Here is a 57,671-nt window from a genome sequence, read left to right on the forward strand (position 1 = left end):
ACCCCAAGTAAAGCGCTCTTTTAATATCGGTTTGGACGTCGGGGAAGACTCCATAATCACCATAAGTTGTGAAACAAACTCTGGCTTTGTATAGTGATATTCCGTCACTAGCCCCAACCCATTAATATCCATCACTTTTTTGTTTTCAATATCACTGATATTGACACTATTACCACTATCTACACTTTTAGTTGCAGACAATAATCCGCCTAAACTCACCACTTGCTGAATATTCGCTTGAATAGTTGAGTCTGATTGTTGTGTTTTATACAATCTTGCATCAATACTGCGTTCTAAATAGCCGCGCGCATGATAATGGTGACGCGTAATACGCTCATCGGTTTTATTAATTGTGTCAAGATGACGGCAATAATTAATTTCACGGATTGTTGATCCGCGATTATCAAGCACCACCACGGTTGGGGTTCTTATGTGTAATTGTTGATTTAACATCTTTTTAATTCCTTAATTTGCTTTCTTTTATAAATTAGCTCGTAAGCACTGAGCTGACTTTTGGCTGCTAATATTTCTGCGACCGCTTTTTTATCGGTATTACATTTCTCTAATATCAACAATAACCGCGCCACATAATCGGGATAATCCCCCCACACTTGCACATTAAAAAATGGTGCAGAACACGGTTGTAGCAAGTGTGTGGGTACAAACTTATTGGGTGCTTCCACGACGGTTGAGGGTGCTTTGTTGCAGCTGGATAACAGCATTAGGCACAGGCTCATTAGCACAAGGCGCTTGAGCCAAAAGTTGCCGTAACTCTTGACGTATAGCATGATTTTCTTCCTCTAAATAACGTTGTTCCTCTTGTTGGTGCGTGAGTGTTTCAGAGACTTTTTCTGCTTGCTCGTGCCATTGAATTAATTGTGATTGTAATGTGCGTTGTTGATATTCAAGCTGACTGTTTTGCTCTGAAAGTCGATTAATTTGGTTGTATTGATAGCGAAGTACTAATAAAGCAACAACAATCATGATCGCTATCCCCCCTTTAATACCTAAACGTAAAAAAGCACTCATATTCATGGATATGCTCCGCGACATAATTCGTAATGAGGTCCATCACGAAACGACACCCAATCCCCGCCCCAATTAATTGAAATACCTAATTGATAAGCGGCTTTCTTCATCGCTTTTGATACTGATTCAAACGCTGACCAATCTTGCCAAGGAATAACACCATTCACTAACGGGACAATATCCACGGCATGACCCGTTAAATGTCGGCTATTGAGGGTTTTGCTTTTACCTTCTTTCATCAACTCTTTTTGTCGAATCAATGAACGCACACCTTCAATAACAACAAAATCATATTCACTGAATGTCAGTGCCAGATAAACAATACGTACTAAATCTTGATGTACGTCGTTTAGGTTGTTTTGGCTACGTTGACTTAATGTATAGGTATTCATTTAGGCTCCTTAAGATTGTTCATGCCAAAAATACGATTCCATAACCAAATCAATGTCGTGCTCCCCATTGATCCAAAAAGCCCTGCAATCATGTAAGACATATAGCGACTTGCACCACTTTCAAAACTTAATAATCCGCCTAATAATCCTGTAAACACTGAAATCACGATCTGGCTACCAATGCCACACCAAGACCACTTAATTTGTTTTTGTCTAATTTCCATTAAATACCTCACGATACCTCCCCAGGCTGAAAATCCACCGATAATCATCCAAGCCAGCGCATCGCTTTCAGATGGGATTGCTACCAGCATAATAAAATTCCTAAATAAAGCGGATAAAACAGTAACTCCCGTTTATCCGCGTAATAAATCACCTACACTAGGGTGTCATTTTCATCTTCCTGAGCCACAAACCACGGTGTCACTATCGTATTACGCTGATAGTTCTTTGCGGTATTCACTCGATATAAGCGACCTAATGCATCGTAATAATGGGTATCCGCAAAACGATTTGGTTGAGATGAACTCTCGGAAATATAACGCCAGTCATTAAGAAAATAAGGCTGATAAACCCGCTTTACATTTCCTTTGTTGTCATATTCTGTTTCACCTGAAATTGCCCAACGTATTGTGGTACTTTTTTGTTGTGCCTGTTGTGCACGATCAACCACTAATTCACCTTTTTCACTACGCAAAAAGGACTCACCCGCTTCAACTCTGACGGACGTTTGCAATAAGCGACCAAAACCATCGCTAAAGGTGATTTGTTGGCGAATTTGCTGTTGTGAGTCGCTGTCATAACGGTCGGTCATGATTTGCAGCGCATGAGGTGGCATTTTTGAGGATGCTGACATCCAACTATCGGTAACATAAACAAAACCCATGGCGATAGGCAGTGCTGAAGCCAACGCTAAAGCATCTTCTACGGCTGTTGGCATAGTGAAGCTTTTATCGCTATAACCACTTTGTTGACCATTTTCGGTCCCTGAAAAACGGGTTGTTGTTACACGACCAAAACCATCAAAAGTGACTTGGTGAACATTATGGTTTTCATCAATAATCGAATTCGGAGATAAAAAACGCCAATCATAAGTAAGATAAAAATCTTGTACGCTCAAAGGGGACTTTTTCCCCATTAATACACAAAATTGCTTATCCCATAACAACTTATAGTCACAAGAAAGTGTCGTTTTTTTGTACACTAGTGGCTTATAAAACTGAGCTAATGAACCATAGGCTTTAACGCCTAATAACGGTTTCACCCACAGTTTTTTGCCTTTTTCTGATGTGTCTGCAAATAAGTAATCTTTTTGCTGATAACCCGCGTTTTTCATCACTTCATCCAGTTTTAAATTAGGATAAGGCTGTGAAATGATTTTGGCAGTTTCTTCGTCTAATTCTGCGGTTTCGCTATACGCTAAACGGATTGGAAAATCAGGCTCAGTTAATGTCACTTTGCCTTCAGCATCCAAATAAGCCAGTTGTTGTTGTCCTACAAATACCGATGCTGCTTTTTGTGCCAACAAACTGTCAGTTGCTAGTAAGGCTTCTACATTCAAGCCATTCTTAGGCTGCTTTTCTGCTCCATATGTCCAAATATCCTGACGACTTGCGTTAGTAATGCCCAGTTGATAAACCTGTTTTTCAGGGTGATTAATATGATGACATGTTTGACACGATAAGCTTAAGCGTAAGTTTTGTTGCTGTTCGTCATAACTTGATGCCCATAACGTTTCAGGCAAGCTCTCATAATGCTGATAAGGATTTTTTGCACCTTTAGCGCGTCTTGGATAATCAATTGCAACCGCTTTGGTCACAACACCATAGGCGTCTTGCTCTAATGTGATTTGTTGATGACAAGACGGATCAGCTGCAATTCGTTCATAATGGTATGTACGACTTTCCACCACTGAAGGCATCACCACAGGTGAATGTCCTTGTATTTCAATTAAACGCACTTGTGGGCGTTGTTCTGTGACGGCATAAGGTACATCAGCGACAACAGCGTTATCTAAACCATAGACTTCTTTTCTGAGTAACTGACCTTGTAGCCCACGCTCAAGCCAATACGTATATTGTTGACGTAGTGAGTCGTCGCAGATCTTTTCTTGGATACCTGCGCCTTGGGTAAAACGTGGTGAGAAGTGAGGAAATGCCGCACTGTCACCTTGCCAAAACTCATTATAAAACTCGGCATCAACCACAGATTTACCCGTTAAAAACCACTGACGCGTTAACGCACTCGGTGTTTTATCCGTGGTATTTTCTTCGCTTTTAAAGGATTCGGCATTGGTGGCTTCTACACAACCAAAACCACGAAACTCTTTCTCTTTACCATCCCAAACGCCATGACGATAATTAAACGTTTGTGTTAACTGGCTTTGGGTTACCTCATCCACTGTGTCGATTTTCCACAGCGTATGTAATGCAAAAGGTAAATGACTAACCGCTTTGCCTTTGCTCTGTTGTTGACGAGCGAATTTCTCATCCAACCAATATTGCGCTGAACTGCGGTAATGCAGATTTTGAATTAACCCCATATTGTTATTAATCGATGTTAATAACCACGGTTTTTTATTTTGCAACGAAAGTACCCAATGTTGCGGCACAGGATATAATTTAGTCAGTAAAATACTGGCAACACCAAGACCTTGCACATCCGCCACTTGTAGCTGGCAATGGCTATCAAAATGCATATTTTTCGGTAATGCGATATCATCGCCACGCACAAATTGATTGCCACTGTGGTTAAAATAAACCTCTAAATGGGTCGATTGGGCGTAAATAATATCCGTTGTACCACTACCATCTAAATCCGCTAAATAGAGCTGATTAGGATTAAATTTAAGACGATCAGCAGAGAAACCTGGAATAGTAATAGGGGCGCTAAATTTGCCATCACCAAGATGAACCCAACAACTTACGCCTTGGTAATCAATTTTAATCAGGTGTTGCTGACCCGAACCTAATACATCACTAAATGCCACTAAAGTACGACGATTAATATTCTTAATCGGCAAAATCACACCATCTGTTTGCATTACCTCTTTACTTTTTTTCCACCCTTGGGCAGAACCAGCATAAAGGCGAATACTACGAGGGCCAATTAAGGCTAAGTCGGCAAAACCACTGCTTGTTAATGAAGTAATTTCAGCGTTAGAATGAAAATACTCCACAGGGATTGCATCAAGTGGCACAAAATTGAGCCAATTTTCTGCCTTTGTTTCATCTTGGGTGTAATAGCCATTTACTTCACCTTGTGTGACTAACCATTCCAGTTTTCCATCACCCGTGACATCGGTCAGCATTGCTGAATTTCGTAACGATGGGATAACAGGAAGTTTTTTAGCTTTATCCCATGACATCGCATTAGGATTTTGCTTATCAATTTTTCTAACTGGCGCGCGATACCACCAAGCGTCGCTATCTTGATAAAGTACCCCCGCAAGCCCTTCGCCGAATAGATCGACATATTGATAAGGTTGTTGTGGCGTAAATGACGCAAGTTCATCAAGTGATTGCCACTGTGCTTGTTGAGTCGCACCTACCCTTTGCCAATCAAATTTTACTGGCGGTAATGTCACTAACGATTGAGTGTCTTTATTATCATTAAACGCTGATTGTTGTGCTGAAACTAAAACAGTACCTGATGCTGACTCATCGTAAGTTAGCGTTAATCTGGCAACTAATTCTGGAGTTTCTGCTAGTGGTGTTTGTTTTTCTAAACTTTCAATACGGTGATACATCAGCACTTGACGACATAAACGACGAGTACGAACTTCAAAACCGTACTGGAAAAGTGAAAAGCAGTCTTTACGCAATGCCCATGTTGAATTGCTCTGCCACTGAGGATAAGTTGCTAATGCACTGCTACGCTCACCGTAATCAAATACCAGTGTAAATAACGCATTGTTAGGTAATGTATTATCGGTTTTGACACAAGAAAAAGCACGCTCTCCCACAGAATTACCGTAATACACTTTGTCTAAATAGCGTTGTGTATTGGCATTGGTATGTGATTGAATTTCATGTTTACCACAACCTTGTTCATCTTCATGGCGATAGTGATATTCGATCTGTTCACCGGTTGCTGAAACTGACGCATTCAAGTTCCATTGCGCAATATGCGCGCTATTTTGGCTATCTACAATCTGTGCTGTGGTTTCATAACCAAATAAATGCACATCGCCATTGGCACTTAACATCACCCAAAACTGTTTAGGTGTACTAGTTGGTGCATTAGCATCATTTAATGACCAACACTCAAAACGACTAAAGCTTTTTTCAATACGTGAACGATAAGTTGCCACTTGATATTGATGAGCAAGTTTTACGCCAAGTAACTCATTACGTTGTGCTGTTTCAATTTCGCCTTTCTTATTGATAATTGGCACAATCACTTCACCTTCAGGCCCAACAAATTCATCTTGTTGAGTATAAGTAGGCACGCCTTTTGAAGTACGACGACGAATCGACATCACACCAACAGACCAACCAAAACCAAACGCGCCGTTACCGGCTTGATTTTGATAACTTAGGCCTAAAGAAGGGGCATAACCCCGGCCTTGGCTGATTGGTAACGGTAAGCTAAAAGTAGCTGCGCCATCAGGACCAACAGCGCCCATATTGCCGGTTAATCCTGTGACTGCACCGCCCCCTTTGGGTAAATTTGGCGCATCAAAGGTCAATTTCTCTGAATTTTGCATGTAAAGCTCCTGACAGGCTCCCTAAGGAGCCTGTAATTAATTAAGATTTGGATAATTAACGAATGGTGTAATTAATGTGGAGAATGATATCGCTCAGTGTCAGTAACATCTCTTTTTGCTTATCTGTCGCATCAGGGAAGCTTAAAGTCAGTGTACTGGTGTCATTCACTGGTAAACCTTCAAATGGCAGATAACGATCATCATTGAAATTCAGTTGGAATTGACCACTGTCATTCATGCCATGAGAAATCGCAATTGCACTACAGCCTCGAGGTTTCACTGCACTACCGCCGTAACTCAGTACTGCTCGGATATTTTGATAAGCACCGGTTAATGCCGGTAATGTCACACTAATTTGTTTAACACGGCGTAATTGACCTAAATCAGCAGGGTAATCTTTGTCGATAGCTAAATCAGAGAGTTTAATCGAAGCCTGTAATTGACCATTTTTCAGCGTGATACCATTTTCTGCCGTACCTAGCTGAGTTTTCGATTTATTAATCACCTCTGCCACTTGCTCAAAGCCAAACTTATTACTGCCTAAACCTTGATACACATCGGCCAACGATACAATCTTGGTGATTTCCAGCGCACGTTTATCTTTCTCAAGGTAGCTGTTTTCCATTTGAGTCAGGTTATGCATTAAGCTTTCACCCGCCATCAAACCAGAATAATTACCTTGCCATGCACCAGGTCGAATAAAGGTTTGTGTTTCACCTAAATCATACTGATAAGCCCACTCTGCCATACGACAACGAGATACCGTTAAATCGTAGAAAGGCTTATAAATCGCCATTAATTTACCGCGTAACCAGTTATACAGCGCTTTATTGGTAAATTTATTTTGTAAGAATGTTAAATGCTCTTGCGTTTGTTGTTGCTGTAATTTCACACTATCTAATTGCAGGCTCATGGCTTGCTGACGAACGGCTAATGCAGCAAGTTGAGCATCAAACTGATTTAATTCAGATTGTGCAGAATCACGTAATGAGCCCCACTCTTGACGACGGCGACGATAAGCCTCTGATTGACTTAATCGGTCTGCCGAAATACGGGTTGCAGAGCCAGATAATTGCAAACCAATGGATGTAGCATTAAAGATAGCGCCTAGACGCGAGCCACCAACAGCCATACCATAAATATTGGGTATAAGATCTGCAGCAGCGGCTGCCATATTTAGCCCTTGGCTGGCGGTATTGAGTACAGAAGAACTTAAATAGAGATCCATCGCTTGTTGCTCTGCCGTACTAATATTCTGATTATACAATTTGCTATAATAATCAAAGCGTTTTTTAGAACCTAAACGCAGATCCTGTAATGCTTTCTTGCTATATTCAAATTCTTCCAGAGTTTTCTGCTGATATTTAATATTTTGCAGAATAATTTCGCTACCTTGTGTGGCAAATAATTCAGCTAATGCCTGAGCATCTTGACGTTCAGTTATGCTAAATAATGAGTTACCAAACTGCATTAATTGATTTACTGCCGATTTTGCACTGGTCAAAATAGCAGGGAAACGCTGAACGGGAACCATCACTTTTGGCAATACACCGTTCTCTTGTGATTGATTCACTGCTATATTTTGCAACATTTTAGGATCTACTGGCGTTGCATACATTGGCAACGACAGTGGTTGCCCATCAATCGATAAGTTGTGACGTAAATTAAATAAACGCGCTTTTAACGTGTTGTGATACTGCGCTAACTTCTCATTAATTTGTGGCAAAAAGAGCGATATTAATGAATTTGCTGTCCGCGGTGATGTCGCTTCTTCGCTTTCTTCATTGATAGCGCGTGTTGGCTGTTCTGTTTTTGATGCCGCCTCGGTTAATTTAGGTGCTGACCAAACATTATTGCCTAATAACTCAGTTTCATCGCCCAATAATTTCAGCGCCTGCATATACCACATTTTAGCTTCATTTAAAGTATCACGCTCCAATAGGCGATAAGCGCTGTCGCCCCGCGCCACAAAAATATCAAGGCACTTCATAAAGGTAGCCAATTTATAATGCATAGGATCAGTTTGCGCGACTGCATCAGGATCAGTTGAATCCAGTTGATCCTTCTCCCAAGCTGTATTGGCTAATAATGGCTGTGAATTCCAAACACGATAAGAATGAGTATCACTATCAATATAACCGTTTGGATTAAATACATAACGCAGCCAACGGCTAGCTTCATCGTAATTTTGTCCTTCTAACATCACGTTGGCTAACATCATCGGGGTGTAATAGAACAGTTCCCAAAAGTAGAGGGCATTAGCACCATTAAAATCCATCGGTACATCAGCGCCTTTTTCCAAAGCAGGTTCTGGCAGTCTCTGAGAACTTAACGTTAAAATAGCATCAATTACGTTATTCGCACGTTTGACTAGTTGACGTGCAAATAATGTATTTAAACGCACTAACACAGGTTCATTTTCTACTGTCATTGAAATATATTGAGCATGCTTTTTATTTATTTTTAGGCTAATAATACTCTCGTTTATATGTTCTAATTCACGGACTTTAAAGTAACATTGGCTTTCAGAAATAATTTTTTTGCTCTTATTAACCGCAGTTACATTTGCAGTTAATATAAACTCACCCTTGTCATTAAATTCACTCATAGGTACATCAAGCTTAAGCGCTTTATTTTTACTATTAAAGCTGTTACTACCTTCAATTAAAGAAGTATTCGCGTTAGACCATTGTTCAAGAGAGTAGGTCACTTTTTGATCTGGGCTAGAAGATAATGTTATCTTAATATCATTAACTACTTCGTCATTACTATAGGTAGCTTTATTTAACTTACTAATAGTTAATGGGATAGACACTTCTTTTCCATATATTCCCATAAACAATTGACTCGTTTCTTTTCTTGAAACATAAAAAAGAAACCTTGGTGTTTCTTTATTTAGGAAACTTTGTAACGAAAAATCACCTAATTCATTAGAAAGCGTAAAGGCAACATTATTTTTCGATGTATAACTTAATAAATCATTTGACTGTTTAGTGAAAAAAGACAGTTCTACATCATAATCTCCTCCATGATTAATATCTGAACCTTTAATTACCGTACTGTTAGTATTGTCATAAATAAAAAAGTAAATTGTATTTGTTTTAATATCAAAACCTAAATAATAGCTATAATCCGTTTTTCCATTGAAAAAAAGAGTTATCAACTTACCAACACTACCTGAAGTATAAACAATATCTTCTAATTCAGCGCCATCTTTTAATAAGCCTTTAAAGATGTCTTTAATAGGTTCAGGAGCAAAATATCCATAATCAATATTACAATTAATAAAAGCAGAAAGATAACAAGATAATGTTTTATTGTTCGACTCTATATTTACAGCATTAATTAAACTTCCTGAGAGAGAAACATTTTTAGAGTCAGTAGTTTTTATATCATCAATAGGATCATTAGATATTGAGTAAGCTAATTCACCTCTCAAAACAAAACTATTATTAATGTTCTTAGTGAGTTCTTCGCCAGCTATATCAAATTCAGACTTCACGTTAATATAAATATTTTTCGCATCTTTACTATTTAAATCAGATATATTAGAAAGCACCATTTCATTATTAATAGAATAAACTTGACACTCCTTATTTTCATCTTTATAGCTATCACTTATGATATAAGTTAAAAAATATAACTTATCAAGTTCTTGGTCGTAGCTTAAATGAAAATTACCTTTTTTATTATCCATAATATTATCAGGTAATTGGAAATTAACAGATGTGCTCCAAGTACCATCATAACGGATATGTGATAAATTTAAACTATAGCTTGTCTGCTTAGAAAGTGGTGTAGATGTACTTTTTTCTTTATTTTCAGACTCTTTATTTTTAATTTCTTTCTGTTCAATCCAAGCAACATATAATCGATTATTAAAAATAACAGGACGAATTAAATTATTGTAAGGGTTAGCACCATTCTCAATTTTAGTCCACTCTGTCCAAGCATTTGCTGCCATGACTCCTTTTTTGATTTTACTATGATCCGCACTACGCCAATAATAACTGGCTTTTTCTGACGCATTACAACCAATAAAATAAGTGTATCCTTCTTTTAATGTCACACCATCATGATAACCACTAATCACTTCTAAATTAGCAATTTGCTCAAAAGACGTTAAATATGTTTTAAATGCATCATCAATTGTATCACTATTAATACTATTTTGGCTGATCGTCTGTAACAGCGTATCCATCATTTTAGTTTGGCCAATACGTACAGTAGGATCAACATAGTTTTCAGGATAATATGCTAATAAAGAGATACCACTCCAAGTGCTATACCGCTTATTGTATTTATCCCAATCTCTAAAGAATTGACGAGAAGCAACAGGTGTATTAATGTTTTTTTCATTCAAAGCTAAAAATTCATTAATATATAATTGTATACTTGCAATAGCTTGCTCTATCTTTGTGGTTTTTATTTCAGATGAAACTTTATTGTCAATTAGTAAATAATTATAAATATCATCGCTATTTAATAAGTTTAATTCACTAAATTGATGAATATAAAACGCACTAAGTACAACACTATCCTTTTCATCCATTTTATCTTTTAGCAAAATAACTTGTTGGGTATTTAACCCACTTTGTAAAACTTTACTAATTCTACCCCAATTTAAGTAGTCTTTTTCTTTATTCTCACTTGTAGAAAATTTTAACTGAGTTAATAGACTAAAATTATTTGGTGTAATATTAAATGTTTTAACCATATCAATATAGCTAGAGATTTCTTTGATATTATCAAATTTAATTTCATCACCCAGTTTTAATAAAGAGATAATTTGCTCAATTACCTCATCAGAAACTCCATATGCCTTTGATAAAATTGAGACCTTTCCATAACCTCTAAAAAGGTTAATTAGCTCATCTTTATTATTTATTTTATCTAAATAGAAACGATGGAATTCAGATATATCTTTTATTGATTCGATATTAGGAAGGACAGATTCATAATTAAGTAAACGTTTTTCTCCCAATATATATATTTCATTTTCATTTAATCCTAACTTAGTAAATATAGAAATTATTTGACACAACATTTGTATATAAGTAACAAGTTTATTTTTATCTTCTAATGTTTTATCATCCTGTCTTACCAAGTCTCTAAAATCATCAATAGATAAATTTAATGTCCCGTTACTATCGAGATATTTCCATACAGCATTGGCAACACTTAAAGAAGGAAAGGATAAATGGTAACTTAGTATAGGCAAATAGCACGGAATAATTGCCCGTTCAGTGAATTCATCTACATTAAAATTCATTAACTCATTAAAGAGATTTTCCATTTTTTCTGTATAAGTCAAATCATATTGTTTAGCTGTCATTAAATATAGTTCTGAAATATTCAATTTATACTCTTTAATAAACTTGCAATAATTATCTATTGTATAAATTAAATTACCTGCATCATCTGATAAAGATTGTTTATTAATGGGTTTATTGAAAGGTTCAGGTAACATATCAAGTAATAAAGAAAGAGAATAAATATCTAGATCATGTACCGTTGCTAATAAATACACTCGATATAAAAGTGATATATTTTCTATAGAACAAGTAAATTCAGTTGGCTTGCCAAAAGCTAATTTCCACATAGCGACAATGCCAATATCATCGACATGAAATGCGCGTTTTAAGGTATTAATACGCATAATATCATCTGGAGATGATGAATTAAAATCAAGTGCTTTATTATCTGCAATAAATTTATTTTCGCCTAATGGAGGGGAATTAAATAAAACATCAAATAGCGATGAAGAGTTATTCAATGTGTATTGATTAATATTAGCACTATTAAGTACTATAGATTGCTCAACATTAATATTGTATTTCTCCATAATATATTGAACATGAAGAATAGAACGGATAACCTCAGAATCAATATTATTATCATTATTTTTTGTTTTAATTAAAATAATTAGATTATCAAAAGAGATCCCCGTTGCTTTATGCAAGCGAATAATCTTATTTAAGAACAACATATCTTTTGAAGATAATTCATTATTCTCTTTAAGTATATTAAATAATAGTGATATGTCTTCTTCTGGAACAGAATAATATTCTGATAGTAATTTTAAATTATTTCTTAAACTAATTTCCTTATTGCCAAAATTTTTCTCTATTAGTTCATCAATATTATCATCAGAGATTACCTCTGTTAAAATAGCATATAATTCAGGAGAAATAGATGAGCTAATCGTTGAGATCCATTCTGTATCTAAAATATCCAGATGATCTTTAGCTTTTACCAATTTATCAACCAAGCCATCACGTAATAATAATGTTTGTCGAATAGTTTCATAAGGTCGATGATAAGGATTTTCGCCCATTACGCGGTTTGTTGCTAGCTCTTGAAATAGATCTTTACCACTACCTAATTTACTTTGCAATGCTGTGGTTATAATTTGATTTGATAAAGAGAGGGTAGAAACTTCTTTATCCATATTATCTTGAGATAACACTAATTGCGCTAAATCAGGGCGACGTTTATCCAAGTGATAAATTGAATTTTCTGCATCTAAGGCTTTTGCTTCACGATAAAGTTCAGTTAAGTAACCTGCGGGTGAAAACATCGATGCCACAGATTTACTATCGACAAATAGATCCCCTTTTTCAGGGATCCAATCACCTAATGCTCGGCTTTGTACTGATTGTTGTTGAACACCTAACGCCACGGCATTTTGCACTTGTGGGTTATTACGTGCTAAATGATGAGCTTCATTAAGCTTATTAATTTTTGCGGCTTCTTGGGCTTCTTTATATAATGTTTTTGCTTCATGCCAACTAAGTTTCTCTTCACTCAGCGCGTGAATTTCATGAAGTGATAAGGGAGCTAGATCATTTAACGTGATATTTTCTACTGCATCAGAATTCATTTTCGTTAAAAGTGTATTAATGTTTTTCATTAAATATTTTCCTAATATAAGTTAATTTAAAATTCAGAGAATGAAATGTCGTTTCATCTCGAAAATTAAAATATCAAGAAAATAAAAATTGAAAATTGAATTTTTTATAATCTGTTATTGAGTTTTTTTATTCTTTGTCGGCTAAATGCGATTCTAAGTAAGAAAAAAAAAACAAGAAAAGAGATGTAAATAACAAACAAAATATGGCAGCATAATACAATCAATCATTTGATTTTATTTTTATCAAAAACATTCTGATTTATTATCAATTTTAGTCGGTAATATTATTCTTTAAATTATTCGTTGTGCTTTTTTTTATTTTTAGTCGCGCCAAAATGATTATTGATAAATATCAATATAAAAATTTCATTCAAGAGGATTATTCATTTTAAATATATATACAAATAAATATGGAGAACGTCTGCATGTTTTTCTCACGAAAAATAAATCAGTTCTTTGCCGTTGCGACTTGTCAAAGCCTAGTAAAAGCAGCGGAAAAAATCAATGTTACCCCATCCGCACTACGCCACGGTATTAATGAACTCGAAAACCAAATTGGTAAGTCTCTAATTAAACGCTCCAAAAGTGGAATGGATCTTACCCCTGCGGGAAAAACACTTTATGAACGTTTATATCCCTATTATGAAAAAATTAGAAAAATTGAAAATCAGATAATGAATCCCAATGAGGATAAAACCTCGCTCTCCATTAAATTAGATGGTCTTTATTACCCTGATCTAAAAACAAAACTGTTGGAGATCCGCCAAAAAAACAGTCAATATAGCCTATCTTTAGAAGATGGTTATATTGATGATATTAAAGAGGAACTTTTTGATAAAGAGTTTGATCTTGTGATTTCATCACTCGAGTTTGACTATCCACAAAAAAATATCAATGCAATTAATTTATGCACACAAAAAGTCGGATTATTGGTGAGCAAAAAACTCTTTGAACAATATCCCAATACCAAAACATTTTTTGCCAAAGAAACCTTAATACAAAGAAGCAGTACTTTGCAAAACCCCATATTTTCAACGATTTTAGATAAGCTAAAAAATCAAGGTTATCAATACCATACTTTAGGTTTAACAGAAATGGCGGATGTTTTGCATTGCGTTGATGAGGGAGCGGGTTACTGCTTTATGCCTGAAAATATTCATTATATTTCAACCATTACAAACGATGAAGTGCAGTTTATTCGTTCTCCTTTTCCTTTTGATATTTTCTTACATCAAAAAGTCTATTTTAAAAAAGAGAATAATAAGAAATTAGCCGATATCGCAATGACACTACGTTAATGACTTAAAACAGCGCATTAATCGTGTCAGAGGTAAACCCTCGGTATTGTAGATAACGAATATGTTTCGCTTTCTCTTTAAAATCTTTGGGTTTACCACCACCAAATTTTTTTTCATGAACCTCTTGGCAAAGGGTGTACCAGTCAGTTTCATCTTCTTCAAAGAGACGTTCAATAATTTCACCAGGGAAACCTTTTGCTCTCAATTCTTGACGAATACGCAAAGGACCATAAGATTTATTTAAATAACTGCGAAAGAAAGCATAAACAGTACGGTTATCATCAAGATAATGATTTTCTAATAAATGTTCCATCACTTGAGGTAAGCATGTTTCATCAGTGACAGTTTGTGCTTCTCGATCGCTTTCTCTTATTCTTCGTGCTAGGCGACGTTGTAGCTCTACTGTGCCGTAATCACGGCGAGAAAGCATAAAAATAGCGTACTGATAAAGCTCTTGATAGGTCATATTTATCCTTTATAAAAATAATCCATGCTAGATAATTATTATCATAACGGTTTATCACACAAATATCTTATTTCGATGTTTATTTATTCAATAAAAAGAAAAATAACAAAATAAGAATACTTAAAAGAAACGTTATCATTCTTCTTTATAAAAATATCTTCTACTTTTATTAAGATTAACTTAGAAAATATCACGTTTTTTCCTTAATAAACCCTTAATAATCCTATGATAACGCTAAATATAAGCATCTCTTACTGTATATCGCACTTATAGCTGGTGACCATTAATAAGAAAAAGATTAAAATTTCTGGCTATTCTTTTACTTACTACTTTCTTTTTAAACATTTTCTGTGGGTTATGTATGAACTTTTCCAATTTAAATAAGGTGGTGTTAACTGCCTCTCTTCTTGCTACTGGCTTTTCTTATGCTGATAGCGATCGCCCACTGCTCTCTTTAAGTGTGAGCCAATCCGGTGGTACTGCCTTAAATAGCGAAGGTTCGTTAGATACTCGTACTCCAGCCAGCCAATCTCGCGTTTTACCTATTTGGGGTGATGAAGCCCGCGCCCGTGGTTATGATATTCCTGAACCATTTGGGATTGGTTATAACTACATGAATCTACGCCAAGACGTTATTGTCGATAAAATTGCGTTTGGTTCTGATAAAGCTTTAGGACAAAATATTCTCTCTATTGTCGGCGTTGATGTTGGGCATACTCGTAGTAGTAATGAATCTCACATGCTGAAACTTGATACTTGGGTTTTCCCATTTATGAACGTTTACGGTATTTATGGGAAAACAAAAGGTTCTTCTCATGCTCAACTCAATGCGGTGACTTTAGGTGGGCAAGAAATTGCTAATGATTTACCTTTTGATTTAAATTATGAAGGTAAATCCTTTGGTGGTGGCTTTACTTTAGCGGGTGGCTATAACCAATTTTTTGGTACTTTTGATTTAAACTATACCAAGACTAACCTTGATATTTTAGATGGTGATATTAAAGCATTAGTGATTACACCTCGTGTGGGTTATGAGTTTATCTTTTCACCACTGATCTCTGGACAAGGTAATACCAAACTCCAAGTGTGGACAGGTGCCATGTACCAAGATATTACCCAACGTTTTAAAGGTGACGTTAGCAGACTAAATTTACCTGATGAACTTGATGGCATGATGAACATACTGCCTCCATCAATGATGGGTAATATCAAATTCGATGTTGAACAGCATCTTGCTCATAAATGGAACCAAACTTTAGGTGCACGTTTAGAATTAACGCGTAATTTTAATGTAATAACTGAATTTGGTTTTAATAACCGTAATAGCTTCCTTGTTTCTGGTGAGTTCCGTTTTTAATGGTTAAATACCCTTTTATTTTGGGGCTGGCATTTGCCAGCCTCTTTATTTCACACACAGCACAAGCACAACTCTTTCCAGATAGACAACAAATAGACCAATGGTTAGTTGGCTTAGGGGGAGAAAATAGTTTCGACCGCAGTAAAACCATTGATTGGGGAGTTTTGCCTGGACCTTTCTATACGCCAGAATTAGAGTTTGGTGTAGGTATTGCGCTTGTTGGTCTTTATCAAGCAGATAGTCGCCCTGATAGCAAAATCTCGTCACTCTCTTTGAGTGGCTTTGGTTCATCAACGGGTGCTTTTGGAATGACCTTTAGCAACTACACTTATCTCGCGGATGATACTTGGCGATTTTATCTCACTGGCTCGTTAAACAATGTGCCAACCAATTATTGGGGAGAGGGTTATCATGAAGGTCGTGTAAAAGATCATTTTGGTGAATACCGTTCTCAAGAATTGCACTTAACACCGACTTTATTGCGCCAAATCGCCCAAAACACCTATATCGGATTAGGGTGGGACTATTCAAATTTACAAGCCGCAGCCCCAGACGCCCCCTTTAAAGCGTATATGGATAAACGCGATTTACCTTTGCGCTCCACAAGCTCTGGGTTAAGTCTCCGCTTTACTTACGACAGCCGTGATTTTTTACCTAATGCGAGTCAAGGGCAGGCATTTGATATTAGTTATACTCACTATTCTCCTGATACAGGCAGTAATAACCGCTTTAATGCGACACAGATGCAATATAACTACTATTATCCTTTAAGTGACAGTGCGGTTTTAGCTTTTGATAATTATGCCCGCTTCACATCAGGCGATGTGCCTTGGAGCCAACTTTCTAAGTTAAGTAATGGGCACCAGATGCGCGGTTATTACGAAGGGCGATATCAAGATAATCACGTCTTTTCTACGCAATTAGAATACCGCCAAAAACTCGATTGGCGCCATGGCATCGCACTTTGGATTGGCGGTGGTACGTTAAGCGATCAAGCCCGTGATTTAGGTCAAGGTCACTGGCTACCTAGTGTTGGTGTGGGTTATCGATTTGAATTTAAGCCTCGCATGAATGTGCGTCTCGATTTTGGTATAGGTAAAGAAAGTACAGGATTCTATTTTCAAGTAGGTGAAGCATTTTGATGTTCAAGCGTTTTCTTTTTATTAACACCATTGCCTTCTTCTTATTTATTGCAGGTTGCACTCAAGTCACACCTGTTAATCCCATTCATGCTAATCTTGAAAGTGTCACTCATGAAGAAGCGTCACAAGCTTGGCAAACACCACCTCCTCTTACCGCGCCTAATGGATTAAGACCTTGCTGTGCTTTTGGCTATGACTTAAAAGTCAAAGCGCTCGAAATTCCTATCCCGTTTTATCGTATTGATAATGTTGTTGAAGCCTCTGCATTGGGCAATCATCGCTATAACGACAGTTTTTGGCTCGGCACCGCGGCAGTATTAGGAATTGGCAGCGAAAAATCGGGTTTAATTTACTCTCATAAAGGTGGGTTTCTTGATATTGCCCATATTCGTGACACCGCAGATTATACTTATTATCTCTTTAGTCATATCTATCCAAAATTAGGGCAAGAGTGGACGTTAACGCTAAGTAATGAGTTGGCACAACGTAAAATACACTTTAACGCCTTTACGCCGCCTAAAAATGAAGCAGAGCGTTATACCTTAAGTGCCTATCTTGCTACTCGATTAGGTTATCGCCTTGCAATATGGCATGAGATTGCACAGTGGTATGGTTTACGTTCGGTGCCCGGATTTCCAGAAGGAATATCCGCATTTTCACCCGAAGATCTCTATTCTAACTTGATTGGCGCTCGCCTTTCGCTCACCTTGATCCTTAATGGTCACGCCACCAGCCTTGAGCAATATAATCAATCGATGCAAGGTATTATTCCTTCTGCGCTTTATCAATTAGAGGCTCAACCTCGTCAATTAACTCAGCAATGGTTTGATGTGATTGATGGGCAATGGTGGGATAGTCAGCAACGTGTACCTGATAAGTTTTTAGTTTTAATGCGCGATTATCACATTTCTGATAAACGCTATCCGGTCTTACCTTTTGAGGAAATGGCGTCACCTCATTACCTCACATTACCTAGTGCTTATTCCGGTTACATTCTAGAACAATTAGCAGAATTTCAGCTTTGGCCAACAAATCAAATGGAAGATTTACCTCGACCAAAAACCTATTGGCGTGAAGCGGATTTTACTGATTTAACAGAAAAAGCGCGCGAAATTGATAATAAAACTAGACCAAAAACAACAAAAATTGACTAAATAACAAACAAAATTGACACATTAAAAACCCTTAATTTTGCTAAATTTGGGTTAAGTCGCACCTTTTTATATAAGATAAATTAAAGTTTTCGCAAAAAAAGCACTTTTTGTTAAAGGAAAAAATCGATTATAAAACGAGGCTTTCCAGTAAATCTTATACATTTATTTAACAAATCACTCGTAGTTATCCTAATGTGAGGCGATATTTTGTAGCTATGAAAAAAGTAATTTGTTAGTATTCGTTCGATTTTTATCCAGTTAAACGAGGAGAAGCAATGCCCTCTCAATTGATGAGGACAAGTGCCGTCTTCGCTTTCTTGATTTCACTACTCTTTACTGGTGTAAGCTTTGCTTCAACCAGTACCGGCAGTTCCCAAATGCTGCAGGCGTATTCTTTCAAAAGCACGTCAACACCGTTGCCAGATTTGAAAAAATACCCATCGGGAACGCAGCGTAAGAAAGCGTTTTTAAATGTCATAGTTCCTATTATTGACAATGTTAATAATAAGATTTTGAGAGATCGTGAGTGGTTACTCGCTCAACGTAAAGCCCAGCACTGGGGCAGCGCAGAGTTAAAAAAACTGCGTGAGATCTGTCAATACTATGGCGTTACATGTACCAGCCCCAAAAAAGTAAATTGGGATTCGTTATTGACTCGCGTTGACATTATTCCGACACACTTTGTCGCAACGCAAGCCGCTACAGAATCAGGTTGGGGCACATCGAAGTTGGCACAGCAAAACAATAACTTATTCGGTATGCGATGTGGGAGTCAGTCTTGCAATAATGTACCAGGGAAAACCAAAGGCTATGCAGCCTACCCTGATATTGAAGGCTCTGTGATTGCTTATATGCGTAATCTCAATACGCACCGCGCCTACAATTCATTGCGCTCCTCAAGAGCACAGCAAAGAATGACGCAACAGCAACTCGACTCTCGCCAGTTAATCACTGACTTGAAAGGTTACTCAGAAATGGGCTCAAGTTACAACGATTATCTGACCGAAATGTTCGACTCAAATAAAAAACTGATCACCCAAGTTCAGTTGCAGTCGAAACAAGAAAGTTAGGCCTTAGCAGGCTTTCATTGTGTAAAAAGCCACTTTTCTTTCTAGAGAAAAGTGGCTTTTATTTATCACAAGACAATCTTTTGATTGAAAGCCGGCTTAGAATTCATAATATATGTGGTAATACGTTTGGTATGACTTTTAAATCACACCCTTAGAGCCATTTATGAATTTTTTTTCATTCGAGTTTCTCGGAGCCTTTGTTAGCTTTTTTATTCTATACTGGCTCTTTCAAAAGCAGATTAAGATCCAAAATATTCTACTGATTACAGTCAGTTATGCTTTTCTCTTTTATGCAGATTATCGTCCTGCGATTATCTTATTAAGCTATACACTCTTTATTTATTTACTGGCAAATATATTAACTAAGTACACTTCTTCTAAAGTCATCTATTGGCTATTGGGATTATTGGTTGCTGTTTATTTTACTGCCTTTAAATACTACTCATTTTTCCAAGAATCACTGACACAGGCATTCCAGCAATGGGGACTCAGTATTGAGCTTCCTCTTATTGAATTGCTGGCACCATTAGGACTCTCTTTCTATATTTTTCACTCGGTCAGTTATGTGGTTTCCGTTTGTCGAAAAGAGATCCCTAAAGCGCCTTTTTTAGATGTCGTTCTTTATTTATGCTTTTTCCCAAGCATTGTGGCGGGGCCAATTAATCGCGCCAAAGAATTTCTCCCTCAAATTCAGGCACCAACACGAAAAATCATTGATTATAAAGGGGCGATCATGCTGATTGTTTTAGCTATCGCAAAACTCTTTTGGTTAAGTGGTTGGTTCTCAACAAACTATGTTGATCCTGTTTTTAATGCACCCGATTTAGCGCAAAGCGGGCAAGTCTTAACGGCTATCTATGCCTACGCATGGCATATCTATTTCAACTTTTCGGGTTATACCAATCTAGTGACAGGTATTGCCTTATTGCTCGGTTTTATCGTGCCTCGTAACTTTAATGCGCCATATTTAGCGATCAACCTCGCTGATTTCTGGCGTCGTTGGCATATCAGTCTATCTACCTTTATTCGCGATTACGTCTATATTCCTTTAGGGGGCAATCGTAAAGGCGTTATCAGACAGAACTTTAATGCTTTTGCAGCAATGGTCATTTCAGGATTGTGGCATGGCGCAGCAATGACCTTTATTATTTGGGGCGCAATTCATGGAATTGGCGTAGTGTTATTAAATATTAAACACCGCCTGTTTCCTGTGAAGAAAAATGCGCCACCCACTGCGCTATCTTCGTTAAATATGTTGTTATCATGGATTATCACGTTCCACTTTGTTTGCTTTGCTTGGATCTTTTTCCGCAGCCAAACAATCGGAGATGCTCTTGTTTTGATACAACAACTCTTTAGTGCAGGTGCTTGGGCTTCATTACAAGCTGAAGGCTTAACGCTCTTTATGTTCTGGGGACTTTTCTTACTTTACCCTTGCTTTGTCACCTTAAGGGATATTGTGGCTCGTCTTGAGAAAAGAGTGCCGTGGTATGTTTATCCTCTGCCACTTGCATTGATCCTCACAATTATTTTTATGTTGTCTCCAGATGGGGTGCCAGGATTTATTTATGCCAGCTTTTGATTTCTGCTCAAACTTAAAAAAGACAGCAAAAGTCGCTTTAATGGTACTGTTAAGTACCCTCTTGCTGATTTGGCTAAACCAAACATCACTAGAGCGCTTTTGGCAGCAGCAATATCATCGTCCTGCGCCTTGGTCTGGACTTTCTCATTATTATGCTTGGCAAGTGGGAGGACAACTGCGTGATGGCGTATTTGTTGCGGTAGAAAGCTATGGAGATTATCTACAAGTTAATCATCCTGATAATCAGGCAAAGCCAATAGAACAAATCTCAACATCGGAGCAACTTCCAGAAGGCTTTGCGGTGGGATTGCATTTCTTTAATGGTTATACACGACCTGCATCCCAATTAACGCAACGCTTTCCACAATTACTGCAACGTAAACAAGCAATGAGTGGATTATTTTACCATTCAGTTACGGATGTGTCTGATGCTGCTTTGGAAGCCTTAAAGCCTATCGTACAAAAGACAGAAATTATTTTATCACCTAAAGATAAAGTCTTATTTGCAGGCGACTCAATGATGCAGGGTGTTGCTCCTTTACTTAAACGCCAACTTCAAGCGGACTACAACATCAGTAGTATTGATTTAAGTAAGCAAAGTACAGGGCTGGCTTATCCTCGCTTTTTTAATTGGCCTCAAACGATTGCAACGCGATTAGCCAGTGATGACTCTATTAAATTATTAGTGGTCTTTTTAGGCCCTAACGATCCTTGGGATATGCCTCCAGATGGTGGAGGACGCTACTTAAAATTTGCAAGCGAAGCATGGGAATCAGCCTACCGAGCGCGAATTGCAAGCATTATAGAAAATGCCAGACAGAATAATGTCACGGTTATTTGGGTTGGGCCACCTAATATGCGCAAGCAGAAGTTATCCGAAGGGATGGCATATCTTGATAAACTTTACCGTGAAGAAGCTGAGAAAATGGGCGAAATTTACCTTTCCGTCAATGATATGTTTAAATATGAAAAAGATATTTATTCTGATTATATGGGGGATGGTAGTAGTCGTGTTAAGTTAAGAGCTGGTGATGGCATTCATTTTAGCTTAAAAGGTCAGCAAATTATTGCTCAACACGTATTCTCACGTATTCATCTTCAAGAAGAAACGAAAGAAGATAATGCAGTTGATGATGTAAAAGATAAAAACACGGTCATTGTAAATGAAACAACTAACGCACATCCTTGAGCGTAAAACCTTAGTCAGTAGTTCAATCATACTGGCCTTGGTTTCACTCTTAGTCGCTTGTAATCAAGACACTGAAAAAACGGTGAAGTTACCGACACCCACAGTATTACCTGCTGATGGTTCAAGACAACTTTACAACTATCACGATCCTCACTTTGCAGGCTTTGTTAAGAAATTACAACAAGGCGGCCAAACGGTGCATATCGTTCAGTTAGGTGATTCCCATACTGCGGCTGACTTTTTCAGTGGTAAGTTGCGTGAGCGTTTTCAAGCAGACTATGGCAATGGCGGCATTGGTTTTATTCCCCCGACTAATATCGCAGGTCAACGTATTGCAAACGTACAATATCAGAGTGATAAAAAAGCGTGGACACTGCTTTCGAGCAGAAAAGATAGCGATCCTGATTTTCCATTAGGTGGCTTTATTAGTGAGCCTCAAGCGAAATGGGCAAAATTACAGTTATCTGAAAACCCAGTCACTCAGCAACGTTATCAATTGCAAGCACTCTATAAAGCCCCAACAACAGCACAAATGAATGTACAATCATCAACAAATAAAGTGCTTTCATTATCGCAAACGCAAGGTAAATGGCAGTTTTCAAACCCAACAGCCATGACATTCCCTGTTAGTATTACCGTCAGCAAAAATCAGCCTGTTAAATTAGGCGGTTGGTTGATCACTAATCAACAGCCTGGCGTAATGCTTTCCTCATTAGGCATCAATGGTGCCACTATCAATATGATGGATAAATGGGGTACACAATGGACTGAAACGTTAGGACAATTAAACCCTGATATGGTGATTTTAGCGTATGGCACAAATGAAGCGTTTAATGACACTTTCGATTTGAACGCCTATCGCCAACAGCTTACGGATAAAATTCGCCAAATTCGCCAACAAGCTCCCAATAGCGCCATTTTATTAATTGGACCTTCTGACTCAATCAAGAATAAAGAAGCACTTGACTGTCGCTCACAACAGCCTCAATGGCTAAGCGATATTATCAGAATTCAAAAAGAAGTGGCTCAACAAGAGAAAACGCTCTTTTGGGATTGGCGTGATTATATGGGTGGCGAATGTTCGATAAAAGCATGGGCGCTGTATGATTTAGCAAGACCTGATGGTGTTCATCTTTCTCGTGAAGGTTATGAAAGCAGTGCCAATACACTTTATAGCCAATTGAATACCTTAATAAACAAGAGCTAATTCACGCGGTTCAACACACAAAAAGGAGCTTATCGCTCCTTTTTATTTTTGTTGTTTTATTCATCAAGTTAGTAATTATCTAAATTTAATAAAACATCGACATATTTGATAACATCAACGCTGGCTTGTTCCATTTTCTCTATATAGTGTGCAACCGCTTCTTGATTATCTTCTATATTGGCCTTTAATGCTAAACGTCCGCATTCATGCACTAATTTATGGGGTTCTTCTAAGCGACGAAAGGCGTCAGTTTTTGCAAATTTTTTACCATCACCTTGATAATACCATTTCCCTAAACGGCACTCTGTATGCTGATTAACACAGTGTTCATCATCATTATTTAATAAGTGAATATAAATCGCTTCTTTCCATAAAACATGATCAAGTTTGACCGTATTAAAAAACTGTTGCATCGAAAGAAAGGTAAAAATATGTTTAAGCTCGCTAGCTTGTTCTGACAGTGACGTTAAATTTTGATGTCCTTCTTCAACCAGTGTTTTAACTTGTTGAACTTGCTGTTGGTTTTTTTCTGTAGTTTCTTTAACGGGAATAAAGCGAGCACCTAAATTATTATTAATGCTAGCAATAGAAGATGCTTGTTTTTGGATCTCTAATGACAACTTTTTCATCTCTTGAGCTAAGACTGAAAATCCCGCCCCTTCACGCCCGATGTGTCCAGCTTCAATTGCTGAATTAATTGATAAAAGATTCGCCTGACTGGAAAGCCTATCAATATTGCTGGCGCTATCTTTAATTTTTTTCAACCAACTTGAGAAATCGTCTATCTCTTCTCGGCTATGTGTAAAATGCGTATCCACTTCATTTAGAAATTGAGTCAATGACTGCGAATTATCCAACATCTGGCTAAAGAGATGTTCCATTTCATCAAGCAAATTGAGCTTATCTTGTAATTTATTACTTGATGCTAAAATCGAATCTCGAATTAGCGTGATGGTGTGGATATTACAATCCGTGTGTTTAATAAAAAGCGAATTATAGTCAACCATAAAATAACAGCCCTAGTTTGCCCACTTAATAAATAAACCTATAGATTAATGAGAAACGGGATATTTTCTGTCACATTTCATAGTCATTTATAGCAATGAAAAAAAGCGCGTCAAAAGACGCGCTAATTACAAGAAAATAAAGATTCAATTTTATAAAAAAGCGAAGAAAATCATACCTACGACAGCACCCGTTGTGCCGAGAATAGTTTCCATCAATGACCATGTTTTTAATGTTTGTGCTTCTGTTGCGCCAGTAAATTTACCGAATAACCAGAAACCTGAATCATTAACGTGGCTAAGAATAATAGAGCCACCCGCAATACAGATTGATAATGCTGCCATTTGAGCACCACTATAGCCCAGCTCATTGATAACTGGTAAAACTAAACCAACCGTAGTTAAACACGCAACGGTCGCTGAACCTTGGATCACACGCACAGCGCCTGCAAGGATAAAACACGCAATTGCAATTGGCATACCCGCGCCAATTAACGCATTACCTAATGCAGGACCAACGCCAGAATCAACTAACACTTGCTTAAAGACACCACCCGCACCAGTGACCAATAAAATGATCCCAGCAGGTTGAATTGCTGCAGAGCAAATCTCCATCACTTTTTCTTTGCTCATACCACGGCGAATAGCTAAACCGTAAATAGCCACTAAACAAGCAACAAGAATAGCGATAAAAGGATGACCTACAAACTCAAGAATATTGTATAGCTCAGTCTCTTTCTCAACAAAACGCGCACCAATAGTTTTAAAGCCCACTAAAATTAACGGTAATAACACAAGTGCAAGACTAAAACCAAAAGAAGGCATTTTGTTTTGACCTAAACTTGGTTCTGACAAATCTTTTGGTAATTCTAATGTGACGTAACGACTAATAAAGTTACCGAAAATAGGACCTGCTAATAACATCCCCGGAATAGCTGCACATAAACCAATTAAAATCATCCAACCAAAATCAGCATTCATTTGGTCAGCTAACAGCATTGGTGTTGGCCCCGGCAATAAGAAGGCAGCTGCACCTGCCACACCCGCAAAGAGAGGGATGGCCATTTTCACCACATTGCCACCAGTACGGCGAGCAACAGCAAATACAACACCAATTAACAAGACAACAGCAACGTCAAAAAACAGAGGTAAAGCACAGATTAAACCTGCAATACCTAATGCGTAGTTAGCCCGTTTCTCACCAAAATATTTTAATAATCGCACTGCAATTTGGTCTAATGCCCCTGTTTCATGTAGCACCTTACCAAACATTGCCCCTAGCGCGACGACGATTGAGAGGAAACCTAACGTACCCCCCATCCCGTTTTGCATGGTTTGTGTGATCTTCTCTAAAGGCATGCCAGAGAAAATACCGGCACCAATGGCGACAATCATTAACGCAATAAAAGCGTGTAAACGCGCGTACATCACAAAAAAGAGCAATAATAAAACCGAGCCAACCGCGGTTAGCACCAGTGTTAATGTACTCATACCATTTCCCCTTCAAAAGTCTTTTGAGTGACTGAATTTATTGTCTTAATTGCACTTTCAATCACGTCATCAAGTGGCATTGAAATATCAATTTCATATACATCATTTTCAGCTTTTGTTGGCTCTTCTAGGGTTTCAAATTGAGTCACTAACATTTGAGGTTTAAAGAAGTGCCCTTTACGTGCTTTTAAGCGGCTTTCAATTAGCTCATAGTCACCTTTTAAATATAAAAAGTGTAGACATTGATTGCCCTCTCTTAACATATCTCGATACTGTTTTTTCAATGCAGAACAAACAATTAACGAAACTTCATTGGTTCTTTGCATCGCAAATGCTGCATCATTTAATGCTTTTAACCAAGGCTTACGATCTTCATCATTTAAAGCGTGCCCCGATGCCATTTTAGTAATATTTGAGCGAGGGTGCAGGAAATCACCGTCTAAAAATGCCGCACCTGTACGTTGTGCCACACCACTTGCGACCGCAGATTTACCGCTGCCTGATACCCCCATTAAGATAAAAACATGGTGTAGGGATTGGGTATCGTTCATAGAATGCTCCTTTAAGGCAGATATTAAGTCTTTTTTGTAATGTTACCCGTAACTGTTACGGGTAACATATCCGAAGTGGTAAGGTGAATACAACAACGAAGATCAACTAAGGAGCGAAAATGTGAAGCGACTCTCAAATGAAAGTAAGATGATCTACAAACTGACAACAAAACATCTGATCAGCTTCTTTTTATTCACCGCAAAATGGGAAGTAATAACGCTGAAAGAGAGAAGGTATCTCAATAAAAAACCCTACTGTTAATCATATAACAATAGGGTTCATAAAATTATTAATTTATTTTAATATCAATAAGTTAAATATTTAAATACTTTCACCAGTAATAATGCGGAAACCAACATCAATCACTTGGCCTCGCGCAACTTTACCTTTCATTCGTTTAAGCAATAGATCAGCTGCTTGTTGCCCCATTTCATCACGAGGGGTAAAGATACTCGCCAGACGAGGCGTCATCACTTGTCCAACATCGTGTCCGTGGAAACCCGATATTGCAATATCCTCTGGCACGGAAATACCTAAACGCTGACATTCAAAAACAGCACCAATCGCAATATCGTCATTGGTGCAATAAAGTCCGTCTAAATCAGGATATTGCTTACGTGCAGCATGTAATAATTCAGCCCCTAATGAATAAGATGAGCTTTTTGGCGTCATCACATTACCAACAGGTAAACCCGCATTTTGCATTGCTTTTTCATAACCGTTTAAACGCATTAAGGTTCGTTCATCCTGTCTTGCGCCAAGGTAAATAACGCGTTTACATCCACGTTTGATCATCTCATTGACCATCTGTTTTGAAGCATCAACGTTATCTAATCCTACTGCCGAATCAAAACAAGGCGAAACGCTATCCATGATCTCCACCACAGGAATACCCGCAGTTTCTAACATTTTTATTGTTTTTGGTGTGTGCGTTCTTTCAGCAAGAATAAGCCCATCGATATTATAAGAGAGTAATGAAAGCAAGCGCTCTTCTTCTTTTTCAGCACGATATCCATAGTGCGCTAACATAGTTTGATAACCGTATTTATCGGTCACTGATTCAATGCCACGAATAACTTCGGCAAAAACTTGGTTAGTTAAAGAAGGTAGTAATACCCCAATCGCATGACTGGTCGAATTAGATAAAATATCAGGAGCGCGATTAGGAATATAATTAAGGCTCTCTAATTCACGCGCAATTTTTTCTCGTAAAGCTTCAGAGACTTGTTCGGGGTTACGCAAAAAACGACTCACGGTCATTTTGGTAACACCAACTCGCGAAGCTACATCCTGTAATGAGGGGCGTTTTTTCTTCATTTTATATCGCAACTATCCAAAAACACTCGTATTAATACGCGCTTTAATTTTCCAAGAATGCTGATTATAGCCCTAGGTTATACACTATTTCGAATAAAGTTTTTCAGATGTGTGCCGAGATTTGATTTTGACTGATGATCCCTTGACTTAAGCCAAAGGAAAGATAGTATTCTTCGCTGTAGAATAAATGAAATAACGATATCAATATAAAACAATAAACAGTGTGAACCTATGGCGATCCACAGACGACAATTTCTAACTTACCTCACGACTATTGCGACATTATCGGCACTTCCACATTCGGTAAGAGCCGCAATAACCTCGCGTATTGCAGCACAATTTGGTCATATTCCTGCATCAGCCACAATCCATCGGGTGATTAGTGCGGGACCGCCTACTGATCAATTGTTACTCGCATTAGCACCTGAAAAATTATTGGGTTTTTCCTCACTTAATTTAGAAAAAAGCCCTTTATTTTCAGATGAACTACGCAAACTCCCCCGTTTAGGACGTTTATCAGGGCGAGGAAGTACACTCTCTTTAGAAGCTTTACTGACGTTAGAGCCCGATATCATTATTGATAGTGGTAATGTGGATGAAACCTATCGCTCATTAGCGAAGCGTGTCTCTGATCAAACGGGTGTACCTTATGTGTTAATTGATGGCATATTAAAAGATAGCCCAGCTCAGTTACGCCAAACAGGGGCTTTATTAGGTGTTGCAGAAAGAGCAGAAACATTAGCGCAGATTGCAGAGCAATATCTTAGTGATGCCGCGCTTTTTGTATCTGAACAAAAAGAGAGTCCACGTTTTTATCTTGCTCGAGGTGCCAAAGGATTACAAACGGGTGCAAGAGGCTCTATTCACACAGAAGCCATTGAAGCCTTAGGTTTTGAAAACGTGGTTGATATTCCTGATTTTACTGGTTTGACTGATGTTTCCCCTGAACAACTGTTAATGTGGAACCCTGAAATTATCATCACACAAGATGAAAATGCCTATCAGCAAATCACACAAAGTTCTGTATGGAACAGCATTCAAGCCGTTAAAAACAACAAAGTGTTACTGTTTAAAGGGCTACCATTTGGTTGGTTAGATGGCCCTCCGGGTATCAACCGTTTAATGGGGATGCGTCGCTTACAGAGCCATTTTGACGTTCGAATAGAAAAGCAAGCCGCTCAAGATCTACAAAATTACTTTGCTCATTTTTACCATACGCAATTAAGTGCTGAACAATGTCAGCAATTGCTGGGGTATTCATGAGTCAATCAGTACGTATCACGCTTTTATTTGCGGTATTCTTCATCGTTGCGTTAATTGCAATCACCAGTGGTAAGTATTCACTTACCGCTAATGAACTGTGGACGCTGGTAAGTAATAAATTAATAGGCAATGTAGAATACAGCAGAACTGAAACCGTCTTTTGGCAAATAAGATTTCCCCGTGTTCTTGCGGCAATCTTAATTGGTGGAGGACTCGCTATTGCGGGAGCTGCTTATCAAGGTATGTTCCGTAACCCATTGGTTTCTCCTGATATTCTTGGCGTTTCATCAGGTGCGGGCGTGGGTGCTGTTTTAGGTATTTTTCTTGGGCAATCGATGTTGTCTATTCAGCTATTTGCCTTTGCAGGCGGTTTGGCAACGGTTGCCTTAGTCTATTTTATTGCAAGGCTTGCTAAACAACATGACCCTGTCCTTTCCCTTGTATTAGTTGGTATTGCGATTAGTGCATTATGTGGCTCGGCAATTTCATTAATGAAAATTCTCGCTGATCCTTATACGCAATTGCCCTCAATTACCTTCTGGCTTTTAGGGGGGCTTTCAACTATTACCGCCTCTGATTTATTTTCTGTCGCACCGTTAATGCTGGTTGGCTTTATTCCGCTGATTTTATTGCGCTGGCGTATGAATATCCTCAGTTTATCTGATGAAGAAGCCAGAGCATTAGGTTTAAATGTCGAAGTGACGCGGTTAGTTTTTATTTTGTCAGCAACATTGATAACCGCAAGTGCCGTTTCTATTGCGGGCATTATTGGCTGGCTAGGCTTAATAGTGCCGCATATTGCAAGATTGTTAGTGGGTGCTAACTTTAGCCAACAACTGCCTGTTTCTTTGCTTGTGGGCGCCATTATGCTGTTAATCACTGACACACTAGCTCGCACTATTGCCAGTATTGAACTTCCATTGGGTATTTTAACCTCCGCCATTGGTGCGCCATTCTTCCTAATGTTGTTACTTAGAACAAGGAAAGGCGCATGATCATTGCTAATGCAAAACAGCTCGCCATTGGCTATAAAGGCAAAACCTTAATTAAAGATCTCTCATTCCACATCGAACAAGGGCAAATCATCTGCTTATTAGGTGCAAATGGTTGTGGAAAAACCACACTGATGCGAACGTTGTTAGGGCTAATACCTTGTATTGAAGGTGAGATTAATGTTGCGGGGAAAAAACTAAGTGAGTGGTCACCAACAGAACTTGCCAAAGTAGTTGCTTATGTTCCTCAAGCAACGCATATCCCCTTTTCTTTCAATGTTATCGATATGGTTGTGATGGGACGAGGTGCACATTTATCCTTTTTCTCTATGCCAAGTTATCAAGATAAAACAATGGCAATGGAAACCTTAGAAATGCTCTCGCTTTCTCATCTTGCTCACCGAACTTTTGATACCTTAAGTGGTGGTGAAAAGCAGATGGTCTTGATTGCTCGTGCTTTAGTACAACAGCCCAAATTACTGGTTATGGATGAACCCGCGGCCAGCCTTGATTTTGGTAATCAAATAAAACTACTTACCCAAGTTAAGGCATTAAAAGCATTAGGGATCAGTGTTTTTATGTCAACACACCATCCACAACATGCCGCTTCATTGGCTGATGATGTCATTTTACTGACACCTCATGCTCCTGTTTTGCAAAATAGTCCTGAGATTTTGCTGACACCCAACAATTTAGCACACCTTTATGGTGTAAAAACCACAGATATTCAGGCGCATTTTCACGCCTACTCGGATAATAACAATGAATATAGGCAAGAATATGAACACCATTGAAACCACAGATTTTGCTGAACTTTATAAAAACCACATGGTACAGGCTGAAAGAACCAAAAAAGAGCCAGAACATTGGGATAAACGTGCTGAAAAAATGGCAGAAACCTGTGCCAATCCTAACGATCCTTATTTAATTAAGTTTCGTGAAATGATGGATTTTACAGGTGCAGAAACCTTATTAGATGTGGGTTGTGGCCCTGGCTCTATCAGCATTCATGTTGCGGATAAATTCAAAAAAGTCATTGGTATTGATTACAGTACAGGCATGCTCGCAGTGGCTAAACGTAGAGCTGAACAAGCAGGCATCAATCACGCCGACTTTATCACTTGCTCATGGGAAGATAGCTGGGATGCACTTCCTCGTTGTGATATTGCGGTCGCTTCACGCTCAACGCTCGTGATGGATTTAAAAGCTGCGCTATTAAAGCTTAATCGCCAAGCTAAATTACGTGTTTATACGACCCACACCGTATCCCCAACTTTTGTTGATCAACGCATTATTCGCTTACTGGGTCGAGATATTCCTACGCTACCAACCTACATTTATGCAGTAAATATGCTTAACCAAATGGGTATTCACCCTAAAGTGGATTATATCCGTAGCCGTAATTGCCAAAGTAATTTCAATAGCCTTGAGCAATTTATTGAGGGGATCAACTTCTCCGTAGGGCCTTTAAGTGAAGATGAAATAACACGTTTAACAAACTACTATCATAACAGCATTAAAAATGGCGTTTCACTGATTTCGCCTACGCGTGATTGGGCGATGGTTTCTTGGGATGTCGTGCCAGAAAGTGAGTTAACACTATGATTTATTACCCGGATGCCTTTCTTGATAATTTATTGATGGAAGATATTCAGTATGGTGATTTAACAAGTCGCGCCCTGAATATCAGTGATCAATTAGGTACGATGACATTTACACGTCGTGAAGCAGGCTGTGTTAGTGGGATCACGCTAGGTTGCCGTTTATTAGAAAAGTTAGGGTTAGAGGTAAAAGCACATCGACAAGACGGTGATTTTGCCGACAAAGGCGATTGTTTAATCACAGCAGAAGGTCGTGCTGATGCACTACATCAAGGCTGGAAAGTGGTACAAAACGTGCTGGAGTGGAGTTGTGGTGTGAGTGACTATATGGCGAAAATGCTAGAAATCTATCACCACTATCAACCGAAAGGGCAAATTGCGTGTACCCGTAAAAATATCCCAAATACCAAGTTACTGGCAACACAAGCGGTACTTGCGGGCGGTGGTGTGATCCATCGCCAAGGTTGTTCTGAAACTATTTTGCTCTTTGCTAATCATCGCCGATTTTTATCAGAGCCAGATAATTGGGCACAGCATGTTAAACAGTTACGCCAAGCGGCACCTGAAAAATGTATCGTGGTAGAAGCTGACGATATTGAACAAGCAAGAGAAGCGTTAAAAGCCCAACCAGATATCTTACAGCTTGATAAATTCTCCGTTGAAGATATTGCTCAACTCCAACATGAAGCGCCTCAAATTGCACCTCAATGCCATCTTTCGTTGGCTGGCGGAATTAACCTGAATACGATTGAAAAATACGCACAAACAGGCATTCGTTTAATGGTAACGTCTGCGCCTTATTATGCACCACCGACGGATATTAAAGTTCGTCTTTACCCAAAAGATTAAATAAAAATAATAACTTATGAGTAAATGAGTATTTACCTATTTAATCAATAATAAACAAAACCGAGTGCTAACGTATTGTCAGCACTCATTTTATTCATTTATTTTTACGCAATTCGTTATATAAAAAATTATATACTGACTGCAAATTGAGATTGGAATGATGAAATTAAAACCTCTATGCTACTGTTTATCTGTTGCTCTACTACCAAGTATTGCGCTTGCTGACACTACTTATGGACATTCAACGCCTGATCTATTAACCGTTTGGAGTAGCCCGATTGCAGCCAATCCAGATGTGTTAACACAAGAGCAGATGCTTGAACAAAATAAAGTCAATGCGGCACAAGCTATTGCTACATTACCCGGTGTTGTGATGCAAAAATCGGGCAACCGCAATGAATACACCATTAAAGTGCGTGGCTTTGATAGCCGCCAAGTGCCTGTATTCTTTGATGGTATTCCAACGTATGTTCCTTATGATGGCAACTTAGACTTAGCCCGCTTTACCACCAATGATCTAGCAAGTATTGAAGTCAACAAAGGCTATACCTCATTACTGCAAGGCCCTAACTTAATGGGCGGCGCTATCAATATCACCACTGCGACACCGAAAAAACCCTTAGAAGGAAGTATTGCTTATTCTCAAGGTTTTGCTCGCGGTGCTGATTATGCACATAACATGAGTGCGCGTTTAGGTGCTCGCAGTGATTTAGGCTTTATTCAAATCAGTGGTAGCCAATTAAAACAACGCTTTACGCCAATTCCGGGGGCTGACGAAAATAATCAAGCAGCCGGTACACATGGACGTCGTGATAATTCAGCCACTGACGATAAGCGCGGCATGATTAAAGTCGGTTGGACGCCACGCGCTTCTGACGAATATACCCTGACTTATGTAAAACAAGACGGTGAAAAAAATAGCCCACCATCAACATTAGGTAAGGGTAAATTTAAATATTGGGCATGGCCAGATTACAACAAAGAGAGCTATTACTATAGCGGTGTAACACAAATCACCGATGGCATTAATCTACAAAGCCGTGCTTATCACGATAAATTTGAAAATACCCTCTATATGTATCCAAAAAAAGGGGATACTCCTGACTATAGCCACTATGACGACTACAGCACAGGCGCGGCATTGCAATTAGGTATTGATACACGTGACAGTGACCTACTCTCTTTTGCCGCACATTGGAAAGATGACGTTCACCGCGCTCAAAAAGAGAAAGGTGGCGATTGGATGCGTTATAAAGACAGAACATGGTCTTTAGCCACAGAATACCAATGGGTTGTCACCAATGATCTCGATTTAGTGGGTGCCATTAGCTATGATTGGCGTGACAGTGTTGATACCGATAAAGGCGCTGATAACAACAAACAAACCGCTTTTAACTGGGAAATGATGGCAAAATATTCTTTAGCCAATGACGATACTGTCCGCTTCTCGATATCTGATCGTAGTCGTTTCCCAACGCAAAAAGAGCGTTATACCACTGAGAAACCAAAAGATGGATCAAAAGGGATTATTAATCCTGATTTAGATCCTGAACGTGCATTATCGTTCGACTTAACCTATGAAGGGCACATTACCGATAAATGGGGTTACCAAACCAGCATTTACTACAACCGAGTCAGTGATGCAATTATGGCACACACAGTTTATCGTGATGGCAAAGCATTTTTCCAAAACCAAAATAGTGGACGCATCGACTACGTGGGTCTTGATTTAGGCACGAAAGGCAACGTCACTGATTGGTTAGAACTTGGTGTAAACTATAGCTATATTCACAGTGCCCCGAAAAAAATCGAACATATTGAAGGCTTACCAAAACATAAAGCTTATATGTGGATGACGTTTATTCCAGTTGAACAAGTTCGCTTTACCATTATGGAAGAAGCACAAGGCTGGACTTATAACCGTATTGATGAAGATGACAAACTCGCAGGCTATGCAAAAACCGATCTTCGTTTAGATTATGACTTTGGTTATGGTGTTTCTGCTAATGCTTCTATTAATAACCTATTTGATAAATCTTATGAATACACTCAAGGTTATATGGAAGATGGTCGTAATTACTGGTTAGGTGTAGAGTATAAATTTTAATTTAAATTATTATTAATAAATTTAAGAGCTGATATTAAAATAAATATCAGCTCTTTTTTATCCCTAAAATAACTTTACTTTCCATAACAACACTCTAAATATAATTAAAATCGTAAAAAACCTTTCGCCATTTCTAATAATGCATTCATTGTACTGCTCACTATTTTTACAAAATTATCATAATTACTATTGGCTGCACTGTATTTTTTTGATAATTCATCCAAGTTAGTATTAACGCCTTTTTCAACGGTATCGAATGTTTTCTTTAATAATTCAAACTCTGTTTGTAATATATCCGACCAACCATTTGGCATATTAAATAAATGTTCCTTTAATTTTTTAATCCCCGATACATCAAATTTAATTTCAAATGAAAAATTCATATTAGTATTACTTTCTTTTACTAATGATACTCCTTTAATTTGACTAAGTAATTTTCTTACTGCCTTAACTGCATTATTAACCTCAGCCTCATCTTTATAATATATTTTTTCCCCATCAATCATTCTATAAAATCGGCCATCATTATCTTTAAAAAATTCCATAGAAAAAAATGATGACTTTAAATTACGCATAAATCCAATTAATTTATTGGTAATATTAACAGGAAATACACTTATAAATCCATCCTTACCGCTGGCATTTGTTGACCTACTTAATTCAGATAATATTTCTCTTAATTCTCTTACAAAATCCATATACTTGGAAAAAATATCTTTCAAAACATCTAAATAATCATTTTTACCCGCGATAATAGATTGTTTTACTTCATCAAATAAATCACTTAATGAATCTGTTGGATAACTGTCATTTGATTGCGCATTTTCTATGGCACGAGAAGCATAACTAATTTCATTTAAACTTTTCTTTTGATTAATATTATTTTTTACATATTGTTCATCAAGGTAAAAACCTTTTTCTTTGCTAGAGAGATATTCAAATTTATTATCATATTTACTATCGTTAATATAAAGATCTTGATACTCTCTCTTTATGTCTTCTAATAAAAAGCTTGAATTATTCAAAAATTCATCTTGATTATGTGTTTGCACATTATAGAACTTATTTTCTACATGTGGTTTATGATTACTTTTAGGTACATCAAAATTAATAGCTGTAGCCATAACATTAACCTTTTATATAAAAATAAAAGAAGTTGTTTCAAGAAAAAATTAAAATTAATATTTTAACAAAACTTAAAACAACACATAAACGTTAGCACTATTGGGCTATTTTCTCTAAAAATATAAACTTTACTTTTAATCTCTATAAAAAGTTAAAATCGTAAAAAACCTTTCGCCATTTCTAATAATGTATTCATTGTACTGCTCACTATTTTAACAAAATTATCATAATTGCTATTTGCTGAGCTGTATTTTTTAGAGAGTTCATCAAGATTAGAATTCATTCTCTTTTCTAATGAATCAAGCGATTTTTTAAATAAATCAAATTCAGTTTGTAAAATATTTTTATATTTTGCTTCTTCTTTTTTATTTTCATTATCTTCTTTTACTTTTCTCATCTCTTCTTCAATATCAAAACCAGGTCTAACTAAACCAAATAAAGATGTATTATCATAAAGTAGTTGTTCTCTTTTTTTCTCTATCTCAGCATCTGATAATACGCCATCCATAGAGATATCCGTATTTATTTTACTCAGGAAATTATCAAGATCATCAAAATCGATGTGGCCAATAAAATTTAATCCAATATCATTTTTTATTTCTGATGCGTGATTTTCCTTTATTACCTTAATGCCTTTTATATCTGTTAATAATTTTTCTATTGCATTTAATGATTGATGAATTTGTTCTTTATCTTTATAACTTATTAAGTTTTTTCCTATTTTTCTAATGTAATTTCCATCATTTTGATATTCAAATAAAATTTTAGTGTAAAAAAATGATTTCTCTCTTAATTTTTCCTGATACTCTTTTTTAACATTCTCCAATATTTTTTTTAATTCAATATAATTAATTGCTATATATCCATCTTTCTTACCCGCTTTAGTATATTGGATAATGGATGTTATTGCCTCTCTTAAGTCTCTTACATAATTCATATAATTGGAAAAAACATCTTTTAAAACATCTAAATAGTCATTTTTACCCACAACTATTGATTGCTTAACCTCATAAAAAAAATCACTCAATGAATCTGTAGAATAACCAGCATCCGCAATTTCATCTTTTATAATTGGCTCTAGTTTTTTTATGGTATTTAAGCATTGATTATGAAAAATAACATTTTTATCATATTGTGCAGAGAGAGAAACATATATTTCCCTCTCTGTTTTTCCCTTTAAATTATTACAACTAATCCAGTGTTCAAGATCAAAATCTTTTTTTTCTCGTCTTATATTTATTAATAACTCATTCATATCATCTAAAACGGTTTTTTCATTTTTAGATGTAGAAACAACATTATTATCTGAAGAATAAATTTTTGAATGACTTGCTATATTAGACATCCCTGAATCAATAGCTTTAGCCATAAATTATCCTCTTACATTCGAACCAATTGCAGAAGCAGCATCTTGCTGCGCATGAATAATTGCTTCAATAGCTTGTAACAATGCTTTTATCACTTCCGTTATTTCGCGTTGCATCTCATTATTATTATTAATAACATGATTATTAATATTTCCTCTTGCTTCCAATACTTTTTGCTTACCATCAAGTACAATTCCTTGAGACTGCAAAGTTTGGTCTGCTACTCGAGCCAAAGGGTCCGCTGTTGAAGTCACTAAGTTACCGGTGATCATCGTTGGGTTAGAATGACCAATAAGATCTTTCCCCATCCCTTTAATTGAAACAAAAGCCCCCATACCATGAACTGCCATTGAAATACCCGCACTCGTAATTGCGGCACCAATCATAATATTGGCTTTTTTATTAAGATTATCTTTTATCTGATCAGCCATATTTAATTCAATATTCATCAGCATCACGCCCATTTCTCTAGATGCTTCGAACTTTTTAATTATAGACTCTAAATATTTAACAATTAAGTTGATTAATTTCATCATATCAGTAGAGATGAAATTAAACATACTCGATTTATCTGTTTTCATATGATCATAAATATCATTGTCGTTATCAACTTCAAGTGATTTTAATATCTTTTTTATATCCGGAGTTTTTACTTCTGGTTCAACTAGAATTGGTTTTGATTTATTTTTTATTCTTTCTAAAGAACTATTTAATTTATTATCAATATCTTTACTTAAACTCTCTAAATTTTCTTTATTTAGTTTACTATCATTAATAACATCCTTGTTATCAAGGATATCATTAAATTTAGACTTATAGTTATTAAATACATTATCATTACTTATTTTCATATTAATACCTTATTAAAGATAAACTTGATTAAATAGATATATTTCTAATCATGTCTGATTTAGTCCGATTACTTATAGAAGATTTTTCACTCATATTTTTTAAAATTCCAGTGATAGTATCGATATTCTCATGATAACTTTCCATTATCTTATCCATTAACTTTTGAATAAGATTTAATATGGTATCTAATTTTTTACTGTCAGCGACAGATTGCATAATTTTTGCAGAAAGAACACTACTATAAATATTAACTGCATTTGTTGCTGTTGCATTAATTAACTTAGAAATAACTACGGTTCTGTTTAACATCACACCTGCCTTCTGGCTGATCTCTTTAGCAAATAGTGCGTTAATTTTCTTTATCGCCTCTTCAAATACTTGAACAATGATTTCTTTAATCATTTTTCCCATCATAAGTTCAAGTGCTTCATTGAAGACTCTTTTCAACATATCTCTGACTTGTTGATTAATTATTTGCTTCGCTACATTTGTTATGCCATTCATAGCTGGACCAACAACAAAACTTAATGCAATTGCGGAAATAAATAAAACTGCGGTAATTAACCCCTTAAGCCCCATTTTTAATTTATCTTGTATTGAGTTTTTTATATCCTCAATAATTTTTTTATCTATACCTAATTTCTTTAATTCATCGATAGCGTTATAAATCACATCAGCTAGAAAATCGACCACCTTATCTAAAGCCTCCATCAAAGCTTCAGTCAGAGGTTGCATTAATTCATCCATAAACGATGTGCCATGTATCGCTTGGTACACTTCATCTGCAACAGTTAGTGCAGCATCCGCGACCATTAATACAACTGCAACCGCCATTAAGGCCATGGAAGCGCCTGCAGTAAAAATAGAAGCAATACCCGCAACGATGGCGACTAATCCAGCTAACAGTTTTAAACCAATACCTGCCCAAAACTGAATTTCTTCTTGCTTTTTTATTTGGTTTTTTTGATCGTCAATTTTTTCTTTAAGTGATTTTTCCGTCACTTTTTGCATTTCCTCAAAGAGTTTTTGCTCATTTTCAGAACGCTGTAACATCACTTTTAATGTTAATTCTCGTGTTTTTGCTAATAAAAAAGTTAATAACGCCATTCCAGATAAAGAATTTGACATTATTTCAAGTTCTAATGCACTTTGAGTTGTCGTAAGCGCTCGATATACTTCTTTTATTTGCTCTAATTTTTCTTTTATTGACGCATTTTCTTTTTTATTAATTAATGCTCTTAGTTCATCTTGATGTGAAGTGATTGTATTAATTCTATCCTCACTAATAGAAACATTGGGCATAACTTTAAAAATATTATCAAAGAATTGAGATAGACTATTATATAATTTATCTAAATCATCTAAGGATAAATTAGAGAGATCATCAGGTAATTTCAAAAATGGAAATATCTTTTCAAGTGATTTTTCCATATCGCTTTTAGATTTAATTTTTCCTGATAATAATTCTTTAATTAACGATCTGGGAATATTGTTGTTTTTTAAAAAGTTTCTAATTTCAGATTCCGTTTTAAAATCATTCGATTTTATTTGATTATAGACCTCCATCCAATAATCAATATAAGCATCTTTATTATTTTTAAATTCATTGATCGCTGATTTAAATTTCTCTCTTAAACCATCAACACCTTTCGATAAGGCATTTAGCTTGTCTATATAATAATCAAGTTTATCCGGATCTTTAATTTGATCTAAAATATTTTGGTGAATGACATTTTGATAGGATAATTGCAAGTATACAAAATCATACTCTTTACTTGATTTATTATTTGTGGAGCAGATAATAACAGAAGGGGTTGGTGATGATTGTTGTTCTTGAGATATATTTCTATTATTAGCCTTTGTATTTTGTTGAGAGAAAATATTTATTTTATACTGCACATCATCCTGAATATTAATCCTTTGATTATTTTTTTTCTGCTCAATAGGCGCTCTAAGAGCAGGTGCAAAATTTTTATTTTCTTTATCTTTAATTTGTGAAGAAACAATACTTTCATTTACAGCATTGATTCTTTGCGCTTGTTGCGTTGTCTTTTTAACAACATTTTCCACTTCCTTAGAAGGTAAAGGTGTGGAAAATACCATGTTATCATTAACTTTCTTAATATCATTCATACTGTTCTTCCTTATCTTCTTTATCTGTATTAAGAACAACAAGGGGAATATCTTTTAATGATTCTAAATAAATATTGGCTCTTTCTTTTATAGCTTGATCATTAATATTTTCTGAAACTTGATGAAAACAATATTTTGCTTTTTCTTTTTCACCAAGCGATAAATTACATTGTCCTGCATAAAAGACAGGTCGATAATCATTTTTCGCATTGAGATAAGCTAAAGCATAAAGATCAATTGCTGCTTGATACTGTTTTTTTAATTGTTTAACAGCAGCAAGCCCCATAATGTAATCAACATTATAAAAATCGTAGAGACACAAAAATTTGAAAATCGCTTCAGCTTCACTCAGTTTTCCCTTCTGGTAAAAGTCATAAGCAAATGAATAGATTCCTTCCATAAATCCTTCTGGGATAGCGCCTTCATCCTTGAGTGATGCCCCATTCTGAACAATAGAAACAATATAGTTTGCTAATTGATCAATTTCTTTTTCTGACATTTTTTCATATACTGACATGATGTTAATCCTTTCATCTATGATGAATAATTAATAATGAAATTCTAATTTAACTATTAATTACTTGCTTTAATAAAACGCACGCCTATAATTATAAAAATAAATACATTATTTTTATAATTAAAATATATATACGCTAGGTAGATTTATTACTAATTTATATAATCCATTTCTTCTCTTAATAATCCTTCAATTTCTATTTTCTTAAGCCAAATAAGAATACCCATAACATCTAATAAATCTTGATCTATCATTACATCAAATAAATGATATTTATGATAAATTTTTCTCGCCAGCTCAGGATAACGAACAACAGGTGTTCCCACTTTTTTAGCATAAGCTTTTACTGCCAATGCTTTATCATTAATACAGCTCAATGAAACTAAAGGCATAATGCCATTATCAGGATCGAAATAGATACCAACAGCCACATGGGTTGGATTGACAATAACGGCAGATGAATCTTGGATCACTTTTTTCATGGGTTCATCAAGCAATTCCTTATGGAACTGCCGACGAGTTGATTTTATTTCAGGATCACCTTCCATATTCTTATTTTCTTGTTTAACTTCATGTTTTTCCATCATCATATCTTTCATAAAGATAAAAAAATCAGCAATAATATTTAAAATAAGAATAGGTATTGAAAGAATAAAAAACACAAATACAAAATTAACGACGAGTGAACACCATTTATCAACAATAATATTTAAATTCGAGCGGTATAATATAAATATTTCCGTACCATGTAAAATAATAAAAACATAACAAGTAATTAAAAATATAACTATAAATAATAATGTTTTTAACAGATCTTTTATTGTTCTTATGCTAAATATTTTTTTAAATCCAGAGATTGGATTAATATGATTAATGTCAATTTTAATGGCTTCTGTCGCAAGCTTAAATCGTGAGCTAAATAAAGAAGGGATCGCACCAGATAAAAAAGCAACAACAAGTATAGGTAAAACAATATCAAAGAATAGTTTTGATATTACATCGACATAACTTTTTAACGTGATATTCGTTGGATGGAGTAAAAGAGATTGATAAAAACGACTAAATTCACTTAAATCAACTTGATGAAATAAATACATAACACCAATAAGATAAACAAGTCCTGATGTTAATTCTTTACTCTTAAAACTTTGCCCTTTTTTTGCAGAATCATCGAGTTTTTTCTGGGTAGGTTTTTCTGTTTTTTCAGCCATGATAAATACTCATAAAAATCGTATAAAAGTATCTATTATTAAAAAATTCATAAAGCTCTGTAGTCATTGCCGAAGTAAAGAAAAGAAGTAATGATATAAAGGCAATAATTCCTTTTATACATAATGATAATGAAAATGCATTTAGTTGAGGACAAAATAAAGAATAAACCCCCAATGCCACTTCGCTCAAAAACATAATAATCAGTACAGGTGAAACCAAAACAAGCGCAGTACGAACCATATTATTTAGCCAGTGCCCAATGAAAGAATAACCAATTTCTTTGTTAAAATAGCCAATGGGAAATACATCATAGCTATCTTTTATGGTACTCATCAATAAGGTTAGGCCACCTGTTGATAAAAAATAGGCAGCGCAAAATAAACCCGTTAATGAAGCAAACTCAGAAGACTCAATTCCCGTAGTTGGATTGATAGTATCCCCAATACTAGCGCCCCGTTGGTTATCCACAAACTCGCCAAATGCAGACGCAATCCAAAATGGAGTGGCAAAAAGAAGCCCAATTAAAACGCCAAGAAGTAATTCACTTAATAATATAATTTCCCATATATTTCTTACTTCATCTGTAATAATAATTCTGGGTCTAATCCCCATAGCAATATAAAAAATAATGATATATTTTAATAATTGGCTATTAAGAACACGACTGTTTAAAAAAGGAATAAAAAGAAAGATAGGAAATAATCTTGCAATAAGTAGAAAAAGATCAACTAAATAAGTCTGTATATACCCTAGCAGTATTAACATATTATTTATCCTGCAAATCCTAACGTCATCATCTCTTTTGCATACACTAATATTTTATCGCCCATCCACCCCATAGTCACTAATAAGCAAACAAAAACACCAACAAGTTTTACACCAAAAGGCAATGTCTGTTCTTGTATTTGTGTAATGGTCTGTAATAAACCAATCGCCAATCCAATGAATGTCGCAATGGCAATAGGTCCCGCTGAAAGTAATATCACTAAATAAACGGCTTTATTTGCCGCATAAACCATATCCATTACCTTACCGCCATGAGTTCAAGATATTGATTAATTAATCCTTTAGCTAAGAGAGTCCAACCATCCATAGCGATAAATAAAATTAATTTTAACGGCACTGATAATGTGACTGGGCTCATCATCATCATCCCCAACGCTAATAAAATACAAGAAACAACTAAATCAATAACAATAAAAGGTAGATAAAGATAAAAACCAATAATAAAAGCAGACTTTATTTCACTTAATGCATATGCGGGAAGCAGTGATAACAACGATTTTTCTATATTTTCTTTCTCGCCATAGCTATCAGGTCGATTTCCTTGTGCTTGTTCAAAAAAATCTAATAACTCAGGATCAGAATATTTGTACAAATATTGTTTATATTCCCCTAATGCATCGTCAGAAAATCGCTCAAAAGAATCAGGAGATGTTATATCAACCGGGTTTTCAATAAGATATTGATAGGTATTTTTTGCTATTGGTGTCATAACAAACAAAGCCATCATTAATGCAATCGCATTGAGTACCATATTAGAAGGCACTTGCTGAACACCTAAAGCATTACGAGTCATAACAAGTACGATAGAGAATTTTAAGTAGCAGGTTCCAGCAGCAATAATAAAGGGCGCTAATGTTGCTAGTGCTAACGTTAAAATGAGCGTTGTTGAGCTTTCCATATATTTAATCTTGCTGTAAAGGGGAACGTTGAATTTCTACAGCTAATCGCTCACCCACTTTAATTAATTCCCCTTGAGCAATAGCAACACCATTAACAACTAATGTAATTTGTCGCGAGGCATTATCAGGTAATATAATTTGTTGTCCTGGGGCTAGTTTTTCAATTTCTTCAATAGATAATACTTTACTTGCGAGTAAAAAAGACAAGGTGATAGGAATAGTACCAATTGATTTTAAATCCCCATTTTCTTGTGTCGCTGTGTTTGTATCAATATCGTCTATTGATGCTTCTTTCTCTACCTCATTAGTCGGTAACTTTTCATCTAAAACCACCGTGTTTTCTCCTTCTTGCCATTGATAACGCATCCATTTTTTTTCACCAATAATAAGTGAAGAATCAATGTTATCAATCAACACAATATCGCCCAAAGAAAGGGTTTTTAATAACGAAACAGATATTTTGCTATTACCGAGCTGGAATTGAGCAATAGCATTTATTTTATTTTTTGAGGACAACATCCATTCATAATGCCCCTCAAAAGAGCAAATAAATACATCTCCTATTGAGGTATTAACAACGGGATAACTAACTTTTTTTTGCTCTCCTAAACAGATATTGTCTACAGTTACTGACATCTCTTCTTTCGAAAAAGGAAACAATAATTGTGAACATTTCTGTGAGAATAGAACACGAAGATAAGCTTCTGGAATCGTTTCCCAATCTATTTTTTTTTCAGCATATAGGTTATCCATGACTTGGTTAACGGCAACAAGCCCTGTAAATAAACCTAATGTATTCTGACCTTTTATTTTAAAATAATAAGCAGATGCGATAGGTAATTGCGCTTCGTATAAAGAAGATAGAATTCTCATTGAATCGCTATTTTGATCCTGATTAATACTTTCTTTAACATCTGATAAGATCATTTTTCATCTTCTTTGTCATCGGAAGGATCAATTGTATTAATCTGCCAATGAGAATTATCATTTTCTAATGAAAGCGCTAATCGCCCTTGATATTGATTAAAATTGTCTAAAGAGGATTGATAAACGCGTCCAGTAGAAGCAATCAATTCGATCTTTTTATTAATATCAAAATTAACTTTCATCTGATGAAGCTCACTTCCCCATTTTTTAAAAACATAAGTAATACTAGGAGGTTGAGTCATCTTTGATACTTCTTTATAAAGAAGACTTAAAGCGGGTATATCAAGCAGTTTTTTATCTATTAATGGCTCTTGTATTTTCTGTTGATACTCTGGTTTTATATTATTGAACATAGATATATCATTAACTTCTTCTTGTACTTTTTTTTCATCCAATTTATCTATATTCAAATTTCGTTTTTCAGTATTAAATGAAAGACTATTTTTATTGGCTGAATGATCTGATTTTTCTATTAGGCTATTTTGAACACCCAATGTATTCTCTTTTATTTTAAATGCAGTATTATCTTTAGAAAAAGAGCGTTTTTCCCCATGGAAATACTGTTTATTCTCTGTCTTGTTCTCTATGTCGTTTTCTACTTGTTTTTCATTGTTCTTGATAAGTTTATGAGTTTTAATTTTATTATCTATTTCTTCTACATTATGATTAATAACTTTATTTTTCTCTACACTCTTTACTTTCTGATTGACGACTTTCCTTTCATCAAGCAAACCTGTCCCATTAATATCTAATTTATTTTCGTTTTTGCCATCAGAAGCACCAATACCTATGTCTTTGCTTGATTTAAGATCATTCGTAACTTTTAAATTACTCTCTACCGTTATCTTATGAGAAACAGGTATTTTTTTACTTTCATGATTAGATAGTGATTTTTTTTCTATTTTCACGTGCTTTGCATGAACGCAAATTTGTGAATATATTTTCCTTTGTGTTAATAATAATCCTTCTAAATTTAAAAAATCGGTTTCATCCTTTTTATCCTTTTTATCCTTTTCATCTTTAGCTTTTGTTTTATTGGAATTTATTTTTAGATGACTTTTTAGGTTAATATCATCCTTATGATTTAGATGATAAAAATCATCTAGTTTTTGTTTTATCTTACTGATATTTTCAGAAGAAACACTCTCATTATCAGACATTGATAATTCCAAATCAGCAGAAGAAAGTGATGATTTTTTAGAAAAAACAGACTTATTCTCACTATTTTTTTCATTAGATAAATTTGTATTCAAGATAACATTATCTGTCTTTATTAATATCATACAATACCATCTCCTGTATTTCGTTCTGTTCTAATCTTTCAATATATAACTCTTTCTCTAATGCTTTTCTTTCAAGATAAAGCTTCATTTTCTTTTGTTTTTTGATCACCACTTCCCTTTCTTTTTGTAACTTTAGGCTTCCTTTTTTTAATTTTTCTAATTGATACTCTATTTCCTTAATTTGAGTAATAGAAATATTCAATGACGCTAAGACAATAGCTTGTTTACGTTTTTGTTGATTTAACGAAAGAGTTGAATAATACCCCGCCCTTTCATACATAGGTATTTCATTTTCTAGCGCAGAAGCTAATAGCATTTGTTCTTTTTTCTTATCTTCTGCTTCTTTTATTAACTGTTGATTTTTTTGTTGCTCTCTTTCTATTCTTTGCTGGCGCTTAGCAATAGCATTCATCAACACCTGTTGATTAAGAGGTAAGCGCATAAAGTTGATTTAAAGTTTGTTGAAAATCGGCTTTTTCTTTAAAAGATTGAACAAGAAAAGCCTCTATTGCTGATTGTTTATTTACAGCAAGATCGTTTAATTCATTTTCACCTGCACGATATTCACCCACCTCTTGTAATAATTTAATATCCTGTAAACGCATCAATATTTGTCTTATTTTCAATGCTGCTTTTTGTTGCTCAACATGGGTTACTTGCTGAAAAATACGGCTTACACTGCCTAAAATATCAATCGCTGGATAATGACCCGAAGCGGCAATTTTTCGTGAAAGATAAATATGTCCATCTAAAATAGAACGAATTTCTTCTCCTATGGCATCAGGCTCATCATCACTTTCAAGCAAGACTGTGTAAAATGCCGTGATTGAACCTTTTTGGGTCACTCCAGGTCTTTCTAGGATCGCGGGCAATTTATCAAAAACAGAAGCGGGATAACCTTTGCGAACAGGAAGTTCGCCTGCCGTAAGAGCAACATCCCTTAAAGCTCGACAATAACGTGTCATTGAGTCAATAAATAATACAACATTCTTGCCTTGCTCTCGGAAATATTCAGCAACGGTCGTGGCAACTAATGCTGCGTTACAACGCTCTATTGCGGGCTGATCTGAGGTTGAGCAAATTAATACTGTTTTTTCGCATCGTTTATCTGCTTTTAATTCCTCGACAAACTCTGTGATTTCACGTCCTCTTTCACCAATTAACCCGATAACAAAAACATCGGCTTGAGAAAAACGGATAAACATATTCATAAGCATTGTTTTACCCGTTCCTGCACTGGCAAAAATTCCCATTCGTTGCCCTAACCCACAACTTAATAATCCATCCACGGCACGAACGCCTGATTCAAAAATTGTGGTGATAGGACGTCTTTCACTAAATAAGGGAGGATGACCATCAATAGGTAAATATGAATAGAAGTTTTCTTCTTCTATTTTTTTATTACTAAAACGTAATAAATAGTTACCTTTAATATCAATCATACTCCCTAAAACATTGGGGCTTAAAGCGACTGAAAAAGCATTCCCCGTCGGTACTACGATTATTTGCAAAGAATAACCTTGCGAACTTCCCATCATACTCAAAATCGTAATACCATTACGGAAACCAATCACGATAGCTTCACCAATAATTTGACCATTAATAATTGAATCTTTTAATAGACAAATTTCTCCAATAAATACATCACGCAGCGTAACTTCAAGAATATTACCTTGTATTCGCATAGGATGAGCCGCGTGATGAAATATTGAAAATGCGTTATTCATTTTTTACCCAATAAACTGTTGATGAACGCTATTCATCATTTGAAAATATTCATCAATCGCTTTTGCCATTGACTCACCATTTTGTAGAGCAATAGGCATAAATGAGGCTCGTAGTTCTAATTCAGATTCTACTTTCACTAAAGCAGGTTGCCCCGGATAAAAACTCTCCATTTGATTATTAATATTGGTTAATAATAATGATGTACTGCATTGTGATAATAAGTTTTCATCATATTCACCAAGCACAGACCAGATCATAGGAACCTCATCAACAACCAATAAATTAATATCAGGCATATCACCTAAACTAATTGTTATTGTTGAATGATTATCAACAGATTTTCCCTCAGGAAATAAATCATTGCGCCCAATTACATTCATAGCATCCATAATTAAACTTGCTAGATCAACAGACATAATTTCTCCTAAATAGATTGTAAAACGTTAATTTCAATGTCAGATGTAACTTCATCATAAGACAATACAGATAACTGTGGATATTGTGTTTCTATTAGTTTTTTAACAAATCGTCTTATATCTATTGCTGTTAAAAAAACATAATCTTGAATATATTTAATCTCATCAATAGCGGTAGATATTTTTTCTATTATCATATCAAGCTCTGCAGGTTCTAAATTTAAAAATGTCCCTGAAGAACTCTGCCTTATTCCACCACGAATAATCTCTTCTACATTATGAGATAAAATAATCACATCAAATTTTCCATCTTTTGAAAAAAAGTGGCTAATATAACGTGAAAGTAGTGAGCGGATATGTTCCGTTAAAAGCACAGGATCTTTTTCTTTACTTCCCCATTGTACTAATCCTCCAATAATTGTTTTTATATTTCTAATAGGGATCTTTTCTTGTACTAAACGTTGTAAAACATCATTAATTCGTTGAATAGAGACTTGTCTATAACACTCTTTTAATAGCTCTGGAGAATTTTCCTCTATTTTATCAAGGATATTTTTTGTCTCTTGTATTCCGAGGAATTCAACAATATTTAATGTAATCAAATTGGAGAATTTTCTATAGAAATAACTTTCTGGTAATTCTACTTTATAATCTAACGATGTTAATTTATCCGACTCATTTTTATTAACCCAATAATGGCTAATATCATCATCCTTAATTTCTAACATTTTAAAATCTAAAGAAAAAAGTTCATCATTAGGATTTTCAATATAAACAAAGGGAAAAGGACAATCAAATTCATCAGCCTTAACTTCGTTTATTAAAATAATGATTTTATTTTCATCAATTTTATCAGAGTAATGAATAACAATATCAGGAAGCAATACGCCATATTGTAAAATAAATTCTTTTTTCAACCATTTTTCGAAAACTAGTTTTGAAAGATACGCTTTCTTCTTTGAGGATACGGTAATAATTAAAGGTAATGTTTCTGCTTGAGATAAAGTAATGTTCTCAGTTAACAAACTATTTTCATCATCTAATTCATTTTTATTTGAAAATAGGTTTGAAATAATACCTTTTTTACTTTCAGGATCGGAAGCATTATCTTCATTTTTTTCATTCTCATTTTCTGTAGCGGCTTCTTTTTTCTTACCTTTCCATTGTTTTTTAAAGAAATAGCCTCCTAATATTACCGATAAAATAAGGAAAACAGGCGTTGGAAAGCCAGGTAAAAAGCCAATAACAAAAGCAAGGATGGCAGTCACTAATAATGCAAAATCTTGAGCAAGCAATTCATTCATAATGCTGAAACCAAGATTACTATTTTCACCACCAACACGCGTGACAATAAAACCCGCACTGATAGAAATCAGCAATGCAGGAATTTGAGCAACAAGCCCATCACCAATGGTCAAAAGTGTATAAGTATGTAACGCTTGTGAAATTGAGAGATCCATTTGCGCCATACCGACAGAAATTCCGCCAATTAAGTTAACAAAAATAATGACAATGCCAGCAATGGCATCACCTTTAATAAATTTCATTGCACCATCAAAAGAACCATATAATTGGCTTTCTTGGCCTAATTCTTTTCTTCTTATTTTTACTTCGTCATTAGTAATAATGCCGGATTTTAAATCAGCATCAATACTCATTTGTTTCCCTGGCATACCATCCAAAGAAAAGCGTGCCGCAACTTCTGCAACACGCTCAGAACCTTTAGTAATCACTAAAAATTGCACGATAGTGACAATAGAGAAAACAACAAAACCAACGACTAAATTTTCACCGATAACAAACTCACCAAATGACGTAATAATTTCACCCGCATCTGCATCTAACAATATTAATCGACTTGTACTAATAGAAAGAGCAAGCCGAAAAAGTGTCGTAATCAGTAATAATGCAGGAAAAGTCATAAAGTTTAATATTCTGGTAATATAAAATGAACTCATAAAGATAAGAAGAGAGATCGTAATATTCAACCCAATAAGGAAATCAACAATATACGTTGGCAAGGGTATAATTAACATCATAATAACCAAAATCATAACCGATAATACGATTAGCTCTGGTTTATTTTTTATTGCCAATAGGAATCTATAAATCATAGAAATTATCCATAAATTATTTTTTATTTATTTTCTTTGTTGATATTGTTCTAATCGGAGGTAATTATCTATAAGCTTTTGTATAATTATTTGGCATTCTTCTCTAAATTCATAAGATAAATATAATGATTCAGGATAATTATTGAATATCGTCTTTAGCCCTTGTAATAATTTCATTTTTATATTAACTAAATAATTCATCCATTGATTTTCTAAAAGAGAGACTAAATATTTTTCCATTTCCTCTGGAAATGTCATTCCATGAAAAACCAATTGATACAGTTCCTTATCTGTTATTGTATTTTTTAAATCTTGTTTTTCTAGTTTTTCTATATTGATTTCGATAAAACTACTTAAAGCCCGTAATTTATTAACACGGTCAAGGAAATAACCAAATTCTGAACTTTGAGAACAACTAGGCATTAATGATTGCATATCACAAATCAAGCTTTGTGTTAGAAAGCTCAAGATAATTGTACATTGTTTAATGTCATATTCTTCTATCCACATTTTAAAAAAATAAATAGGCTCAAAATCAAGGTTAATAAAACTACGATAAAGATTTCTTAATGCCGAAGCATTGAGAGAGAGTAACTTTGCAAATGTTTTAGCTTGAAGCGCAATATTAATACCGGCTCTAATTTGCTTTCCATTTTCACCCTCAAGCAAACGATTTATCTCATTCTCAATACCTGCATCTAATTGCGAACCTAGCTTTTTTTTTCTAAGTAATTCTCGTAAAACCATAACGAGATCACTTTCATCAGGGAACATTTTACGTAAATAGCGAAGCAATTCTTGCAAACTTCGCCCTGATTTTCTAAATAACATCATGACATTATCAAGTTTTTTATCCGCGCCCTCTTCTGCAATATATAATGTACTTTGACCTCTATTTGCTTTTTTATCTAATGATTGACCAAAACGTTGAGAAAATAGTGTTGCAACCATAGACATATCATCAGATATCTCTATTAATTGATTTTGATAGTTTTGGCTTTCATTTATTTTTGGTTGTTTATACTCTGTTTCTTGTTGGCTTTTTTTACCAATACTATTGTTTGCCAAATTCGAAGACGTAAAGCTATTAATTGGCCCGATCATAGTGCTACCTCATAAAGGCTTGAAGCTGTTTTAATGCTTGAGATGTTTTTTTATCGATTGGTTGAAATGGATTCTCAATTAAAGATCCAAAATCTTCAGCATCCGTGTTTTCTAATAATCGAGGTTGCAGCATAAAAATACGGATCATTTTTTTATTATTATCAGACTCATATTTAAAAGCTCGACCAACTAAAGGGATAGCACTTAAAAAAGGAACTTTAGTTTCGGCTTTCACATTATCTTCTCGTGTATATCCACCAATTAATAAGCTTCCACCTTCCGAAACACGAGCAACAGTACTAATATTTGTACGGTTAATTACAGGTAATTTTTCAACACTTTCATCATCACCATTGTCGTCTTTTTTTTCTGCACCATCTTCAAGATTAATAATCATCTCAATATCTTTACTTGAATTACCAATACGTGGTAACACACTGATCATCGTGCCAAATGTTGTCGATTCTAATGAAGCAACGCGTTCACCTTTTATTTGAGTATAAAAAGTCGTGTTGTTATCAAAAATAGCGGGGGTATTTTCTTGTGTTAATAACATTGGGCGAGATACCATTTGCGCTTCACCATCTTCACTCAATGCTTTAATTTTTCCTAAAAAGTTAAAACCAGATGCAGCACTTAAACTTGCCGTATTAAAAAAGAAGCTGCCTTTACCCGAGTCATAACTTGCTTGCCAATTAACACCTAAACTATCTGCTTTATTTTTAGAAATATCGATTATCCATAACGACAATTCAACTTGTCTTTTGGGTTTATCTAATTGAGAAATGAGTGAATCGATTAATGCTAATCCTTCTCGGCTTGTCTTTACTAAAAGACTATTTGAACCCGGTAATGGCACTAATTCGACGTTATATTGCCCTATTTTAGTTATAATAGGCGCATTCGTTTCTTCAATACCATTTACCGCTTCATCGTATTTCTGACTATCGTTATTTTCTAGCGTTTTATGAGGTTCTACCGCTGTTCTTTCTATTCCTTTAGAGGGTATAAATAACTGCTGTAAAACAGAAGTAATACCCGGTAGCACCACTGTTTCACCGCGTAAGGTATAAGTTCTATCTTGTACAAAGGTATTTTTTAATGGAAATATCTGTACAAACTCATCACCATAGCGAGAACTCCCCACCGGTACTTGGTTATTGGTATTTTCATTAATTTTTTCTTGTACATCATTATCTAAAAACTCGGCTGCGGCTTTGACTAATTTAATATAAACAGGAGGCCCCGAAATATAAAAAGTACGTTGATCTTGACCTGCACGCAGTGGATAACGCTGATCATATAATCCTACATCTTGTAAATAGTCTTTTAGCTCGGCTAGACCTATATTTTTTACCTGAAAGAGTTCTTGTAATATCTCACTGCTCTCATAAATATAAATTGATTTTCCATCATTAAAATAGAGCAATGACAAACGTTTCACCATCAATTCAAATGCTTCTTCTGGTGAGGAAATATCAAAATTTCCAGTTACTCTTTCCTTTTTTACTGCATTACTCAGAATAAAAGGTTTATCTAATTTATCTGATAACACGAGAAAAAATTGTTCGACTCGTGTATCAACTGCAATAAAAACATCCGGTTTTTTCACCTGATGCGTGTAGATAACCTTTCCTTGCGCAGCTTGAATTTGAAAAGACAAACTGCAACAAAGTGCTAGCCCAATAACACAATAAATTTTATTTTTTATTTTCATAAAGATGTTGACCAATTCGACGAAATTCTGTTGGTGTAATACCAAATAACGTCTTAATTTCATTAGAGAAATGAGACGCGGAACTAAATCCATTATCGACTGCGATTTGTGTCAATGATTCATCGGTTGATAGCGTGGTTAAAATTGAAGACGCTGCACGCCATGAACGCAATTGGCTTTTTCCACAGTTACCTAAATAACGTTTACACAGTCGTCTAAAATGCGTACCTGATACTCCATATCGTTCTCCAATTTGTGCAATATTACTTTTCTTCTCATCTAAATAACTAATGAGATGCAAAATAAGCCAATAACTTTCACTGTGTCTTATTGTGACAAATAGAGGTTCTAATTGGCTTTCTGCTTTTATTGCTTCATTTATTAATACGTATTCTAGAGATTTATTAGTATCTTCTATATAAAAAATCTGCTGATTAATATCAAATTCAGATCCTATCGCTGTCATTTTTGAAAAATCACGAGCATAATCAATAAATGCCAATAATCTTGCACAAATAAAAAATGATCTTTTTTCAATTCTCCAAGACTGGTTTTCTGATTGGAAAATAACGTCATCACTTTTGGCATTATAAATAAAAGCCTTTCCTTTTATAATTTTGATCTTTTTTTCATCATATATTTTTATCGGATAATCATTCTTTAAAGGAATGCAAAAGAACAATGAATTACCTAACAATATATTTTTATCGCCGCTTATTTTTATATCATTTATCAACATGGTAAATACCTCTCGTTATACTTATCATAAAATTAAAAAGTAAAGATAATAAATTTTTAGTTAACTCATTTTTATGGTTTTGCTTTATATAATATTACAATAATATCACCTATTATTAACTATAAAAATGAATAACAAATTTTTTCCGTTTATTATTTAAAAAAAGTGTCAGTAATATATCAATACCCACTATCAAATAAAAAACATGTGCTTTTTTTTAAAAGAATTTTTATGCTCATTTGACTAAACTATATTTATATTATGAATTAATAACAATTTATCATTAGGCTAATTCCATGCTTTATTATATTTACATCCTCAGTGGCCCCTTAAAAGGAACTATTATTCCTCTACCACCCAATCGCTATTCATTATTCTTATACAATAAAGAATGCATTGAAAATAAAGAAGAAAATGATAAAACTATACTTTACATCCCTTGTGATAAACAGGAAGATGAGAAAAAGCTCGCTATTATACTTGATGAAGATAATAGTGAAAATAATAAATATAGAATTGAAAGTAGCTTAATACAAAAAGAAATCGATAAAGAATATCCGTTGGAAATCGATAGCCCAATATATAGCAATGATACGCCTATCTTTTTGATTAGTGATAAAAATGATTTATCTCTCGCATCATTTGATTTTAAAAAAAAGAAAAAAACAGGCATCATAAATAAAAAAATTATTTTATTATTAACATTAATAACGCTATTCTTTATAGCATTAGTTTTTTATATAAAAAGACCGACAGAAGAAAAAATCATTCCAACTGTATCAAAAAGTTTAAATTTTAAAGGATATCAAGGAAAAAATGGATATTATTGCATTTATGATAATTTATACCCGACGTCAAAAATAGAAAGCGCATTAGAAAATAAAATTATCTATCTGGAGAAAGTAAAAAACTTATCTACCGGTAATAATCATCAAAAAGTACATATAATTTTTAAAGATAAATTCAAACCTATTGTTAGTTTTTTTTATCATAATGAAACTGAAAAATTAAAAATGATCAATAATATAAATTCTGATTTTTCAAAAAATTGCCAGCCAACCATTAAAGGAATATCAATACCTAACATGATTAATGATATAAATGAATTTGAGCTAACTAAAACAATAGGTTATACCATTGAAGAAAAAAATAACGGATTAACCTTTATTTTTGATGATGCATTGAATATCACTAACAAAGAAAAACTGGATACTTATATCAAAAAACAAACGGCCATTTTTGGCAGAAAATTTATTTTTTACCGTGAAAATATAAGTAATCCTATGTTGAAAAATAAAGCAACATTACAAGAAGATCATGGATATATCTTTCTTGATAACCAACATCGTTATTTTCCTCAAGGATAATAACGATATTTATAACCGATAATTTAGAATCAATCTTAGAGGAATACTATTATGCCAGCTTATCCTGTTGCCGACGATGTCAGCTCTATTAATCAAGTTGATAGTTATTTTCAAAACCCTGTAAAAAGCCAGAGTGAGGCATTAAAAATTGCATTAGATGCATTAAAAACAGATACATCAAACGCGGCGGCCTTAGCCGATTATCAAGCAAGACTTGCTGAATATAATATTACGCGTAATGCAGAATCAACGTCGATTAAAGTTGTGAAAGATTTGGCAATGAGCATTATCGGGAATATGCGTTAGTTTTTATTTAATGGAGGCTGTATATGGCGATTACCCCAGTTGTTCCTGTTCATTTGGCTACATTATCAAACGATAAAAGCACAAGTGATGATAATTTATCCTCAATAATGGTAAACAGCATCACAAGTGGTTTTCAATATGAAAAACAGATCCAAGAAAAGCTAACAACATTAAGCCAATTAAGTGATGTTCAAAGTTACACACAGCTACAAACAACACTTAACGATTATACAATTACAATGAATTTAGCGAGCACATTAGCCAGAAAATCACTGAATATTGTTGAAACATTACTCAAGGCACAATAGTAATGAAAATGCGATATTTGTTTTTGGCATTATTATGTTGCCTGTTTCCATTATTAAGTGGTTGTAAAGATCAATCTCTACTCACTAATTTGGATCAAAGACAGGCAACAGAAATTCAAGCTGTTTTACAAAAGCACCAAATAACCAGTACTCGTAAAGCATTAGGAAAAGGGTTATTTGATGTTTCGGTCAAAAAAGAAGATATGGGAATTGCGATTCAAATTTTAGAAGAATATCAATTACCCACACTATCTCGAATTGAAGTGGCTCAGTTATTTCCATCAGATGCATTGGTATCATCACCGCAAGCCGAAAAAGCACGTTTAATTTCTGCTATTGAGCAACGATTAGAACAATCATTACTCACAATTGACCATATTATTGATGCTAGGGTACATGTAAGTTACCCAATATCCCCGGCTGAACGCGTTATTCCAACACCTCATGCTTCAGCTTTAGTTTTTTATGAAGAGGGTATGCTAGATAATGATCAATTAAGCGAAGATGTTCGTGCTTTTATTCATAATGCCTTTAACGATATGAATGAGAATAATATTACCGTTTTGTTGTATCCACGAAATATTAATAAGTTCAACATAATAAATAATCAGCTTTATCAAAATAGCTCTGACTCATTTCTTACTTCTTGGCTATTTCTAAGTTTATTATTGGTCGTTATCGCCGTTCTTATTACGGTTTCATTGATAATATTCCGACGTAAAAAAGCACAGAAGGAAGAAAATAATGACAAATCTAACTTCTGAGCAATTCGAAATGATATCCAGTGTAATGTATGAGCCACTTAGTTATCTTCATGCAGATTACGATGTATTAGCATCAAATAAAGAAAGTATAATTTGGCAGAAACTCGCTAATCGCCAATTAATTCAGCAATATCAACTTATTAATCAACTAGATTGTGACATCGACATTATTGTAGAGAAAATCTTTACGCATTGGGTATTACTTCCCCGTTGCGCTCTATTTTTAGGCTATTTGTACTCTAGAGAAACGCTTTTATTATCTGGTAATTACTATCAGCTAGAACCACAATTAAAAGCGTTTTTATCTCTTTATTCTGTGTTAAATATAGATAAGAAGATAACGACTCCTCTGGAAAGTATCGTACCCATAAATATCGGCTATCAATTACTCTTTGATTTTATTAATTCAATTTCAACCGCACTGGCTCAACGTTTTACATTGCTTTTTGCACCACAATCATCACCGGTTGAACTTCCTCAGTCACTCTTTTTATCCCGTTCACTTTTTCTTTTGGTGCTAGATTATGCTGCGCTCGCTGTCTGAAAATCTTTTAACATACACTCGTGAAGGTGTATTAATACGGGCTAAATATGTTCGACAACTTGATAATATTTATAAAACCGAATTAGCGGCCAAACTCGCGACAAAAAAAATGCTCCGAGATTTTAATAAGAAACTAGATGCGCATAATAAGGAGATTGAAAACCAAGCTTATAGTAAAGGATTACAGGCATTATTAGGGGATATATTAAAATTCTCAATTCAATACCAAGAACAACTGGCACAGTATGAATTTCAACAAAGGGAGCAAATAATCGCAACTCTTGCTCAATTTTTTGACTCACCAGAAATACAAGTTGAACTCACACGTCGTTTAATTTCAACAATACCTTCAGAGAAAAAAATAACGCTAGATATTCCAGCAACGCTACGCCCATATCTTGAGAAAGAGCTCAATAATATCAATATTGAATTGATATCTCATGACAGCAAGGCCATTGCTATTCATGCTGGTGATCAAGTGGCTTTTTTTGATCCTGCGCTGTTACTCAATGATTTAAAATCACAATTTCACCAGCCTTTTTCTGAATCTTATCAAGCAACATTTACTCAAGAAATTAAAGACACTCTGCTGAAATTTATTAATACGTTTGATGCATCAGATGATATGCATCCTCAAATAGAAACATCCAGTGAGGGTAATAATGAAGATTGATGCTTTAAAAACACAGACTTTATATGAACCACAGCCTCATTTACCTGCATCAAAAAGTATCGTAAATAAGGAATTAGATCCTTTAATGGCGACACTAAATCCTACTT

The 57,671-nt window shown here is 35.2% G+C and carries 51 protein-coding genes (2 of these 51 cut by a window edge); 21 read left to right on the forward strand and 30 right to left on the reverse strand.

Translation table 11 applies throughout. The features are described from left to right. From F1325_RS16665 to F1325_RS16690, 7 genes are all read right to left on the reverse strand, one after another. A protein-coding gene (locus F1325_RS16665) for a cytotoxic necrotizing factor Rho-activating domain-containing protein (protein ID WP_160230730.1) crosses the window boundary here: on the reverse strand, positions 1 to 453 show its beginning. It extends 2,403 nt beyond the left edge of the window; 453 of the gene's 2,856 nt are visible here — the first part of the coding sequence; its start codon is at positions 451 to 453; its stop codon lies beyond the left edge, outside the window. Further along, the gene (gene lysC, locus F1325_RS19590; protein WP_432277992.1) at positions 447 to 737 is read right to left on the reverse strand and encodes an Rz1-like lysis system protein LysC; all 291 of its coding nucleotides are present in this window, start codon (positions 735 to 737) and stop codon (positions 447 to 449) included. The genes F1325_RS16665 and lysC overlap by 7 nt, the downstream gene beginning before the upstream one ends. Beyond that, complete coding sequence (locus F1325_RS16670; protein WP_160230731.1) at positions 667 to 1,035, reverse strand: hypothetical protein; 369 nt, start codon at positions 1,033 to 1,035, stop codon at positions 667 to 669. The genes lysC and F1325_RS16670 overlap by 71 nt, the downstream gene beginning before the upstream one ends. Further along, a complete protein-coding gene (locus F1325_RS16675; RefSeq protein WP_109373280.1) occupies positions 1,032 to 1,421 on the reverse strand; it encodes a M15 family metallopeptidase in 390 nt (129 codons plus the stop codon). The genes F1325_RS16670 and F1325_RS16675 overlap by 4 nt, the downstream gene beginning before the upstream one ends. Continuing rightward, a complete protein-coding gene (locus tag F1325_RS16680) occupies positions 1,418 to 1,735 on the reverse strand; it encodes a phage holin family protein (RefSeq protein ID WP_109373279.1) in 318 nt (105 codons plus the stop codon). Before F1325_RS16680 ends, F1325_RS16675 begins: the two co-directional genes overlap by 4 nt. A 62-nt stretch (positions 1,736 to 1,797) precedes the next feature. Continuing rightward, the gene (locus F1325_RS16685; RefSeq protein WP_109373278.1) at positions 1,798 to 6,129 is read right to left on the reverse strand and encodes a SpvB/TcaC N-terminal domain-containing protein; all 4,332 of its coding nucleotides are present in this window, start codon (positions 6,127 to 6,129) and stop codon (positions 1,798 to 1,800) included. Between the two features lie 55 nt (positions 6,130 to 6,184). Continuing rightward, positions 6,185 to 13,042: a neuraminidase-like domain-containing protein gene (locus tag F1325_RS16690; RefSeq protein ID WP_160230732.1), complete on the reverse strand. Its 6,858-nt coding sequence runs from the start codon at positions 13,040 to 13,042 to the stop codon at positions 6,185 to 6,187. A gap of 425 nt (positions 13,043 to 13,467) precedes the next feature. Here F1325_RS16690 and F1325_RS16695 point away from each other — a divergent pair, with 425 nt between their 5' ends. After that, positions 13,468 to 14,340 carry a LysR family transcriptional regulator gene (locus tag F1325_RS16695; protein ID WP_160230733.1) on the forward strand — a complete coding sequence of 291 codons (873 nt, stop codon included), beginning with the start codon at positions 13,468 to 13,470 and terminating at the stop codon, positions 14,338 to 14,340. Between the two features lie 4 nt (positions 14,341 to 14,344). Here the strand turns inward: F1325_RS16695 and F1325_RS16700 are convergent, their stop codons facing one another. Next, a complete protein-coding gene (locus F1325_RS16700) occupies positions 14,345 to 14,806 on the reverse strand; it encodes a regulatory protein RecX (RefSeq protein ID WP_109373275.1) in 462 nt (153 codons plus the stop codon). Between the two features lie 361 nt (positions 14,807 to 15,167). Between F1325_RS16700 and F1325_RS16705 the strand changes: the two genes are divergently transcribed. From F1325_RS16705 to F1325_RS16735, 7 genes are all read left to right on the forward strand, one after another. Next, entirely contained in the window at positions 15,168 to 16,163 is a 996-nt protein-coding gene (locus F1325_RS16705; protein WP_160230734.1) for a hypothetical protein, read from the forward strand. Next, positions 16,163 to 17,305, forward strand: coding sequence for a BamA/TamA family outer membrane protein (locus tag F1325_RS16710; RefSeq protein ID WP_160230735.1), 1,143 nt, complete (start codon positions 16,163 to 16,165; stop codon positions 17,303 to 17,305). Before F1325_RS16705 ends, F1325_RS16710 begins: the two co-directional genes overlap by 1 nt. Next, positions 17,305 to 18,459 (forward strand): DUF4056 domain-containing protein, encoded by a 1,155-nt coding sequence (locus F1325_RS16715; protein WP_160230736.1) that lies wholly within the window; start codon positions 17,305 to 17,307, stop codon positions 18,457 to 18,459. Before F1325_RS16710 ends, F1325_RS16715 begins: the two co-directional genes overlap by 1 nt. Positions 18,460 to 18,734: 275 nt before the next feature. Then, positions 18,735 to 19,529, forward strand: a complete 795-nt coding sequence (locus F1325_RS16720) for a protein bax (protein WP_160230737.1) — start codon at positions 18,735 to 18,737, stop codon at positions 19,527 to 19,529. 163 nt (positions 19,530 to 19,692) lie between these two features. Beyond that, complete coding sequence (locus F1325_RS16725; protein ID WP_109373270.1) at positions 19,693 to 21,111, forward strand: MBOAT family O-acyltransferase; 1,419 nt, start codon at positions 19,693 to 19,695, stop codon at positions 21,109 to 21,111. After that, a complete protein-coding gene (locus F1325_RS16730) occupies positions 21,098 to 22,300 on the forward strand; it encodes an SGNH/GDSL hydrolase family protein (RefSeq protein WP_109373269.1) in 1,203 nt (400 codons plus the stop codon). Before F1325_RS16725 ends, F1325_RS16730 begins: the two co-directional genes overlap by 14 nt. Next, a complete protein-coding gene (locus F1325_RS16735; protein ID WP_109373268.1) occupies positions 22,275 to 23,507 on the forward strand; it encodes an SGNH/GDSL hydrolase family protein in 1,233 nt (410 codons plus the stop codon). The genes F1325_RS16730 and F1325_RS16735 overlap by 26 nt, the downstream gene beginning before the upstream one ends. Before the next feature lie 68 nt (positions 23,508 to 23,575). Here the strand turns inward: F1325_RS16735 and F1325_RS16740 are convergent, their stop codons facing one another. The 4 genes from F1325_RS16740 to gntR all read right to left on the reverse strand — a co-directional run bounded on the left by F1325_RS16740 (position 23,576) and on the right by gntR (position 27,871). Next, positions 23,576 to 24,514: a methyl-accepting chemotaxis protein gene (locus tag F1325_RS16740; RefSeq protein ID WP_109373267.1), complete on the reverse strand. Its 939-nt coding sequence runs from the start codon at positions 24,512 to 24,514 to the stop codon at positions 23,576 to 23,578. 150 nt (positions 24,515 to 24,664) lie between these two features. After that, a complete protein-coding gene (gene gntU / locus F1325_RS16745; RefSeq protein WP_109373266.1) occupies positions 24,665 to 26,002 on the reverse strand; it encodes a gluconate transporter in 1,338 nt (445 codons plus the stop codon). Beyond that, positions 25,999 to 26,553, reverse strand: coding sequence for a gluconokinase (gene gntK / locus F1325_RS16750; protein ID WP_109373265.1), 555 nt, complete (start codon positions 26,551 to 26,553; stop codon positions 25,999 to 26,001). The genes gntU and gntK overlap by 4 nt, the downstream gene beginning before the upstream one ends. Positions 26,554 to 26,875: 322 nt before the next feature. Continuing rightward, positions 26,876 to 27,871, reverse strand: a complete 996-nt coding sequence (gene gntR / locus F1325_RS16755) for a gluconate operon transcriptional repressor GntR (RefSeq protein WP_160230738.1) — start codon at positions 27,869 to 27,871, stop codon at positions 26,876 to 26,878. Positions 27,872 to 28,102: 231 nt separating this feature from the next. Here gntR and F1325_RS16760 point away from each other — a divergent pair, with 231 nt between their 5' ends. The 6 genes from F1325_RS16760 to F1325_RS16785 all read left to right on the forward strand — a co-directional run bounded on the left by F1325_RS16760 (position 28,103) and on the right by F1325_RS16785 (position 34,683). Then, positions 28,103 to 29,134, forward strand: a complete 1,032-nt coding sequence (locus tag F1325_RS16760; protein WP_109373263.1) for an iron ABC transporter substrate-binding protein — start codon at positions 28,103 to 28,105, stop codon at positions 29,132 to 29,134. After that, complete coding sequence (locus tag F1325_RS16765) at positions 29,131 to 30,129, forward strand: FecCD family ABC transporter permease (RefSeq protein WP_109373262.1); 999 nt, start codon at positions 29,131 to 29,133, stop codon at positions 30,127 to 30,129. Before F1325_RS16760 ends, F1325_RS16765 begins: the two co-directional genes overlap by 4 nt. Then, positions 30,126 to 30,920, forward strand: a complete 795-nt coding sequence (locus F1325_RS16770) for an ABC transporter ATP-binding protein (protein WP_160230739.1) — start codon at positions 30,126 to 30,128, stop codon at positions 30,918 to 30,920. The genes F1325_RS16765 and F1325_RS16770 overlap by 4 nt, the downstream gene beginning before the upstream one ends. Further along, a complete protein-coding gene (locus tag F1325_RS16775; RefSeq protein ID WP_109373260.1) occupies positions 30,907 to 31,731 on the forward strand; it encodes a class I SAM-dependent methyltransferase in 825 nt (274 codons plus the stop codon). The genes F1325_RS16770 and F1325_RS16775 overlap by 14 nt, the downstream gene beginning before the upstream one ends. After that, the gene (modD, locus tag F1325_RS16780; protein ID WP_109373259.1) at positions 31,728 to 32,576 is read left to right on the forward strand and encodes a ModD protein; all 849 of its coding nucleotides are present in this window, start codon (positions 31,728 to 31,730) and stop codon (positions 32,574 to 32,576) included. The genes F1325_RS16775 and modD overlap by 4 nt, the downstream gene beginning before the upstream one ends. A 160-nt stretch (positions 32,577 to 32,736) precedes the next feature. Beyond that, on the forward strand, positions 32,737 to 34,683 hold the full coding sequence (locus F1325_RS16785; protein ID WP_160230888.1) for a TonB-dependent receptor plug domain-containing protein: 1,947 nt from the start codon (positions 32,737 to 32,739) through the stop codon (positions 34,681 to 34,683). A gap of 104 nt (positions 34,684 to 34,787) precedes the next feature. On the opposite strand, the gene F1325_RS16790 is transcribed toward F1325_RS16785, so the two are convergent. From F1325_RS16790 to F1325_RS16875, 18 genes are all read right to left on the reverse strand, one after another. Further along, on the reverse strand, positions 34,788 to 35,807 hold the full coding sequence (locus tag F1325_RS16790) for an IpaD/SipD/SspD family type III secretion system needle tip protein (RefSeq protein WP_160230740.1): 1,020 nt from the start codon (positions 35,805 to 35,807) through the stop codon (positions 34,788 to 34,790). Between the two features lie 152 nt (positions 35,808 to 35,959). Continuing rightward, the gene (locus tag F1325_RS19450; RefSeq protein ID WP_244185056.1) at positions 35,960 to 37,177 is read right to left on the reverse strand and encodes an IpaD/SipD/SspD family type III secretion system needle tip protein; all 1,218 of its coding nucleotides are present in this window, start codon (positions 37,175 to 37,177) and stop codon (positions 35,960 to 35,962) included. A gap of 3 nt (positions 37,178 to 37,180) precedes the next feature. Then, positions 37,181 to 38,026, reverse strand: coding sequence for a type III secretion protein (locus tag F1325_RS16800; RefSeq protein WP_244185055.1), 846 nt, complete (start codon positions 38,024 to 38,026; stop codon positions 37,181 to 37,183). Between the two features lie 28 nt (positions 38,027 to 38,054). Next, complete coding sequence (gene sctE / locus F1325_RS16805; protein ID WP_109373256.1) at positions 38,055 to 40,160, reverse strand: type III secretion system translocon subunit SctE; 2,106 nt, start codon at positions 40,158 to 40,160, stop codon at positions 38,055 to 38,057. After that, a complete protein-coding gene (sicA, locus tag F1325_RS16810) occupies positions 40,153 to 40,677 on the reverse strand; it encodes a type III secretion system translocator chaperone SicA (RefSeq protein WP_109373255.1) in 525 nt (174 codons plus the stop codon). Before sicA ends, sctE begins: the two co-directional genes overlap by 8 nt. A gap of 152 nt (positions 40,678 to 40,829) precedes the next feature. Then, positions 40,830 to 41,888 (reverse strand): EscU/YscU/HrcU family type III secretion system export apparatus switch protein, encoded by a 1,059-nt coding sequence (locus F1325_RS16815; RefSeq protein ID WP_160230741.1) that lies wholly within the window; start codon positions 41,886 to 41,888, stop codon positions 40,830 to 40,832. Beyond that, positions 41,881 to 42,654: a type III secretion system export apparatus subunit SctT gene (gene sctT / locus F1325_RS16820; RefSeq protein WP_109373253.1), complete on the reverse strand. Its 774-nt coding sequence runs from the start codon at positions 42,652 to 42,654 to the stop codon at positions 41,881 to 41,883. The genes F1325_RS16815 and sctT overlap by 8 nt, the downstream gene beginning before the upstream one ends. A 5-nt stretch (positions 42,655 to 42,659) precedes the next feature. Beyond that, a complete protein-coding gene (sctS, locus tag F1325_RS16825) occupies positions 42,660 to 42,914 on the reverse strand; it encodes a type III secretion system export apparatus subunit SctS (RefSeq protein WP_072069116.1) in 255 nt (84 codons plus the stop codon). Beyond that, entirely contained in the window at positions 42,914 to 43,573 is a 660-nt protein-coding gene (locus F1325_RS16830; protein ID WP_109373252.1) for an EscR/YscR/HrcR family type III secretion system export apparatus protein, read from the reverse strand. The genes sctS and F1325_RS16830 overlap by 1 nt, the downstream gene beginning before the upstream one ends. A gap of 4 nt (positions 43,574 to 43,577) precedes the next feature. Further along, complete coding sequence (locus tag F1325_RS16835; protein WP_160230742.1) at positions 43,578 to 44,501, reverse strand: FliM/FliN family flagellar motor switch protein; 924 nt, start codon at positions 44,499 to 44,501, stop codon at positions 43,578 to 43,580. Beyond that, complete coding sequence (locus F1325_RS16840; protein ID WP_160230743.1) at positions 44,498 to 45,784, reverse strand: hypothetical protein; 1,287 nt, start codon at positions 45,782 to 45,784, stop codon at positions 44,498 to 44,500. The genes F1325_RS16835 and F1325_RS16840 overlap by 4 nt, the downstream gene beginning before the upstream one ends. Beyond that, on the reverse strand, positions 45,762 to 46,196 hold the full coding sequence (locus F1325_RS16845; protein ID WP_244185054.1) for a type III secretion protein: 435 nt from the start codon (positions 46,194 to 46,196) through the stop codon (positions 45,762 to 45,764). Before F1325_RS16845 ends, F1325_RS16840 begins: the two co-directional genes overlap by 23 nt. Before the next feature lie 13 nt (positions 46,197 to 46,209). Further along, on the reverse strand, positions 46,210 to 47,511 hold the full coding sequence (gene sctN / locus F1325_RS16850) for a type III secretion system ATPase SctN (protein WP_109373248.1): 1,302 nt from the start codon (positions 47,509 to 47,511) through the stop codon (positions 46,210 to 46,212). 3 nt (positions 47,512 to 47,514) lie between these two features. After that, positions 47,515 to 47,928, reverse strand: coding sequence for a type III secretion protein (locus F1325_RS16855; RefSeq protein WP_109373247.1), 414 nt, complete (start codon positions 47,926 to 47,928; stop codon positions 47,515 to 47,517). Between the two features lie 8 nt (positions 47,929 to 47,936). Beyond that, on the reverse strand, positions 47,937 to 50,042 hold the full coding sequence (locus tag F1325_RS16860; RefSeq protein WP_160230744.1) for an EscV/YscV/HrcV family type III secretion system export apparatus protein: 2,106 nt from the start codon (positions 50,040 to 50,042) through the stop codon (positions 47,937 to 47,939). Between the two features lie 27 nt (positions 50,043 to 50,069). Then, positions 50,070 to 51,146, reverse strand: a complete 1,077-nt coding sequence (gene sctW, locus F1325_RS16865) for a type III secretion system gatekeeper subunit SctW (protein WP_160230745.1) — start codon at positions 51,144 to 51,146, stop codon at positions 50,070 to 50,072. A 4-nt stretch (positions 51,147 to 51,150) separates the two neighbouring features. After that, positions 51,151 to 52,863 carry a type III secretion system outer membrane ring subunit SctC gene (gene sctC / locus F1325_RS16870; protein ID WP_109373244.1) on the reverse strand — a complete coding sequence of 571 codons (1,713 nt, stop codon included), beginning with the start codon at positions 52,861 to 52,863 and terminating at the stop codon, positions 51,151 to 51,153. Further along, positions 52,847 to 53,602, reverse strand: coding sequence for a helix-turn-helix domain-containing protein (locus F1325_RS16875; protein ID WP_109373243.1), 756 nt, complete (start codon positions 53,600 to 53,602; stop codon positions 52,847 to 52,849). Before F1325_RS16875 ends, sctC begins: the two co-directional genes overlap by 17 nt. A gap of 296 nt (positions 53,603 to 53,898) precedes the next feature. Between F1325_RS16875 and F1325_RS16880 the strand changes: the two genes are divergently transcribed. The 7 genes in view from F1325_RS16880 to F1325_RS16910 are tightly spaced (at most 51 nt apart) and all read left to right on the forward strand, a layout consistent with a single transcriptional unit that may run on beyond the window. Then, complete coding sequence (locus F1325_RS16880) at positions 53,899 to 54,969, forward strand: hypothetical protein (RefSeq protein WP_109373242.1); 1,071 nt, start codon at positions 53,899 to 53,901, stop codon at positions 54,967 to 54,969. A 51-nt stretch (positions 54,970 to 55,020) separates the two neighbouring features. Next, on the forward strand, positions 55,021 to 55,275 hold the full coding sequence (locus F1325_RS16885) for an EscF/YscF/HrpA family type III secretion system needle major subunit (protein WP_109373241.1): 255 nt from the start codon (positions 55,021 to 55,023) through the stop codon (positions 55,273 to 55,275). Between the two features lie 23 nt (positions 55,276 to 55,298). Continuing rightward, positions 55,299 to 55,583 (forward strand): type III secretion system inner rod subunit SctI, encoded by a 285-nt coding sequence (sctI, locus tag F1325_RS16890; protein ID WP_109373240.1) that lies wholly within the window; start codon positions 55,299 to 55,301, stop codon positions 55,581 to 55,583. Positions 55,584 to 55,585: 2 nt separating this feature from the next. After that, a complete protein-coding gene (sctJ, locus tag F1325_RS16895) occupies positions 55,586 to 56,347 on the forward strand; it encodes a type III secretion system inner membrane ring lipoprotein SctJ (RefSeq protein ID WP_160230746.1) in 762 nt (253 codons plus the stop codon). Continuing rightward, positions 56,328 to 56,891, forward strand: a complete 564-nt coding sequence (locus F1325_RS16900) for a type III secretion protein (RefSeq protein ID WP_109373238.1) — start codon at positions 56,328 to 56,330, stop codon at positions 56,889 to 56,891. The genes sctJ and F1325_RS16900 overlap by 20 nt, the downstream gene beginning before the upstream one ends. After that, on the forward strand, positions 56,872 to 57,564 hold the full coding sequence (locus tag F1325_RS16905) for a MoaD/ThiS family protein (RefSeq protein ID WP_160230747.1): 693 nt from the start codon (positions 56,872 to 56,874) through the stop codon (positions 57,562 to 57,564). The genes F1325_RS16900 and F1325_RS16905 overlap by 20 nt, the downstream gene beginning before the upstream one ends. Next, a protein-coding gene (locus F1325_RS16910; RefSeq protein WP_109373236.1) for a hypothetical protein crosses the window boundary here: on the forward strand, positions 57,554 to 57,671 show its 5' end (the start). The gene runs 314 nt beyond the window's last position; the window shows 118 of its 432 coding nt (coding positions 1–118); its start codon is at positions 57,554 to 57,556; its stop codon lies beyond the right edge, outside the window. Before F1325_RS16905 ends, F1325_RS16910 begins: the two co-directional genes overlap by 11 nt.

It is taken from the genome of Proteus columbae (genome assembly GCF_009914335.1).
Taxonomy (GTDB): domain Bacteria; phylum Pseudomonadota; class Gammaproteobacteria; order Enterobacterales; family Enterobacteriaceae; genus Proteus.

Bases quoted from the DNA above. Each gene is read 5' to 3' on its own strand.
- sctI (WP_109373240.1), top strand. From the start codon at position 55,299: ATGGCGATTACCCCAGTTGTTCCTGTTCATTTGGCTACATTATCAAAC.
- F1325_RS16735 (WP_109373268.1), top strand. From the start codon at position 22,275: ATGAAACAACTAACGCACATCCTTGAGCGTAAAACCTTAGTCAGTAGT.
- F1325_RS16840 (WP_160230743.1), bottom strand. From the start codon at position 45,784: ATGATATTAATAAAGACAGATAATGTTATCTTGAATACAAATTTATCT.
- F1325_RS16845 (WP_244185054.1), bottom strand. From the start codon at position 46,196: ATGAATGCTATTGCTAAGCGCCAGCAAAGAATAGAAAGAGAGCAACAA.
- F1325_RS16860 (WP_160230744.1), bottom strand. From the start codon at position 50,042: ATGATTTATAGATTCCTATTGGCAATAAAAAATAAACCAGAGCTAATC.
- F1325_RS16835 (WP_160230742.1), bottom strand. From the start codon at position 44,501: ATGATCTTATCAGATGTTAAAGAAAGTATTAATCAGGATCAAAATAGC.
- F1325_RS16900 (WP_109373238.1), top strand. From the start codon at position 56,328: ATGACAAATCTAACTTCTGAGCAATTCGAAATGATATCCAGTGTAATG.
- gntU (WP_109373266.1), bottom strand. From the start codon at position 26,002: ATGAGTACATTAACACTGGTGCTAACCGCGGTTGGCTCGGTTTTATTA.
- modD (WP_109373259.1), top strand. From the start codon at position 31,728: ATGATTTATTACCCGGATGCCTTTCTTGATAATTTATTGATGGAAGAT.
- F1325_RS16690 (WP_160230732.1), bottom strand. From the start codon at position 13,042: ATGAAAAACATTAATACACTTTTAACGAAAATGAATTCTGATGCAGTA.
- sctS (WP_072069116.1), bottom strand. From the start codon at position 42,914: ATGGATATGGTTTATGCGGCAAATAAAGCCGTTTATTTAGTGATATTA.
- F1325_RS16720 (WP_160230737.1), top strand. From the start codon at position 18,735: ATGCCCTCTCAATTGATGAGGACAAGTGCCGTCTTCGCTTTCTTGATT.
- F1325_RS16760 (WP_109373263.1), top strand. From the start codon at position 28,103: ATGGCGATCCACAGACGACAATTTCTAACTTACCTCACGACTATTGCG.
- F1325_RS16785 (WP_160230888.1), top strand. From the start codon at position 32,737: ATGAAATTAAAACCTCTATGCTACTGTTTATCTGTTGCTCTACTACCA.
- F1325_RS16885 (WP_109373241.1), top strand. From the start codon at position 55,021: ATGCCAGCTTATCCTGTTGCCGACGATGTCAGCTCTATTAATCAAGTT.
- sctW (WP_160230745.1), bottom strand. From the start codon at position 51,146: ATGATCGGGCCAATTAATAGCTTTACGTCTTCGAATTTGGCAAACAAT.
- F1325_RS16725 (WP_109373270.1), top strand. From the start codon at position 19,693: ATGAATTTTTTTTCATTCGAGTTTCTCGGAGCCTTTGTTAGCTTTTTT.
- F1325_RS16715 (WP_160230736.1), top strand. From the start codon at position 17,305: ATGTTCAAGCGTTTTCTTTTTATTAACACCATTGCCTTCTTCTTATTT.
- F1325_RS16670 (WP_160230731.1), bottom strand. From the start codon at position 1,035: ATGAATATGAGTGCTTTTTTACGTTTAGGTATTAAAGGGGGGATAGCG.
- lysC (WP_432277992.1), bottom strand. From the start codon at position 737: ATGAGCCTGTGCCTAATGCTGTTATCCAGCTGCAACAAAGCACCCTCA.
- F1325_RS16830 (WP_109373252.1), bottom strand. From the start codon at position 43,573: ATGGAAAGCTCAACAACGCTCATTTTAACGTTAGCACTAGCAACATTA.
- gntK (WP_109373265.1), bottom strand. From the start codon at position 26,553: ATGAACGATACCCAATCCCTACACCATGTTTTTATCTTAATGGGGGTA.
- F1325_RS16800 (WP_244185055.1), bottom strand. From the start codon at position 38,026: ATGAAAATAAGTAATGATAATGTATTTAATAACTATAAGTCTAAATTT.
- gntR (WP_160230738.1), bottom strand. From the start codon at position 27,871: ATGAAGAAAAAACGCCCCTCATTACAGGATGTAGCTTCGCGAGTTGGT.
- F1325_RS19450 (WP_244185056.1), bottom strand. From the start codon at position 37,177: ATGGCTAAAGCTATTGATTCAGGGATGTCTAATATAGCAAGTCATTCA.
- F1325_RS16685 (WP_109373278.1), bottom strand. From the start codon at position 6,129: ATGCAAAATTCAGAGAAATTGACCTTTGATGCGCCAAATTTACCCAAA.
- sctC (WP_109373244.1), bottom strand. From the start codon at position 52,863: ATGAAAATAAAAAATAAAATTTATTGTGTTATTGGGCTAGCACTTTGT.
- F1325_RS16775 (WP_109373260.1), top strand. From the start codon at position 30,907: ATGAACACCATTGAAACCACAGATTTTGCTGAACTTTATAAAAACCAC.
- F1325_RS16710 (WP_160230735.1), top strand. From the start codon at position 16,163: ATGGTTAAATACCCTTTTATTTTGGGGCTGGCATTTGCCAGCCTCTTT.
- F1325_RS16705 (WP_160230734.1), top strand. From the start codon at position 15,168: ATGAACTTTTCCAATTTAAATAAGGTGGTGTTAACTGCCTCTCTTCTT.
- F1325_RS16905 (WP_160230747.1), top strand. From the start codon at position 56,872: ATGCTGCGCTCGCTGTCTGAAAATCTTTTAACATACACTCGTGAAGGT.
- sctT (WP_109373253.1), bottom strand. From the start codon at position 42,654: ATGTTAATACTGCTAGGGTATATACAGACTTATTTAGTTGATCTTTTT.
- F1325_RS16700 (WP_109373275.1), bottom strand. From the start codon at position 14,806: ATGACCTATCAAGAGCTTTATCAGTACGCTATTTTTATGCTTTCTCGC.
- F1325_RS16740 (WP_109373267.1), bottom strand. From the start codon at position 24,514: ATGGTTGACTATAATTCGCTTTTTATTAAACACACGGATTGTAATATC.
- sctJ (WP_160230746.1), top strand. From the start codon at position 55,586: ATGAAAATGCGATATTTGTTTTTGGCATTATTATGTTGCCTGTTTCCA.
- F1325_RS16730 (WP_109373269.1), top strand. From the start codon at position 21,098: ATGCCAGCTTTTGATTTCTGCTCAAACTTAAAAAAGACAGCAAAAGTC.
- F1325_RS16765 (WP_109373262.1), top strand. From the start codon at position 29,131: ATGAGTCAATCAGTACGTATCACGCTTTTATTTGCGGTATTCTTCATC.
- F1325_RS16815 (WP_160230741.1), bottom strand. From the start codon at position 41,888: ATGGCTGAAAAAACAGAAAAACCTACCCAGAAAAAACTCGATGATTCT.
- F1325_RS16880 (WP_109373242.1), top strand. From the start codon at position 53,899: ATGCTTTATTATATTTACATCCTCAGTGGCCCCTTAAAAGGAACTATT.
- F1325_RS16675 (WP_109373280.1), bottom strand. From the start codon at position 1,421: ATGAATACCTATACATTAAGTCAACGTAGCCAAAACAACCTAAACGAC.
- F1325_RS16855 (WP_109373247.1), bottom strand. From the start codon at position 47,928: ATGTCTGTTGATCTAGCAAGTTTAATTATGGATGCTATGAATGTAATT.
- sctN (WP_109373248.1), bottom strand. From the start codon at position 47,511: ATGAATAACGCATTTTCAATATTTCATCACGCGGCTCATCCTATGCGA.
- F1325_RS16680 (WP_109373279.1), bottom strand. From the start codon at position 1,735: ATGCTGGTAGCAATCCCATCTGAAAGCGATGCGCTGGCTTGGATGATT.
- F1325_RS16790 (WP_160230740.1), bottom strand. From the start codon at position 35,807: ATGGCTACAGCTATTAATTTTGATGTACCTAAAAGTAATCATAAACCA.
- sctE (WP_109373256.1), bottom strand. From the start codon at position 40,160: ATGAATGATATTAAGAAAGTTAATGATAACATGGTATTTTCCACACCT.
- sicA (WP_109373255.1), bottom strand. From the start codon at position 40,677: ATGTCAGTATATGAAAAAATGTCAGAAAAAGAAATTGATCAATTAGCA.
- F1325_RS16875 (WP_109373243.1), bottom strand. From the start codon at position 53,602: ATGTTGATAAATGATATAAAAATAAGCGGCGATAAAAATATATTGTTA.
- F1325_RS16695 (WP_160230733.1), top strand. From the start codon at position 13,468: ATGTTTTTCTCACGAAAAATAAATCAGTTCTTTGCCGTTGCGACTTGT.
- F1325_RS16770 (WP_160230739.1), top strand. From the start codon at position 30,126: ATGATCATTGCTAATGCAAAACAGCTCGCCATTGGCTATAAAGGCAAA.